The following is a 56,673-nucleotide window of genomic DNA, read 5'->3' on the forward strand; positions in this document are numbered from 1 at the left end:
AGGACTCGTTGTACGCCCGCACCGCTACCGCGGGCCAGCTGGTCACGTCAATTCCGGGTTCGGCCGTCCAGACGACGGTGAAGTCGCTGAGGGCCGGGGGCCATCCCGCCGGGTTCGGCGGTGTCGGCGTTGGCTGATGCGACTGGTGGTTCGAGCTGCAACCGGCGAATAGCAGCACCGCGGCCGTTGAGAGTGCCGTGAAACAGCGCAACGCGCGAGGGATGCCCATCATTTGTGCCCCGGGGGCTCGGGCACGCCGATGATTTCGTTGTAGCGGTCGACCATGTACTGGTCGGGCGACATCTTCTCATTGGGGGGCAAGGCAAGTGCCTGAGACAGTGCCGGGCCAATAACGTTGTTGTATTGGCCAGCGGTAAGGCCGGGATATTTCGTTTGCAGTTCGTCGAGGGTTGCTATCCGTCCATACGGGTGGTCGTGGTCGTGGACAACGTATTCGGGCGGCAATCCCGTAATGGGCTGATTTGCCCCGAGCAACGCATCAAGCATCTCTTGATCGGCGCTTCCGATGTCCATGGGCTGGATGGGAGTTTGGCCCGGCGCCGTGGGCGCCGGCCCCAACATGTCGTTTTCGAGGTTGTGCCCGAGCATTCCAATCGCGGGCCCGGTGACTTTGCCCACCCCCGGGACCCAACCACCGGCCGTGCTGGCGGCCTGGACGCCGTCTTCGTAGGCCAGCTTCTTCGAGTCGTATTCCGAAAGCTGTTGGTGGTAACCGTTTTGTTCGTTGGCTTGGTAGGCGTTGTGGGTTCCGACGTCGACCAGTCCCCTTAGCGTGGCGGCGTCGTAGAGCTGGTCGCTGTAGCCATCGCGGTGGGGATTGAGCGCAAATTGAGAATCGTGGAGAACAGCCTGTGCATAGGCGTGACTGTTGAAGTCTTTGGCGGCGGTGGGGTCGCTATCGATCACCGAGAAGACGCCTTTGGCCACCGGTAGCGCACCGGACCGCTGATCGGACCATTGGTCGACGGGATCGCCAAATTCGGGCAGCCGGTTGGATGTTCCAGCGATGCTGTTGATGTACGGATCCAGACCGTGTCCCATAGCCTGCACGAGATTGGGATTCACCTGGCCCAGCGTGTGGTTACCCGGGAGATGAAGTAGCTCCTGCTGGTGGCCGCCGATGTAGGTGCTGTAGGCGCGCGCGGTTTCACCGGCGATCTTCGCTTCCGGCCCCTGGGCTGCGTCGCCGGTCCAGGAGAACAGCGAACCGACCGCCTGGCCGTTGTCCTTCCAGGCGTGATGGGTCAGGTTCTGCAGGAACTTGTCGTGGTCGCTGCCGGTCATGGTGTCGTGGACGACCTGGTGATCCGGAGACACCGCGGATAGCACGTTGGACACCGCGGGGTCCATGGCGGGATCACGCTCGACATTTTGGCCCTGGCTGGCCGGGTCGTGCTGCCAGAACGGGGTGTCCATCATGGCCCCCGCCTTGCGGATCATCGCCCGATCCAGATCGGTGTTCGTCTGGAAGGACTTGTCGCCGTCCTTGACGATGTTGGCGATGTCGTTGGTTTGGCGCAGGTATTCCAGGCCGGAGGAATTCAGCGCCTGCTGGACACTCTCCGGCAGCTGCGCGGCCCCACCTTTGACCGTGTCGGTCCGCTGTTTCGCGCCGACCTGGAGCGGCGTCTTGGGGAACGTGAGGTTGGGGTTGCTCATCAGCTGCCAGGAGTTGCCGATCATGCCCTTCTCGTCGCCGAGCCGCTGTTCGGCGGTGTTGAGTGCATCGATCGACATGCCGTGTTCTTGGGCCTGCAGCTGGCTCAGAACCGAAGCCTGCTCGGCGGTCAGCGGCACCTTTCCGGCACGCTGATCGGGCGTGATTGAGTTCAGCACCCCGTTGACGCGGGCGGCGGCCCCCTTGTCACCCCCGAGCGCGCCCTTGACGTCTTGCTCGGCTTGCTCGGGCGTCTCGGCCTCGTGACCGTCGACCCCCAGGACGTGGCCGGGGTCGTACCCGTCGTTGGCCAAGGTGGTCTGCGCTTGGCGAAGAGAACTCGAATAGGTGTCGCGGGTGGCATGCAGCTGGTCGAGGGCATCTTTGGTGTCACTGACGGCGGCGGCTTTGAGCACCCTGATAATCGACTGCAGTTCCTGCTGGCTCGCCGCGTCGGGATGGTCCTGCAGATCCTGCATCGCCAGGTCGATCAGATGGTCGAGCTGCTCCAACTGACCTTCCAACGTGGCGATCTCTCCGGCGCCGGCCTTTTGCGCCTCGGCCAACGCGGCGGCGATATTTTCCAGGTCAGCACCGATCTTGGGCAACTGCTCGGACTGCGTTCCCAGCGCCTGGGCCGTGCGCTGCACTTCGGCGGCGTCGTTGATCGGGTGATCCCCGTTCTGACGGTTCCAGGCCGCCTCGAAGCGCTTGCGGGCTTGCTCGAAGGCGTGGTCGGCCTCGCCGGTGGAGCGCCCAGCGCCATGAAAGGCGTTGGCCAGGTTGGCGATCTGCCCCGGCTGACCCGCCTGCAGGGTCCGGTTGACCTCCCATGGATCACCGCCTGCCCCGGCGACCAGCTCCCCTTTGGTGAGATGCTTCAGCTGCACCGCGTCTCCACACCGCGCCGCGATCGCCGGCCGACCGCGTTGTTTGCACGCCGATCAGCGGAGCGAACCCCGATTCGCCGCGAACCGCCACCGACGAGCATCACCACCCCTTCCGCGCTGGCGACAAGATTACTGTCCGAGGCCTGGGGATCAATTCAGTCACGCCCGCCGGCGGCGTGGTAAAGGACCCGTGACGCCGGGGACGGCTCGGGGGTTCCGGCCGCGTTCAGCGCGCGGAGCTGACCGCCTCGGCCACCCGATTCGCGACGCGCTGGGCGACGTCCGCCTCGGGGGCTTCCACCATGACCCGGATGACGGGCTCGGTTCCGGAGGGGCGCAACAGGATTCGGCCGGTGTCACCGAGTTCGGCCTCGGCGTCGCCGACCGCGGTGCGCACCGCGGGGGCCGCGGCGGCGGTGTCCTTGTCGGCGACGCGCACGTTGATCAGCACCTGCGGAAGCGTCTTCATCGGCGCGGCGAGCGCGGTCAGCGACGAGCCGGTCTGCACCATGCGGTTCATCAGGCGCAGCCCGGTGACGATGCCGTCCCCGGTGGAGCCCAGCGCGGGCATCACGATGTGGCCGGACTGCTCGCCGCCGAGGCTGTACTCGCCGGCCCGCAGTTCTTCGAGGACGTAGCGGTCGCCGACGCCGGTGGTGCGCACGGTGATCCCCGCGGAGCGCATGGCCAGGTGCAGCCCGAGGTTGCTCATCACGGTGGCCACCAGCGTGTCCGCAGCCAGCTCCCCGGCGTCGCGCATGGCCAGCGCGAGGATGACCATGATCGCGTCGCCGTCGACGAGTTCGCCGTTGGCGTCGATGGCCAGGCAGCGGTCGGCGTCCCCGTCGTGGGCCAGGCCGAGGTCGGCCCGGTGCGCGATGACCGCCGAGCGCAGCGAATCCAGGTGGGTGGAGCCGCAGTCGTCGTTGATGTTCAGGCCGTTGGGGTCGGCGTTGATCGCGATCACCCGGGCGCCGGCCGCGCGGTAGGCGCGCGGCGCGACCGACGAGGCCGCGCCGTGGGCGCAGTCGACCACGACGGTCAGGCCGTCGAGCCGCAGCGTGCTGGCCTTGCTCAGGTGGCGCAGGTAGCGGTCGTCGGCGTCCTCGGCGTCGATGACGCGGCCGATGCCGGCGCCGACCGGGCGCAGCCCGGGTTCGGCGGTGACCAACGCCTCGATCCGGTCCTCGGTGTCGTCGTCGAGCTTGCGGCCGCCGGGGCCGAAGATCTTGATGCCGTTGTCGGGCATCGGGTTGTGCGACGCCGAGATCATCACCCCGAAGTCGGCGTCATACGCGCCGGTCAGGTAGGCCACGGCCGGGGTGGGCAGCACCCCGACCCGCAGCGCGTCGACGCCCTGGCTGGTCAGCCCGGCGATCACCGCGGCCTCCAACATCTCGCCGCTGGCCCGCGGGTCGCGCCCGATCACGGCGACGCGCCGGCCCGGTCCACCCGAGCTCGCCAGGTGCCGCGCGGCGGCGGCACCCAGCGCCAGCGCCAGCTCGGCGGTCAACTCCCGATTGGCGACCCCACGGACACCATCGGTGCCGAATAGTCGGCCCATGCGGACAAACCTCTCACAATCGACGGTTTAGCACCTAACGTGCCCGTTCTTTTCTGACCGAAACGGGGCGCGTTTGCGCGCAGACACGCCGAACAAAGCGCGTGACTTCCCCGTTTGAGGCCCCGTTGCGGCCAGAAAGTGATGGTTGATCAGCGCTTGCTGTACTGAGGCGCCTTGCGGGCCTTCTTCAGGCCGTACTTCTTGCGCTCGGTGGCGCGCGGGTCACGGGTGAGGAAGCCGGCCTTCTTCAGCGCGGGCCGGTCCTCGGGCTGGGCCACGATCAGCGCCCGGGCGATGCCCAGGCGAAGCGCACCGGCCTGGCCCGAGGGGCCGCCGCCGTGCAGCAGGGCGAAGATGTCGAAGTTCTCCACCCGGTCGACGGTGACCAGCGGGGCCTTGATGAGCTGCTGGTGCACCTTGTTGGGGAAGTAGTCCTCCAGGCTGCGGCCGTTGAGGTCGAACTTGCCGGTGCCGGGGACCAGGCGCACCCGAACCACCGCCTCCTTGCGGCGGCCGACGGTCTGGATGGGCCGGTCGAACACGTAGGACTCGGCGGCCGCGGGGGCGGGCGCCTCGGCCGGGACGTCCGGGGTTTCCGGGGTCTCCGGGGCTTCCGGGGTGGCCGTGGTTGCTGATTCCTCCAGGGCCTCGGTCGTTTCGGTCACTGGGCCACCTGCTTGATCTCGTACGGAACCGGCTTTTGAGCGGCGTGCGGGTGCTCCGGGCCGGCGTAGACGTGGAGTTTGCGCTGGATCTGACGGCTGAGCTTGTTCTTGGGCAGCATGCCGACGATCGCCTTCTCGACGACGCGGTCGGGGTGCTTTTCCAGCAGCTCGCCGGTGGTGCGCGAGTGCAGGCCGCCGGGATACCCCGAGTGGCGGTAAGCCAGCTTGCTCTGCAGTTTGTCGCCGGACAGGGCGACCTTGTCGGCGTTGATGACGATGACGAAGTCACCGCCATCGACATTGGGGGCGAACGTCGGCTTGTGCTTGCCGCGCAACAGGGTGGCTGCCGCGACGGCAAGACGGCCAAGCACCACGTCCGTGGCGTCGATGACGTACCACGACCGCGTGGTGTCACCCGCCTTTGGCGCGTAGGTGGGCACAGCGCTTACCTTTTCTTTCTCGAGGTGGATCCCGGGTCGAGCCGGGTGCCGGTCAGGCGTTCGCGGTAAGGGCTGATCTCGGCGACCGACATTGACCCGAGGCCCCGGCGTTCCGCACGCCAACCGAGCAGCTTACCGACGCACGTCCCTGCAGGTCAAAACGACTGTGTGGTCCCGACGGCTCTCCCCCACCGGGACCACACAGACGACTATGGGCGCGGCTACCCTCCCCAGACGTGCGCCGCCCGCCGATCGGCGTCTGCCACCTGGTCCGCGCCATCGCGCACCGCGTTTCCGAGATCGACCAATATCTCGTTGAGGGCGGTCGCGGCCTGGTGCCACTTCTGCTGCTCAAGCTGGTAAGCGGCCGCCGCCTCTCGGGTCCAGAGCTGCTGCAACGGGGCGATCTGCGACCTCAGTTCGTCCAGCGCCGCGTTGAAACGGGCCGATGTGGTGTGGATCTCCTGACGAACCGAATGCTCGATTTCTCCGAAGTCATAGGAGAGCGCCGATTCCACGGATGGTCCTTTCGGTCAGAGTTGTCCGCCGGCGGCGGTGATGTGGCTTGCGTGGTCGTGGCCGGCCTCCTGCAGACTGGCCGCGTTGTGCCGAATGGTCTCGCCGATCGCGTGCAGGACGTGATAGAGCCGCAACGACTCGGCGTTCCAGCGATCCACCACATCTTTGAACCGCCCAGCCGCGACCCCGCCCCATACCGATGGCGGCACTCCGCTCATGCGGCCGATGAACGCTTGCAGCATGGCCCGGATTTCGTCGTTGCGGGCGTCCGTCATTCCCGCGACGGACCGCATCAGGTCGAAATCGGCGTTCAGTGTGTTCGGTGCAGCCATATTGAGTTCGACCCCGTCGACGCGCATTTGGTTCCACGCGATTCGCGATTTCATCCGATGGCGTGGGCGGATCGCACGGCCTGCTCGCAGGCCGCGCGGACGGCGTCTTCCATCCCTGGCCGGCTCTGGCATCCGAGGCTGATCCGGACCGGTCCGTCCGGCAGCACCGTCCACCGCACGTGATGGCCGGCGCGGACCTCGCGGTACGTCACCGCCGTCCTGCCGGCGCTGGTCCCGGAGGGATTGAAGTCGACAAACACACCCGCGGGCTCGGCGTCGATCGCGCGTTTCAACCGCTCGGCGGTGCCACTCAGCGTCTCGCCGGCGATCGGTGACTGTGTGACGTGCAACGCCACTTGCGGATCAGACGGTGAAGTCAGTTGCACTCGCGCCGAGCCCGCCCCGGAGACCACCCGTTGAGTGGGCCAATCCGCGGGCACCGTAAGTGCGACCCGGCCTTCCACCAGGAATGTCGTCGGCACGGCTTCCACCTGCGGCGGGGTCACGGTGCCGTTCCGGCCCACGGTGACGACCGCCGGGGCCGCAGCGGCCAGCACCATCGCGGCCGCGCCGAGACCGCTCAGTGCCCGCGCGCGAGATCGGACACGATCGCCGGGTCCGCGGCGCTCAGTCGGCTCGTCGTGATCGGACGCGACCGATCGGGCCAGGCGGGCCAGCCGGGCATCGTCGATTCGCACCACGGTCTGTCCGTTGACGCGCGCGGCATCAGCGATCGACGCCGCAAGGGTCGCCGCCCCGGCGACGGCCCTCGGCGTGTCGACGAGGACGGTGGCCGCTGGCGTGCCCGCGACGGTGGCCGCCACCTCGTCGGCGACAGCACACGGTTGCGGCCGACGCGGTATGGCCACGAGTTCGGCACCACCGATCACCACCATCCGCTCGGTGATCTCCACGACCACCGTCGATTCCGCGTCGGGACCGACGGCGCGCCTCAGCAACCACGACCGGGGTCGCGCCAGCACGCCATCGAACACGGAGGCCGCTGCCGCGCTCACCACCCCGACACGCGACGACGACCACCAAGACGGATACACCACGACGATGCCCTCGCCGCGCGCGCAGGCCGCCGATCGCAGCGCGTCACGCCACAGCGAAGCAACGGCGACCGGGCGGTCGCCCACCACAGCGACCCGATCATCTATCGCGCCGAGCGCCGCCGCGACGATCTCGGACCTCTCGTCCTCGGCGACCACGCCTGCCCCGCAACATAATCGGCGGACCGTGCCGGGGCCTGCTTCGATGACGGTGCGATGTGCGGTCAAGGCCCACTCCAAGCCACCTGGACGAGCCGTTCGTCGCCCGCGCCGGTGTGCAGGACACCGCGTCCGGGTGGCAATAGCGCTGGGCGAACGGACCCGAACGGCACGTGCTCGCCGGGAGATCCGCCCATCATCAACGTCATGCAGCCGAAATCACGTACGGCCGCAAGCAAGGGCTCGAACAACGCGCGCTCCGCCCCACCGCTGCGCCGCGTTATGAGCAGATGCAAACCCAGATCCGTTGCATACGGCAGATATTCGGCAATCGGTGCCAGCGGATTGCCTGCGGGGCCGGCGACGAGTTCGTAATCGTCGACGACAAGGTAGATATCGGGCCCAGACCACCACGACCCGGCCCGAAGCTGGGTCTGGCTCGCGTCGACCGGGGGCATTCGGCGCCGCAACAGGTCGAGCAGGTCGGGCAGCATTCCGGCCAGTGCGCCCGGCGACGTGGCGTAGCCGCCGAGATGCTGGGACTCGACGACGCCGAGCAGCGAGCGCCGGAAATCGACGATCACGAGGTGCGCCTGCGCGTGCGTCTTCGTCCGGACTAGCTCACGGCACAGTGTCCGTAGTGTCGCGGTCTTGCCGCACCCCGTGTCGCCGAGCACGAGAAGATGAGCGCGCCGGTCGAATTCGCATGTCACCGGCTGCAGCCGATGCTCGTCGATGCCCAGGACGATGCGGCCGCCCACTCGGGCTACGACGGTCTCACGCTCTACCAAATTGGGCAGCAAGGGTATTGGCGGCGCACCGAATTCGGTGGGGCCGATCTCAGCCAGGGGCAAGGCGATCATCATGTGCGACCCGTCGCTGGAAAGACCGCGGCCCGGTTTGCCCCGGGGCACGTGTTGCGCCGCTTTTCGGTCCACCTCGGAATCGGCGGGATCACCTAATCGCAGCTCGATGCGGGTGCCGATTTGGTCCCGCAATGCGGGCCTGATCTCGGCCCACCGCGACGCCGACAACACCACGTGCACACCAAACGAAAGGCCCTGCGTCGCAATGGCGGTGACCGATGCCTCCAGTATGGCGAACTGCTCACGTAGAGTCGCCCAACCGTCGACGAGAAGGAAGACGTCCCCGAAAGGATCGGTGTCGGGCACCTTGCGCTGCTCCCGCAGCTGACGGTATTCCGCCATCGACCCGATCCCGTGGTCGCTGAAGATGGCCTCCCGCGAACGGATAACCGACTCACATTCGGCAACGATCCGTGCGACGAGTCGCTGTTCGGCCCTGCCGGCGACCGCACCGACATGCTGAATTGTCCGTGTCGACGTCAGCGCCCCGCCGCCGAAGTCCAGGCAGTAGAACTGCACCTGTCGCGGGTCGTGTGTGGCCGCCAACGCCATGATCAGCGTGCGCAGTGCCGTCGACTTGCCCGACTGCGGCGCGCCAACGACCGCCACGTTGCCTGCGGCTCCTCGCAAATCGACCATCAGCGGTATTCGGGACTGTTCGAAGGGCCGGTCGACGATGCCGAGCGGAACCGCCAGGGCTGCCGATCCGAGAGGAGCATCGCGAAGCACGGTGTGCAGCGCGGGCGCCGGGCCCAGCGGTGGCAGCCAGACTTGGTGTGCGGGTGGCCCGTGGCCGGACAACCGGTCCAGGACCGCGTGCAGGGCCGTCCGCTCTGACGACTCACCGGGCGCGATGGCGTGGATGATCTCGCCGACTCTCTGAGTCCCGAACGCGCGCACGGAAGGCCCAGACCCGGGCGCCGCGACCGGCGCAACGGCCGGCAGCGGTCCCGAAACGTATGCGGCTTGAAATCGGGCCAGCTGCCCGTCGCTCGTCCGCAGGTAACCCGCCCCAGGGATATTCGGCAGTTGATGGGCATCGAGTGTTCCCAGCACCGCGCGTGATTCGCCGGCCGACAGGGTTTTCAGGCAGAGCCGATAGGACAGGTGGGCATCCAGCCCGCGCAGCCGGCCCTCGTCGAGTCGTTGGCTAGCCAGCAATAGATGCATGCCCAAGGACCGGCCGAGCCGTCCGATCGCCACGAACAGGTCGGCGAAATCCGGATGCTGGCTCAGCAACTCGGAAAATTCGTCGACAATGATGAACAAGGTGGGCAGGGCCGTCGATGCGGCGCCCTGCCTGCGCGCACGTTCGTATGCCGCAGCGCTGACTACGCCCGACGCGCGCAACAGCCGTTGCCGACGGTTCATTTCACCGGCCAGGGCGTCACGCATCCGGGCCACCAGCGGCGCATCGTCGGCAAGGTTGGTGATGACCGCGGACACGTGCGGTGCCCGCGCGAAATCGAGAAACGTTGCTCCGCCTTTGAAGTCGACAAGCAATATATTGAGTACATCGGGAGGGTTTCGCGCGATCATTCCCAGTGCGATCGTGCGCAGTAGCTCGGATTTGCCCGACCCCGTGGCGCCGATGCAGAGCCCGTGTGGACCCGAGCCGTTTTCCGCGGCCTCTTTGATATCGAGCTCCAGCCGCGTGCCGTCAGCCCGGGTTCCGATCGGGACGCATAGCCGATCGCGGTGGTCTTGGCTGTCCCACAATGCGACCGGATTGAAACGGCCCAACTCCTCGATGCCGATCAGGCTCGGCCAATCCGCGCCGTTGTCGTCGCGAAAGCCCGTGCCGGCGCGGTACGTCGCCAACCGGCGGGCACATACCAGCGCGTCCAGTGGGCCCAATCCGTCCGGGTCCGTCAGCGTCTGACTTTCACCTAGCGGGCCTATCGTCACCGGTGCACCGTCGCGGCCGCCGCCGACTTCGACGACGGTCGCACCCACGAATTCGGCGACGCCGTCGTCCAGGTCGCTGATCACCACCGTGTGCGCCGACCGCACACCGGTGAGCGCGCTTCGCGCATCCTGCACATTCCGATACACCATCCGCGCGGCGCCCAACCCATCGGCCGCGGTCGGGTGTTGGTTGTGCGGCAACCATTTCAGCCACTCCCAGTGCCGACGGTTCCGGTCGCTGACCGCAGCGACGATCAGCAACTGATCGGGAGGGTGCAAGACGGCAAGCTGGCAAACCATCGCCCGCAGCGTCCCGCGCGCCGCGGTCGCATCGCCGGCGATCGTCACACGCGGGAGTCCCCGCAGGCCGATCGCGACCGGTCCGACGATCGTGGAATGAGCGCGCAGGAATTGTTGGAGGGCGGTGGTGGTGACCGGGTCGGCAGGCTCGCTGGTCGGCGGGGCTACCAGCCGGGTGGCCAGCGGCCGGATGCCGGTACCGACTCGGACCAGGCAGAAGTCGGGGTCGGTCGCTCGACGCTCCCACATTCGGGGGCCGCCGATCAATGTCCACAGCGTGTCGGGGTCGGGCTGACTCCATGTCAGCGAGGACCGCTGTGCGGCAGCGGTTTCGGTGATGGTCGTCCGCAGCTGACTGAGGTATCCGAGATAGCGGAGGCGTTCGCTTTCGATGCCGCTGCCCTGGCGACGCCCGCGCCCAGCCATCGTTGTCATTACCGACGAGGCCACCATCATGATCGGGAAGGCCAGGAACATAGGGGTACGGTTGCCGCCCAGCCGCGACGAGAATACCGCCGCCATCACACTCATTCCGGCTACGGCCAGGAGGGCCGGCAACAGGCGCAGCAGGCCCGGTGTCGGGGCAGACGGCGGGGTGGGCGGCGGATCGACAAGGAGGTCCGCGGTCGCTACTGCCGGTGGCCGGCGTCGCGCCACGGGCACGAAAACTTGGGTCATCTCGCCCCCTCCCTCGCGCGACCGTAGGCAGCACCGAGATCCACGACAAGTCACCTGTGGACAGCCAGATACCCGGTGGGCGAAACCTGGCTATTTTGGCGGCAATCCGACTGAAGGGGTCACCGTTGCCTGCGACCGATCCGGGGCTCCGCCGGGTGTCAATCCATTCCGGCGCCACTGCCACCGACCTGTCCCTACCGGCCGAGATTCCCGTCGCCATCCTGACCCCGTCGATCGTCGACGTCCTCGAGGTCCGCGACGACGACGATCCGACCGCCAAGCGCTACCAGCTTTCACCCCCCGGATCCTCCGCTCTGGACCCGTCGAAGACGTTGGCGCAGAACGACATTGCGGATGGCGCAGTTCTTCTACTGAGTCAGCAGCCGGCCCCACCACCCGTCACCCGTCATCATGACGTCGCGGAGGCGGTGGCGGAGGCGCTGGCCTCGGCCCCGAAACCTGGGACCGATGCCCGGCGTCGACTAGCGGCCCGACGCACCGGTACGGTCGCGGCAAGCTGCTTGACCGCCATCGGCGTGCTGGCGCTCATCCGAAATGCGCTCAGCGGCAACCCCGGCCACGAGATCCACACGACGGTGGGCGTGGCGGCAGGCGCGGGCCTGGTCGCCCTGCTGTCCGCTGTGGTTGTGCACCGGGCCTATCGGAATGCGATCGCCGGGCTGGCGCTGAACGCGATGGCCACCGCGTTTGCAGCGGTCGCCGGTTTTCTGGCGGTGCCCGGCCCCCCTGGCGTCTGCAATGTCCTGCTGGCCGCGACGGCGACCACCGTCACCTGCGTTTTGGCGATGCGGGCATCGGGTTGCGGCGTGGTCGCATTGACCGCCGTATCGTGCCTCACGACGGTGGTCGCCGTGGCCGCACTGGTGGGGGTGATCACCGCCGCCCCGCCGCACGCCCTGGGCGCGGGCTCGGCGCTGGTGTCACTCGGCCTGCTCGGGGCCACGGCGCGGGTGTCGATCGTGTTGGCGGGGTTATCGCCCCAGCTGTCGGCGCCGGCGGACATGGACGAGACCGAAGTAAGCCGGGCCCGCCTGACGGCGCAAGCGCGCCGCGCCGACGCCTGGTTGTCGAGCCTGCTTGCCGGGTTCTCGGCATCGGCCGCTGTCGGCGCCGTCGTCACCGTGCTGGCCGGTGCATCACGCCTGTCCTGCATGGCATTCGGCACTGTCACCGGCGCCCTGCTGCTCTTACGTGCGCGTTCCGGTGCCGCCTTAAGGATGCAAACGTTCGCCATCGCGGGAATGGCGGTGGTGGGGACAACTTTCGGTGTCGCCGCCTTGAGCGCAACGAGCCACGGACCGTGGGTCGCCGCCGCTGCGGCAACGCTGAGCGCCGCGGCGCTTTACCTCGGTTTCGCCGTTCCGGCGATGTCGCTTTCGCCGCTTGCGCGCCGCAGCTTCGATGCGTTGGAGTGGCTGGCGCTGGTTGCGTTGGTGCCATTGGCCTGCTGGATATGCGGACTCTATGGCGCCGTCCGGGGATTGAACCTCAAGTGAGGACGTCGCGCGTCGTCGGCCTCCTGTCGGTGTCGGCGCTGGCGTGGCTGACGATGCTGGGACCGCCACTGGCGCAAGCAATTCCGCCGCCTCAGGTCGACGACAGGTGGTTACCGAAGCCCGCGCGGCCCGCGCCCCCGCGGCCGACGGTGCAGCGCGAGGTTTGCGCGACGATGACGACGGGATCGGCGCCTGACCGGCTGGCTGAACTTCTCGACCTGCCGCGGGTCTGGCAGCTCACCCGCGGCGCCGGCCAACGGATCGCGGTCATCGACACCGGCGTCTCGCGGCATCGCCTGCTATCCGATGTGTTGCCGGGCGGGGATTATGTGTCCGGCGGCGACGGGACCCAGGATTGCGACGCGCACGGCACTCTGGTCGCCGGAATCATCGCTGCCACAGCGGATTCAGGCTCAACCGGCATTGCCCCCGAAGCCACCGTGATCAGCATTCGCCAGTCCAGCGGGAAGTTCTCCCCCGCCGACGACCGGTCCCGTGGGGGCGTCGGTGACGTCGACACCATGGCGAAAGCCGTCCGCACCGCCGCCGATCTCGGCGCGTCGGTGATCAACGTCTCCTCGGTGGCCTGCGTTCCCGTCGCATCGGCGCTCGACGATCGCGCACTGGGCGCCGCGCTGGCCTACGCCGTCGATGTCAAAAATGCCGTCATCGTGGCCGCGGCCGGCAACACTGGCGGAGCCGCGCATTGCCCTTCCCAGCGCTCGGATGCCACCTGGGAGACGGCCACGGTTGCGGTCAGCCCGGCGTGGTACGACGACTTCGTGCTGACCGTCGGTTCGGTGGATCCCGAAGGTGCGCCGTCGGATTTCACCCTCGCGGGCCCCTGGGTGGACGTAGCGGCCCCCGGCGAGGCGGTGACCCCTCTCGGCTCGGAACCGGTGTCCGGCACCAGTTACGCCGCGCCAGTGGTCAGTGGGCTGGCCGCGCTGATCCGGGCGCGGTTCCCGGTGTTGACCGCGCGGCAAGTGATGCAGCGCATCGAGTCCACAGCGCATCACCCACCCTCCGGTTGGGACCCGCTCGTAGGCAACGGCGCGATCGACGCGTTGGCGGCAATCAGCACCGATGCCGGTCCACCCGGGACCACGTCGACGCCTGCCCCCGCGCCGATCGCCTTGCCGCCGCCACCCGCACCGCAGAACGCCCACGCGCGCAACACCGCGTTGCGCGGCGTCGCCCTCTGCCTCGCCGCGCTGGGCGTCGCGCTGGTCGCCGGTGTGGCCGGGGGGCGACTACGGCATCCCCGCCACAAAGTCACGGGCGACTGACGCCTTCTCTCTGCTCAGTTCCGGCCCGGCCGGAAGGGCCCCCAGTACGGGCCATGGCGCCGGGTTGGCCGCCGGGAGCCCGAGATCATGTGCGGCTTCGTCGTCGTGGATCGCGAACCGCACCCCGCTGTCGGTGACCAGGTACCGCGTGCCGACTCGGACGTAGGCGCTTCGGCCGGGCGGCATGTACACCGCGTCCACCGCGGGGCCGGGGCCGTCGGCCTGGGACAACGTCACCGGTGCCTGACCGGCGGGTATCGGCAGCCGACCGCCGGCCAGAAGCGTGACGCCCGATCGGCCGGGTGGCGCCGGCTGCCACGAGACGCACAAAGCGCTCCCGTCCGACAGGGTGGGGGCCCGGTCGGGAAAGCCGGCCACCGGCAGCGCATCGACGATCGGAGCGGCGCGAATCGCGTCGGGCGCCACCGTTACGGCGTTCGCGGTGCCCTCGGAATTGCTGAAGCGCAGCAGGTCAGCGGCCACCTCTCCGATCCGCTGGACCCCGGCAGCGACCACCGCGTAATACTCGTCACCCCCAGACCGGGCGATGCGCACCACGCTTCCTACCGGAAACCCGGGTAGCGCGGACGCCTTGTCGCCGGCGCCCCGGATAAGGGGTGCCCTGATTGATGGCGCCTCGGGAATGGCGTTCAGCAACGCCGGCGAGACGAGCCGCGGTTTGCGGCCTTCCAACCGAAGCGCGCGCACGACCCCGACGTCGGCGACGTCCACCACGGCCCGCTTCCCGTCGTAGAGCAGGTAGACCGGCGAACCCGAGGCCGGCGCGACCAGTGCGGCCCGCCCGGAACTCAGTTGCCCGGCCGCCGCGTCGTCGGTGCGGCCCACGACGACCGTCGTCGCGACGGCGCCGTCGGCGTCGGCGTCGGCGTCGCAGATCGTCCAGGCCGCTTCGTCCGCCGACAACGGATCGCCGATGAAGTGCGGCGCACTCGGGATACCCAGCAGCGGGCCGCGTTTGGCGCGGGCCAAGTCCGCTTCGGGCACCGGCCGGGGATTCACCGCCACTGCCGCGATCAACCGCGCCGACGCCAGGTTCATGACGGGATGCCAGGTATCGCCCACCCGTACGTACAGCGCTCCGGATTCTTGCCCCATCACCAGTTGGGTCCCATCGAGCGCCACCCGTGGCCGCAGCAAAGCAAGGAGCGCAGCCCCCGCGACGGCGATCGCCGCCAGCACGCACCCGATCGCCAGCGCCGCCGTCCGCGCACGCGAGCCGGCGCTGAGAGTGTGGATGTTCCCGCCCAGCAACGCGCACTCGACGCGACGCAGCAGGAATCGGTAGCCGCTGACGTGCAGCCACGGCGCGGGCTGACGCGGCACTGATTCCCCCAACCTGCGTAGTCGTTGCGCATACGGTAAACGGCCTGTCCGCGGGGGCGCTTAATTGATCCACAGGTCAGCGAACTTTCGAACCGTGCTTGGGGTAGGTAAAGTTACGGCGTGTTTTCTCACCGGATAGGTCGCTGCGTGGGGCTGGGGGCCTCTGCGCTGGTCACCGCTTCTGGCCTGCTCTTGTCCCCCGCCGCGGCGCCGATAGCCTCGGCCTTCGACTGCCCGGACGTCGAGGTCATCTTCGCCCGCGGCACCAACGAACCGGCTGGCCTGGGCCGCGTCGGCGACGCGTTGGTGGACTCGCTGCGCCAGCAGACCGGCCTGAACATTCTGCCCTACGGCGTGAACTACGCCGCCAGCAAGCTGCAGCTGCACGGCGGCGACGGCGCCAACGACACCATCGACCGCGTCAAGAAGAGCGTGGAAACCTGCCCCAACACCAAGATCGTGCTGGGCGGCTACTCGCAGGGCGCGTCGGTGATGGACATCGTGGCCGGCGTCCCGATCGGCGGCATCAGCTGGGGCAACAAGCTGCCCGAGCAGTACGCCAACAACATCGCGGCGGTCGTCACGTTCGGTGACGTGGCCGACCGCGCCGGCGGCACGCTGCCCACTCAGAGCGCGCTGCTGGGCTCGAAGGCCGCCGACTACTGCAACCCCAACGACCCGATCTGCCACGCCGGGCCCGGCAACGAGTGGAGCGGGCACACCGAGGGCTACGTCCCCGTCTACACCACCCAGGCCGCGGCGTTCGTCGCCCAGAAACTGGCCGGCTCGAGCCCGTCCAGCCCCGCGTTCGGACCGCCGCTGGGCCCGGTTCCGAACCAGCCCGGCGGCACGCCGTCACCGGTGTACGGCCAGACCCCGCCCGGGTCGGCGCCGTCGATCCACGGCGGAACCGGCCCGGCGCCCGCGCCGACCACGGTGACTCCGCAAGCTCCTCTCGTCTGAATCGTTACCGGCACGAGACCAACGCGCCCCTAACATCGTGGGGTGCGGCTCATTCCATTGACGCTGGGCGCCGGGCTGCTCGCGGGCGCCGCGATAGTGGTTGCTCCCCAACTGCTTCCGCAGGCCTTCGCGTCGTGCCCCGGCGTTGAGGTGGTGTTCGCCCGCGGCACCGACGAACCGCCCGGCGTCGGCAAGGTCGGCGGGGCGTTCGTGAACTCGCTGCGCCAGCAGACCGGCAAAAGCGTTGGCTCATATGGGGTGAACTACCCGGCCAACAAGGACTTCCTGGCCGCCGCGGACGGCGCCAACGACGCCAGCAACCACATCCAGCAGATGGCGGGCAACTGCCCCAACACCAAGCTGGTGCTGGGCGGCTACTCCCAGGGGGCCGCCGTCGTCGACATCGTCACGGCCGCACCGTTGCCCGGCCTGGGCTTTCGCCAGCCCCTGCCGGCGGCGGCCGCCGACCACGTCGCCGCCGTCGCCCTGTTCGGGAATCCGTCGAGCCGGGCGGGCCAACTGATGAGCGCGCTGACCCCGGAATACGCCGGCAAAACCATCGACCTGTGCAACCCGGGCGACCCGATCTGCTCGGGCGGCACCCGGTGGGCATCGCACCTGAGCTACGTGCCCGGATTGACCAACCAGGCCGCCAGTTTCGTCGCGACCAAGGTTTAGCGAGTGCGCAGGTCCCGGGTGACCAGGTTGCGCGCCTCCAGCTGGTCGTCGGGCGGATAGTCGACGCCGACCAGCGTCAGCCCCTGCGCCGGCGCGGCCGCGTAGTCACTGGAACGGCTTGTGGCGGTGAGCAATTCACGACACCACGACACCAAGCGGCGGTGCTCGCCCACGGCCAGCAGCGCCCCCACCAACGAGCGCACCATCTGCCAGCAGAATGCGTCGGCGCTGACGTGCGCGGTGATCAGGTCACCGTCGCGCGACCAGTCCAGGCGCTGCAGATCGCGGATGGTGGTGGCGTTGGGCCGATGACGGCAGAACCCGGCAAAGTCGTGCAGCCCCAGCAGGTCTCGCGACGCGACGGTCATCGCGTCCACATCCAGGGGGCGCGGCCAGGCGGTGATATATCGGGCCTGCTGCGGCTCCACCCCGTAGGGCGCCGTCGACAGCCGGTACACGTAGTGACGCCGCAGCGCCGAGAACCGGGCGTCGAAACCCGCTGGGGCGCGGGCGATGTCGAGCACGCGGACATCGGTGGGCAGGAACCGACCGAGCCGGCGCACCAGCGGCTCGAATTCCGTTTCCCCGGCGCGCGACGAGCGCGGGTAGGCGTGCGGCAGCGCGGGCGGCGGCACGTCGACGTGCGCCACCTGACCGGTGGCGTGCACCCCGGTGTCGGTGCGTCCGGCCGCCCGCAGCCGCATCGGCGCGCGGAAGACCGTCGTCAGCGCCTCGTCGAGCACTCCGGCGACGGTGCGCTGGCCGGACTGAGGCGCCCAGCCCGCGAATTCCGTTCCGTCATAGGCGATGTCGAGCCGCAGACGGACGGCCTCGCTAACTCTCGTCAGCCTCGTCAGCCTCGGCGGCCTTTTCGGCTTCGGCCCGCGCGGCGACGGCTTTGTCGGCCTTCTCCTCGGCCTTGGCCTGGGCTTGGGTGGTCTCGCCGGCTTCGGCTTCCTCAGCTTCCGGGGTCTCGGCCGGCTCGGTCACCTCTTCGGCGGTCGGGCCGACGGCTTCCTCGGATTCGACCGCCGCCTGAGGTGCCGCCGCTGCCGCGACGGGTGCGTCAGCCTTCTTGGTCGCCTTCACCCGGCGCGCCCGGTCGGCCTCCGAGGTCACCGTCTTCTCCAGCACCAGCTGGATCACGGCCATCGGGGCGTTGTCGCCCTTGCGCGGCTCCACCTTGATGATGCGGGTGTAGCCGCCGTTGCGGTCGGCGAAGAACGGCCCGATCTCGTCGAACAGCTTGTGCACGACGTCCTTGTCGCGGATCTTCTTGAGCACCTCGCGACGGTTGTGCAGCGTGCCCTTTTTCGCATGCGTGATCAGCTTCTCCGCATACGGCCGCAGCGCCCGCGCCTTCGGCTCGGTCGTCTTGATCTGGTTGTGCTCGAACAGCGACGTCGCCAGGTTGGCCAGCAGGGCCTTCTGGTGGGAAGATGACCCGCCGAGGCGGGGGCCCTTGGTGGGCTTGGGCATTGCACTATCTCCTCATCGGGGGCCAGCCCCCGTATCAGGTAGGGCCGGGACGGAATTCTTTACAGCTGTTCGGTTTCCGCGTAGTCCTGGTCGTCGTAGGCGCCCTCGGTGGACCAGGTGCCCGTGGCCACGTCGTAGCCCGCGACCTGCGACGGGTCGAAGCTCGGCGGGCTGTCCTTGAGCGACAGGCCCAGCTGGTGCAGCTTGACCTTCACCTCGTCGATGGACTTCTGACCGAAGTTGCGGATGTCGAGCAGGTCGGACTCGGTGCGGCTCACCAGCTCGCCGACGGTGTGCACGCCCTCGCGCTTGAGGCAGTTGTACGACCGCACCGTGAGGTCCAGGTCGTCGATCGGCAGCGCGAACGAGGCGATGTGGTCGGCCTCGGCCGGCGACGGCCCGATCTCGATGCCCTCGGCCTCGACGTTGAGTTCGCGTGCCAGGCCGAACAATTCGACCAGGGTCTTACCGGCCGACGCCAGCGCGTCGCGCGGGGTGATCGAACTCTTGGTCTCGACGTCCAGGATCAGCTTGTCGAAGTCGGTGCGCTGCTCGACACGGGTGGCGTCGACCTTGTAGGTCACCTTGAGCACCGGCGAGTAGATGGAATCGACCGGGATGCGGCCGATTTCGGCGCCGGAGGCCCGGTTCTGCACGGCCGGGACGTAACCGCGGCCACGCTCGACGACGAGCTCGACCTCGAGCTTGCCCTTGTCGTTCAGCGTTGCGATGTGCATGTCGGGGTTGTGCACCGTGACGCCGGCGGGCGGGACGATGTCGCCCGCGGTGACCGCGCCCGGGCCCTGCTTGCGCAGGTACATGGTGACCGGCTCGTCCTCCTCGGAGGACACGACCAGGCTCTTTAGGTTCAGGATGATCGCGGTGACGTCTTCCTTCACCCCGGCGACGGTGGTGAACTCGTGCAGCACGCCGTCGATGCGGATGCTGGTGACGGCCGCGCCGGGAATCGACGACAGCAGCGTCCGGCGCAGCGAATTGCCCAGGGTGTAACCGAATCCGGGCTCCAGGGGCTCGATGACGAACTGCGAGCGGCTGTCGGTGAGGACTTCCTCCGACAGTGTGGGTCGCTGAGAGATCAGCATGGTGTTTCTTCTTCTCCTTCTCGGCACCCGCTATTTGATGCCGTTGAGGTTTTCGAGCCGGGCGGCTCGAAAGTCCGTTACTTCGAGTAGAACTCGACGATCAGCTGCTCGGCGAGCGGCACGTCGATCTGCGCCCGCTCGGGCAGCTGGTGGATCAGGATGCGCTGACGCTCCCCCACCACCTGCAGCCAGCTCGGAATCGGGCGGTCGCCCGCCGTCTCCCGCGCGATCTGGAACGGCACCGTGTTCAGCGAGCCGTCCCGCACGTCGATGATGTCGTACTGCGACACCCGGTAGCTGGGAACGTTGACGTGCACGCCGTTGACGCTGAAGTGGCCGTGGCTGACCAGCTGGCGGGCCATCCGGCGCGTGCGGGCCAGCCCGGCCCGGTACACGACGTTGTCCAGCCGGCTTTCCAGGATCTTGAGCAGCTCCTCACCCGTCTTGCCGGACTGCCGGGAGGCCTCTTCGTAGTAGCGGCGGAACTGCTTCTCCATGACGCCGTAGGTGAAGCGCGCCTTCTGCTTCTCCTGCAGCTGCTGCAGGTATTCGCTCTCCTTGATCCGCGCGCGGCCGTGCTGACCCGGCGGGTAGGGGCGCTTCTCGAAGGCCTGGTCGCCGCCGACGAGGTCGGTGCGCAGCCGGCGCGACTTGCGGGTGATGGGTCCGGTGTAACGAGCCATGATTGTTTCCTAGACCCTTCTGCGCTTGGGCGGACGGCAGCCGTTGTGGGGCTGCGGGGTGACGTCGGAGATCGCGCCGACCTCGAGGCCGGCGGCCTGCAGCGAGCGGATCGCCGTCTCCCGGCCCGAGCCCGGGCCCTTGACGAACACGTCGACCTTGCGCACGCCGTGCTCCTGGGCCTTGCGCGCGGCGTTCTCGGCGGCGAGCTGCGCGGCGAACGGGGTCGATTTCCGCGAACCCTTGAAGCCGACGTGACCCGACGACGCCCAGGCGATGACGTTGCCCTGCGGGTCGGTGATGCTCACGATCGTGTTGTTGAACGTGCTCTTGATGTGCGCGGCACCGTGCGGGATGTTCTTCTTTTCCCGCTTGCGGGTCTTCTGCCCCTTCTTGGGCGCAGAGGATGCCTTCTTGGCTGGTGGCATGGGCGATTACCTGGCCTTCTTCTTGCCGGCGATGGTGCGCTTGGGGCCCTTGCGGGTGCGCGCATTGGTCTTGGTCCGCTGGCCGCGCACCGGCAGGCCGCGGCGGTGCCGCAGGCCCTGGTAGCAGCCGATCTCGATCTTGCGGCGAATGTCGGCCTGCACCTCGCGGCGCAGGTCACCCTCAACCTTGAGGTTCGCTTCGATGTAGTCACGCAAGTGCGTCAGCTGGTCGTCGGTCAGGTCCCTGGTGCGCAGGTCCTTGTCGATCCCCGTAGCCGCCAGAATCTCGTTCGACCGGGTACGGCCGACACCGAAGATGTAAGTCAGCGCGATCTCCATCCGCTTGTCGCGCGGCAGATCGACGCCTACTAGTCGAGCCATAGGTGGCGTTTCCTCTTTTTCTCGGCGGAGGTCTTTTCCCAGCCCGTTCCCGCTTCGCGGGGCCCGGCCTCCGTCCGGGCGTGGATGAGCGGCCCATCTCTATAGATGCCAGCCGCTCAGTGGTGCTGGGAGGTCTGCATTCAGTTGTGTAGCAAGCGTTTAGCGCCTAGCCCTGGCGCTGCTTGTGGCGCGGATCGGAGCAGATCACCATGACCCGCCCATGCCGACGGATCACCCTGCACTTGTCACAGATTGGCTTGACGCTCGGGTTCACCTTCACGGCTGATCGATCCTGTTCTTTCTCGTTGTCAGATTCGGGGCTTACTTGTACCTGTACACGATGCGGCCCCGGGACAGGTCGTAGGGAGACAGCTCCACCACCACGCGGTCCTCGGGCAGGATGCGGATGTAGTGCTGCCGCATCTTGCCGCTGATGTGGGCGAGCACCTTGTGACCGTTCTCCAGCTCAATGCGGAACATCGCATTGGGCAGGGGCTCGACCACGCGGCCCTCGACCTCTATGGCGCCTTCCTTCTTGGCCATAACTTCTCGTCAAATCCTCGTCTTTGGTTTCGTATCCTTGTGTGCGCCCATATCGGCGCAGCATTCGCCCGACTAGAAACGTGAGCCAAGGGCAGGAAATTCCAGGAAATTCCTAAGACAGGGCACGCAAAAAGTCGGCGCGGATGACGCACCGTTGTCCCACGATACCTGGTCAGCGCCCTGACCCAAAATCGCTGGCAGCGAAATCCGGCCGGCCGATAAACCGCCTCCTCGACCTGCCGCCAGCGCCCTGACGAGCGCATACTTAATCCCGATGACGAGTCCCGCGAGCCCCGCAACCCCCTCAGTTCAGCCTCGCAAGCCGGTCCTGTTGACCGTCGACGACGATCCCTCGGTTTCCCGCGCGGTCGCCCGCGACCTGCGTCGCCAATACGGGGACCGCCACCGGATCGTGCGCGCCGAGTCGGGCCCCGACGGCCTGGAGACGCTCAAGGAGCTCAAGCTGCGGGGTGAGACGGTCGCGGTGCTGATCGCCGACTACCGGATGCCGCAGATGAGCGGCATCGAATTCCTCGAGCAGGCGATGGACCTGTATCCGGCGGCGCGCCGCGTGCTGCTCACCGCCTACGCAGACACCCACGCCGCCATCGACGCGATCAACGTCGTCGACCTGGACCACTACCTGCTCAAGCCGTGGGACCCGCCGCAGGAGAAGTTCTACCCCGTCATCGACGCGCTGCTGGACGCCTGGCGCGCGGCGCCCGAACACCCCATCCCGCACACCAAGGTGATCGGGCACCGCTGGTCGGAGCGGTCGTGGCAGGTGCGTGACTTCCTGGCCCGCAACGGGCTGCACTACTCGTGGTTCATGGCCGACGACCCCGACGGCGAGCGGTTGCTCAAGGCCGCCGGCGAGGACGGCCGGCGGCTGCCCATCGTCGTCACCGAACGCGGCGACACCCTGATCGAACCCACCGACGCGCAACTGGCCGACACCCTGGGCCTGACCACCACGCCGTCTCAGGAGTTCTACGACCTGATCGTCATCGGCGGCGGGCCGGCGGGCCTGGCCGCCGCCGTGTACGGCGCCTCCGAGGGGCTGCGCACGGTGCTCATCGAACGCACCGCGACGGGCGGCCAGGCGGGCCAGAGCTCACGCATCGAGAACTACCTGGGCTTCCCCGACGGGGTGTCCGGCGGCCAGCTGGCCGACCGGGCCCGCAGGCAGGCCGAGAAGTTCGGCGCCGAACTCATCACCGCCCGCACCGCCACGGCGCTCGAAGTCAACGGCCCCAAGCGCACCGTGCGGTTCGCCGACGGCGGATCGATCGACGCGCACGCCGTCATCCTGGCCACCGGCGTCGCCTACCGTCAGCTCCCGGCGGAGGGCTGCGGCGAGCTGACCGGCCGCGGCGTCTACTACGGGGCCGCCGTCTCCATCGCGTCGGAATGCGCGGGCGAGGAGGTCTACGTCGTCGGCGGGGCCAACTCCGCCGGCCAGGCCGCGATGTACCTGTCCCGCGAGGCCAAGTCGGTGACCATCGTGGTTCGCGCGCCGTCGCTGGACGCGTCGATGTCCTACTACCTCATCCAGCAGATCCAGCAACGACCCAACATCACGGTGCGCACCTGCACCGAGGTGCGCCGCGCCGTCGGGGACGACCACCTGGAGCGGCTGACCCTGGTCGACAACCGGACCGGGGACACCGAGGACGTCACCTGCGCCCGGATGTTCATCTTCATCGGCGCCGCCCCGCGCACCGAGTGGCTGGACGGGGTGCTCGCCCGCGACAACCACGGCTTCGTGCTCACCGGGCCGGACCTGCGCAACGTCTGCGGCTGGACGCTGGACCGCCCGCCCCACCACCTCGAGACCAGCGTGCCGGGCGTGTTCGCCACCGGCGACGTGCGGGCCGAGTCCGCCAAGCGCGTCGCGGCCGCCGTCGGCGAGGGATCGATGGCCGTGATGCTGGTGCACCGCTACCTGGCGGAATCGTGACCGCCACGATGCCCTGCGAGCCCGATGAGCTGCGCAGCCTGTTCCTGTTCGAGGCGCTCACCGACGACCAGCTCGCGGTGTTGTGCGCCAACGGGCACATCGAGAACTACGAACCGGGACCGATCTGCGTCGAGGGTGAGCCGGCGACCTGCTTCTACGTCCTCATCGAGGGTGAGCTGATGATGTCCAAGCTCTCCGGCGGCCAGGACATCGAAACCAACCGCACCTCGCAGCGCGGCGTGTATTGCGGCGCTTGGCGGGCGTTCACCGGCGGCAAGCAAAAGAGCTACGACGCCTCGGTGCACGTGACCAAGCCGTCGCGGTTCTTCGTGATGGACGCGCCGGTGTTCGCCCGGTTCATGAAGGACCAGTTCCCGATGGCGGTGCACCTGCTCGACGGCATCGCCGTCGGCACCGACCGGACCCGCCGGATCATCGACAACCGGGAGAAGCTGCTGGCGCTGGGCCGGTTGTCGGCCGGGCTTACGCATCAGCTGAACAATCCCGCGGCGGCCATCGCCCGTGCGGCGGCCGACCTGCGCGGCCGGGTCGCCGGTATGCGGGGCAAGCTGGCGATGCTCGCCGACGGCACGGTCAGTCCCGAGGCGCTCAGCGCGCTGGTCCACCTGCAGCAGGAGGTGGCCGAGCAGGTCGCCAAGTCGGCGTCGGAGCACCTGAGCGCCATGGAAACCGCCGACCGTGAGGACGCCGTCGGCGACTGGCTGGAAGACCACGGCGTCGAGGGCGGTTGGGACATCGCGCCGACCTTCGTCGAGGGCGGCATCGACACCGATTGGCTGGAGCGGATTTCCACGGTCAGCGAGGAACTCGCGTCGACCTCGCTGGAGGAGGCGATCCGGTGGATCAACTACACCATCGAGAGCGAGCTGCTGATGAACCAGGTTCTGGAAGCGAGCAAACGGATTTCGGCGTTGGTCGCCGACGCCAAGCAGTATTCGCAGCTCGATCGGGCCCCGTTCCAGGTGGCCAATGTGCACGAGTTACTGCGCAGCACGCTGGTGATGTTCGCCGACCGGTTGACCAAGGACCCGAGCAAGGAGCCCGGAAAACACCCCGCGATCACCGTGGTCAAGGACTTCGACCAATCGCTTCCCGAAATCCCTTGTTACCCAGGCGATCTCAATCAGGTGTGGACTAACATCATCGACAACGCGATCGCCGCGATGCGCGACACCGGCGGCACGCTGACCATCCGCACCTGCCGGGAGGGCGAGAACATGGCCCGCGTCGAGATCTGCGACACCGGGCCCGGGGTGCCCGAGGACGTGCGCGAGCACATCTTCGAGCCGTTCTTCACCACCAAACCGTTCGGCGAGGGCACCGGTCTGGGACTGGATCTGGCCTTCAACATCGTCGTCAAGAAGCATCGCGGGGATCTGCGCGTGGAATCGACGCCCGGCGATACCCGGTTCGTCGTGTTGCTGCCGCTCGAGACGCCGCCGCCGGTGGAGGTAGATCTTCCGGAATAGCCACACCATGCCGCCGGTTGGGAACAACCATGACCGATGCAGCGAGCAAGCCCAACCTCGGCCGGTTCGGATCGTTCGGACGCGGCGTGACGCCACAACAAGCCAAAGACATCGAATCCCTGGGCTACGGGGCCGTGTGGGTGGGCGGTTCGCCGCCGGCCGAGCTGGCCTGGGTGGAGCCCATCCTCGAAGCGACGACCACCCTGCAGGTGGCCACCGGGATCGTCAACATCTGGACGGCGGCGGCCAAGCCGGTGGCGGAGTCGTTCCACCGCATCGACAAGGCCTACCCCGGCCGCTTCCTGCTGGGCATCGGCGTCGGCCATCCCGAGGCGCACACCGAGTACCGCAAGCCCTACGACGCGCTCGCCGAGTACCTGCAGCAGCTGGACGACTTCGGGGTGCCCGCCAACCGCCGGGTGGTGGCCGCCCTGGGCCCGCGGGTCCTGAGGCTGTCGGCGGAGCGGGCCGCGGGGGCGCACCCGTACCTCACCACGCCCGAGCACACCGCTCGGGCCCGCGAGTTGATCGGCCCGTCGGCGTTCCTGGCGCCCGAACACAAGGCGGTGCTGACCACCGACCCCGAGAAGGCACGTGCGGTGGGCCGCAGGGCGCTCGACATCTATTTCCAGCTCGCCAACTACCGCAACAGCTGGAAGCGGCTCGGTTTCACCGATGAGGAGGTCACCAAGCCGGGCAGCGACCGCCTGGTCGACGCGGTGGTGGCCTACGGCACGCCCGACGCGATCGCCGCCCGGCTGAAGGAGCACCTCGATGCGGGCGCGGACCACGTGCCCGTGCAGGTCCTGACGAAGGATGAAAACCTGGTTCCGGCTCTGGCGGAATTGGCCGGGCCGCTCGGACTGAGCTAGCAGACGACGCACGAGGGGGACGTAGATGACCGAGCCCGTAGCACTCAAGCCCGACCTGGGCCGGTTCGGCGTGTGGCTGCCCACCCGCTCGATCACCCCCGAACTGGCGGCGCGGATCGAGTCGCTGGGTTACGGTGCGGCCTGGATCGGCGGTTCACCGGATGCCGAGCTGTCGTGGGTGGAACCGGCCCTGGAGGCGACGACGTCGCTGCAACTGGCCACCGGGATCGTCAACATCTGGACCGCGCCGGCCCCGGCCGTCGCCGAGTCCTTCAAGCGCATCGAAAACGCCTATCCCGGAAGGTTTTTGCTGGGCGTCGGGGTGGGACACCCCGAGCACACCAAGGAGTACGTCAAGCCGTACGACGCACTGGCCTCCTACCTCGATGAGCTCGACGCCGCGGTGGTGCCCACCAGCCGCCGGGTACTCGCGGCGCTCGGGCCGCGCGTGCTGCGGCTGGCGGCGCGGCGCAGCGCCGGTGCGCACCCGTACCTGACCACCCCGGAACACACGGCCAAGGCGCGCGAACTGATCGGGAACTCGGTGTTCCTCGCGCCCGAACACAAGGTGGTGCTCACCACCGACGCGGCCCAAGCCCGCGCGGTCGGCCGCAGGTATGCCGACTTCTACCTCGACCTGAGTAACTATGTGAACAACTGGCTGCGCACCGGCTTCAGCGAGGCCGATGTCCGCAAGCCGGGCAGCGACAAGCTGATCGACGCGGTGGTGGCGTACGGCACCGCCGAGGCCATTGCGCAACGCCTCAACGAACACGTCGACGCCGGCGCCGACCACGTGGCGGTCCAAGTGCTCGACGCGGCCGGCGACGACGAGGTGATTCGCGTGCTGAGTGAATTGGCCGGGCCGCTGGGGCTGACTGGAGCAAGCTGACCGACTCGCTCGGTTAGGGTTTGGGCATGCGGTTACTGGTCACCGGCGGCGCTGGCTTCATCGGCGCGAATTTCGTGCACAGCACGGTCCGGGAGCACCCGGAAGATTCCGTGACGGTGCTCGACGCCTTGACCTACGCCGGCCGTCGGGAGTCGCTGGCCGACGTCGAGGACGCCATCCGGCTGGTGGTGGGCGACATCTGCGACGCCGAGCTGGTCTCCCGGCTGGTGGCCGAGTCCGACGCGGTGGTGCACTTCGCCGCGGAGAGCCACGTGGACAACGCGCTGGACGACCCGGGGCCGTTCCTGCACACCAACGTCGTCGGGACTTTCACCATCCTCGAAGCGGTGCGGCGCCACGGCGTGCGGCTGCACCACATTTCGACCGACGAGGTCTACGGCGACCTCGAGCTGGACGACCCCCACCGATTCACCGAGTCCACGCCGTACAACCCGTCGAGCCCGTACTCGGCCACCAAGGCCGGCGCCGACATGCTGGTCCGGGCCTGGGTGCGGTCCTACGGCGTGCGCGCGACGATCTCGAACTGCTCCAACAATTACGGGCCGTATCAGCACGTCGAGAAGTTCATTCCGCGCCAGATCACCAATGTGCTCACCGGCCGGCGGTGCAAGCTGTACGGCAGCGGCGCCAACGTCCGCGACTGGATCCACGTCGACGACCACAACAGCGCCGTGCGACGGATCCTGGAAAAGGGCGAAATCGGCCGCACGTACCTGATCAGCTCCGAGGGCGAGCGCGACAACCTCAGTGTGCTGCGCACGCTGCTGAAGATGATGGGGCACGAACCCGACGACTTCGACCACGTGACCGACCGCGTCGGTCACGACCTGCGCTACGCCATCGACCCGTCGATGTTGTACGACGAACTATGTTGGGCGCCAAAGCATACCGATTTCGAAGAGGGATTGAGCGCCACCATCGACTGGTATCGTGCCAACGAATCATGGTGGCGCCCTTTGAAGGACGCCGCGGAAGCCCGTTACGAAGAGCGTGGTCAGTAGATGAAGGTTCGCGAACTCGACATCCCCGGCGCCTGGGAGATCACCCCCACCATTCGCGGTGATTCCCGTGGACTGTTCTTCGAGTGGCTCACCGACCGGGAGTTCACCGAGTTCGCCGGTCACCGCTTGGATGTTCGGCAAGCGAACTGTTCGGTTTCGTCGGCCGGCGTGTTGCGCGGCCTGCACTTCGCCCAGCTGCCGCCAAGCCAGGCCAAATATGTGACCTGCGTGCGCGGCTCGGTTTTCGACGTCGTGGTGGACATCCGCGAGGGTTCGCCGACGTTCGGGCAGTGGGACTCGGTGTTGCTTGACGACCAGGACCGCAGGACGATCTACCTTTCCGAAGGCCTCGGACACGGCTTCCTCGCCTTGGAAGACGATTCGACGGTGATGTACCTGTGCTCCGCCGAATACAACCCGCAGCGCGAGCGCACCATCTGCGCGACCGACCCCGCGATCGGGGTCGACTGGCCGCTGGTGAACGGGGCTGCCCCCAACCTGTCCGACCGCGACGCCGCCGCGCCCAGCCTGGAAGAAGTGCGCGCCGCCGGGCTCTTGCCCAGCTGGAACGAGACTCAGAAGTTTATCGACGGGATGCGCAGCAAATAATCGGCGCGGCATCCAGCGGCGACCAAGCGTTCGGTTGGTTATCTGCTGCGTGAAACGCATCTGATCCTATTTTGGCAAAGTAGCCTCCACCCGCCCCCGGTAAATGGTGGAATCGGTGATGCGGGGGCCCGAATCCACCTTTGCGGTGGTCAGAAACGATACGATGGCGTCGAGCAATGGCGCTCGGGCGAAGGGGGCCGATGAAGCTAGGGCATGTCTTCAATCCGCGGAGCAACGCATTGAATGCGTGGCGCCTGCTGCTGGCTGCCGAGGTAATTTTCATTCACTCCTGGGGCGTCACGGGCCGTATCCCGTCGAACAAGCCGGCTTACCAACTTCTTCTTTGTGTGGGCGTGGACGGATTCTTCGCGATCTCGGGATTCCTCATCACAGCAAGTTGGCTCAGCAATCCGCGGGTCCGTGACTATTTCGCCGCCCGGGCACTTCGCATCCTGCCTGGCTTCTACGCCTGCTTGATCGTTACCGCGTTTGCCTTCGCCCCGCTCGGGGTAGCGATGCAAGGCGGCTCGGTCACCAAGCTCGTAGCGTCCGGCGCGCCATTGGAGTTTGTTTTGGAGAACAGCGCGGTGGCGCTGGTCAAGTTCGATATCGGCGGGACACCGCACGGGGTTCCGGTCGCGGGTGTCTGGAACGGGTCGCTGTGGTCCCTCATCTGGGAAGTGATGTGCTACCTGATCGTTGCTGCCATCGGCGTGGTCGGACTTGCGAGCCGCCGGTGGGTTTCTCCCGCCATCCTGCTGGCGGCACTGGTCGGGGCGTCGTTATTGCCGCCCCTGACCTCTCCGGAGGAATTGACTCACCAGCAAGATAATGCGCTCGTCCCGCTCATGTTTTTGGCCTGCCGAACCGCAATTATGTTTTCGGCCGGCGCGCTCCTTTACCAGTGGCGCGACAGGATCCCCGCCCGATGGGACCTCGTCGCGGTGAGCCTGGTCATCGTCGCGGCGTCCAGCCTGCTGCCCGACTACCGTGTGGTGGCCGCCCTTCCGCTGGCTTATGCCATCATCGTGTCGGGCGCCTTGATCCACAACAAGCGCCTGAGATTACGCACGGATCTGTCCTACGGCGTCTACATTTACGCATTCCCAATACAGCAGCTGCTGGTCATCGGCGGCCTCAAGTGGCTAAATCCGTTCGCGTTCTTCGTCGTTGCGACGGCAGCGACGCTGCCACTGGCCGCGGCAAGCTGGTTTTTGGTCGAAAACCCCGCGCGGTCTCTCAAACGTCGTCTCAAGCGGAAGTCGCCCGCCCCCGGTGAGCAGACAACGCAAACGGTGCTCGTGCTGCCCACGGAGGTTCGAGGTACCGCGCTTCCCCCGGAATTCCGGGGCACCGCCTAGTCACTGCCGATACGATGGCGCCGACGGCGCTGGGGATAGGACGACAGGCGGAGGCGGATGAAGCTCGGACTGGTATTCGATCCGCGAAAGAACGCGCTGAACGCATTCCGGTTGGCCCTGGCGGCCGAAGTGATGCTGTTTCACTCCTTGGCCGATCACGGGCCGGATGCCGCCCGCGGCGATTCTCCAGCTCTTCTTCTCGGTGGGTGTTGACGGGTTCTTTGCGATCTCGGGATTTCTCATCACCGCCAGTTGGCTCAACGACCCACGGGTCCGCGACTATCTCGTCGCTCGAGCGCTGCGCATCCTTCCCGGGTTCTATGTCTGCTTGATCGTGACCGCGTTCGTCATCGCCCCGATAAGTGTGGCGATTCAAGGTGGTTCGGCCGTCAAGCTGCTCCTGTCCAGCGACCCGATCGAATACGTCTGGAAAAACGCCGCCGTGGCCTACCTTCATCAGGGTGTCGGTGCCACACCGAGCGGGATCCCGGATGCGGGAAAGTGGAACGCTTCCCTGTGGTCCCTGATCTGGGAGCTGATGTGCTATCTGGTTGTCGCCGTCATCGGTGTCATCGGACTCGCCAATCGCCGTTGGGTGTCTCCCGCAATTTTGGTCCTGGCGGTGTTCGGCGCGTTGCTCTTGCCGCCCCTGACATTTCCCGGGGTCTGGACTATCCCGCAGCTGGCGGTGCGATCCGCGATCATGTTTGCGGCCGGCGCGGTCCTTTATCAGTGGCGAGACGTGATTCCCGCCCGGTGGTCACTGGTCGCGGTGAGCGTGGTGATCGTCCTGGCGGCAGGCCTGTTGCCCGATTACCGCGTGGTGGCTGCCCTTCCGCTGGCCTATGCCGTCATCGTGTCGGGTGCCTTGATCCGCAACGAGCGGCTGAGATTACGCACGGATCTGTCCTACGGCGTCTACATTTACGCGTACCCGATGCAGCAGTTGCTGGCGGTCTGTGGGCTTATCTGGCTGCACCCGAGTGTGTTTTTCCTCGTTTCGGCGTTGGCCACCCTGCCGCTGGCGGCGCTGAGCTGGTATCTGGTCGAAAAGCCCGCGCAGAATTTGAGGTCTCGTCTCAAGCGGAAGTGGTCTGTTCGCGACCTTTCTGAAGTTGGCGAACTCCCCGACCCCGCGCAGTCGCCAGATCCCCCGCCCACAGCAGCACCGTCAACACCTCCGCGGTCACACTGATCGCGGCATGGGGTGCGGGCTGCCAGCCCTGCTCCGAAAAGCCCATGACCCCAGTCGTTCTCGATAGGGCGAACGCGATCAGCGAGCCGCCCGCCACGGCCGCGCCGGCCCAGCGGAGCCAGCCGGGACCGCCCAGGAGGATCAGCAGGGCTATGGCGAACGACGCGCTGGCCTGAACCAGGAAGGCGGCGCCGATATCCGGGATGTGTCGGTAGCCGTGCACATAGAGGTAGGCGTGGCTGGCAGCGCTGACCGCCAGTGACGCGGCCAGCCCGATGCGAAGCAGAAGAGTCATTGCAGCGCCTGCTCTTTCAACGCCAGGGCGGCCTCGCCCCTGGTGTAAGTGACCTCGCGGATGCCGAGGGCATCGCGGAGCTTGCCGGCGGGCAGGGTGACCGGCTTGGGCGCCGGCCCGTCACCCGGCCGCGGCAGCGGGTACGCGGTCGTCGTCCCGCTGTAGAACGTCACGTTGCCTTCCGTCTTGGAAAACAATTGGTGCACATGCCCATTGAGGCAGGTGACGGACGAGAACCGGCGCAGGTAGTTCAGTGCCTGGGCCGCGTCGTCGGTGCCCCAGCCCCAGTTGGGGTACATCGCGAACAACGGGATGTGGCTGAACACGATGATGGGGGTATCGCTCGACAGCCGCGCGACGTCCTTCTCGACGAACTCCAACTGGTCGGCCCCCAAATGTCCGAGCTTGTGCAGGTTCAGCGTGTTGACCAGTGCGATCACGTGCACGCCTGCGGTGTCGAAGCTGTACCAGCCGTCGCCGACGGATCCCGCACCGAAGGCGCTCCGATATTTCTGGCCCGCGTCGTCGACCGAGTCGTGCTCCCCGGGCACGGTGAACACATGCGGCGTCTTCAGGGCAGTCATCATCTGCTTCACCTGGTCGAACTGCTCGGTGCTGGACAGGTGTGTCAGGTCGCCGGTGTGCACGACGAAATCCGGTGTGTAGCCGAGATTGTTGACCTGATCGATCGCATGGCCGAACGTGCCGGCGACGTCCGGGTTGGGCGCCCCGGTGAATCCGATGTGGCTGTCGCTGATCTGGGCGAACCGCAGGGATGGCCGGGCGTGCGCGTGCTCTGCCGCCGCGGTACCCGCGACATGCGAAATCACTTCGCCGCCAACCACGGCGAAGCCGACCGCCGCCCCGAACCACGCCGTGTGTCGCATCAGCTGGCGGCGACTCATGTCCGGGTTCATCGCGTCACCACCACGCTCCCGCGCATCATCGGATGGATGGAGCAGACGTAGTCGAAAGTTCCGGCGTCGGAGAAGGTGTGGGTGAAAGTCGCCCCCGTCCCCATTCCGGGCGAGTGGAACGAACCGTCGGATGCGGCCACCGTATGCGGTTCTTCGTCGCGGTTGGTCCACGTGACGGTGGTGCCCACGGGGACGGTCAGCGTGGCCGGCGCGAACGCGAAGCCGTCGATGTTGACCTGGTTGCCGCTCACCGGCGCCGCGGGCGCCGTCACTGAGCCCATGGGCATGCTGGTGCTGGTGCCGGAGCCGGCGGCGGGCCGCGAGGCCGAGCAACCCGCCAGGAGGACTGCCGCGGCCACGGCGACCGCCGAATGTTTTCGAAGCATCATGCCCAGGAATAGGGCGGCGGGTTACACCACTCAGGCGGGCTGGTCGGGACGCGCGGGCGCGAACACCTCGATGACGCCGTCGATCTCACGAACCAGCAACGCCGGCAACGGCTTCGGGGCGATCGGCAGTTGGTGGGTGAGCACCTGGCCGGCGGGCGAGAACGAGGTCGAGTGGCAGGGGCAGCGCAGCGTGTCGTCGGGCGCGTCGAACCACAGCCGGCACCCTTGGTGGGTGCATACCCCGGAGACGGCCTGCGGCTTACCGTCGACGCGGCGGACGAATCCGCTCACCGAACCCAGGTCGAACGGATGCATGACCCCGTCGGGCACCTGCGAACTGGCCGCCACCCGCTGCCAGGTCCCGGCGTTGGGCGTGAGCGGCGCGTTCTCGGCGGCGGGAACCCCGCCGGGGTGCCCGGCGATCACGGCTCGGTCGATGGACACCGCGGTGACCGCGGCGGCCGCCGCTGCCGACGTGCCGACGATGATCTGGCGGCGGGTGCTGCTGTGCTTCTGGGCCGCCGCTTGGGGCCGCGCGTCGGACATCTGCTCGGCGAGGCGATCATGCAGCTCGTCGATGAATTCCGGGCGCGGGGCCTCGCCCCGGCGCCCGGCGGCGCGCAATTCGATCGCCGTGCGCAGCTGCGCCGCCTCGAAGTCGTCGGGGGCGAACGGCCTGGGCCGCCGGCCCCGCAACAGGTCGTCGACGTAGCGGCGCAGCCCTCGCGCGTTCATGGTGAGCCCCCATCGTTGATCTGCGCCGCCAACCGCAGCGCGCGATGCTGGAGCACCTTGGCGTTGGCGACGCTGACCCCGAGTTCCGCGGCGGAATCCTTGATCGAATGCCCTTGCAGGAAGCGTAATTCCAGGATATGCCGGTAGCGGTCCGGCAGGTTGTCCAGAACCCGGGCGACACGCTGCGGCGCGGTGCTGATCGCTTCCTCGCTTTCCGGTGGTTGTTCGATGTCGTCGATCGAGGTTATCTCCCGACCCAGGGTCTCCCGCCAATGCGCTGCCAGCACCGTTCGCGCGGTGACCCGCAGGTAGGCGCGCACCTCGCCGACGCTCGCGGTCAGCCGCAGCGGCCGCAGCGCGGCGAGGAAGACCTCGGCGGTGAGGTCCTCGGCGTCGGCCCGGTTGCCGACCCGGGCGAACAGCGTGCGGTAGACCCAGGACGCGTTGTCCTGGTATACCGCTTCCCAGTCCGGATAGCCATCGTCAAAGCCGCTGTCGGGCACCGCCCGCAGCGGCCGTTTGACGGGTTCGTTTTGTGCCGCCACGTGCCTCCTCCACCCGATGAATATCGAGCCGGGTTACACCGGTTATCACGGTGCGGCAAGCGAGGATTGTTCACTGAGTAGCTGGTCGAGTTTGGTAGCGGTGGCCGAGAACACCGACTTGGCGATGCTCAGCAGCCGGTCGCGCACGCGGGGCTTCGCCGAAGCCGGCGGCAGCAGATGACCGACCAGATGGCCGAACAGGTCCAGGCGCGCCGCGGACAGCCAGGCGGTCAGGTCCGGATCGTCGAGCCAGCGCAGCTGATTGCTGTAATCCGCCAGCGCCAACCGCAACCAGTCCACATCGGTGTCCGGGTGGGGCAACGGCACGCACAGGCCGTTCTTCACCCGGTCGTCGGCGTACGCGGCTTCGACGTGGGCGATCAGCGCGGCGCTGAAGATCTGCTGGCATCCGCGCACGCTTTGCAGCGTGATCCGGCCGGCGTCGAAAATGGATGTCGCCGGCCGCTTTTCGGCACCGTCGGCGGTGCAGTCGATAAAGAGAGCGTCGCCGTCGCGCGCCACCGCGCCGTCCTCGAGGACCATCTGATCCGCGTCGACGCGCAGCAGGTGCCCCTTGCGCACCACGTCGCCGATGCGTCGCAGCTGTTCGAGTTCGGCCCGGGTGACGGTCGCGCAGCGATACATCGTCGGCCGGATCGCCGGATCGATCCGCAGCACGCTGCCGGCGTCCTCGAGCCGGGAGAACAAATCATCGACCGACGCGGCGTCGTTGATCGCGCGCAGCTGAGCGATGAAGCCGGCTTTGATCTTCTCGGCGAACAGCGGTCCCGGCTGCATCGTCGCGCGATCCAGCAGCCAGGAGTCGCGGGGCATGATCCAGGTCAGCCGGTCCGGCGCGACGCCCTGGCCGAGCAGCCACAGGCAGGTGTCGATGCCGGTCTTGCCCGCGCCGACGATCACGTAACGCTGGTGCGCACCCAGTTTCGGCAGGTCGTTGGGCGGCACGCAGGTGATGCCGGGTGCGACGGCGTAGGGCGCCGGCCGCATGGCAGGCACCGTGACGTGCATGTAGGTGGCATCGACGATGCGGCGCGCCACGCTGACGGTGTGGTCGCTGCCGGCGAGCGTGGTGAAGCGGCCGTCACCGCCATCCTGGCCGCGGTATTCGCTCATCGGGAAGTAGGAGACCCGGCCGCTGGCCAATAGCTGCCTGCGCATGACATGGTCGTAGTAGGCGCACACCTCCCCGGCGGTGGCCAACTCGTAAAGCCCTTGGTTCCAACCGAATTGGTCGATGGAGTCGCTACCGAGGCGCAGCGAATTGACGCCGTAGAACGCCGAGGGCTGGTGCAGCCGCACGAACGGGTAGGCCATGTTCCAGTGCCCGCCCGGCTGATGATTGCGGTCCACCAGCACCACGCGGGCGTCCGTCTCGGACACCAGCGTGTCGACGAACGCCATGCCCATGGCGCCCGCGCCGACCACCAGGTAGTCGGCCTCGATGGTGTGCATACGCCTGAAGGCTAGCCTGCTCAGCCGATGTCGGCTGCCGCGGTGCGGAGGTCATCCAGGGCTTTGCGAGCCAGTTCGGCGAGGTCTTGCTCATTCTCCGCGGCAACCCATTCGGCGTATGCCTCTTTGAATGCGAGCACCCCCAGCTCGGCCGCGAGGGCTGCCGCCCGGGCCGCCACCCCCCGCGCGCGCAGCGCGGCCGCCATGGCCGCGGCGAGGCCGACCTGTTTGAGCGCGTCGCGCTCCTGCAATTCGGTGCTGGTGGCGATGACGGCTTGCAGCCGGGGGCCGAGCTCGCGGTTGAACGGCGTCATCGGTCCGGCCGCCCGCTCGAGGCCGGCGGCGACCGCGGCCAGCGGACTCGCACCCGCGGGCGCCGAGGCGATGCCGTCCGTCAGGAGCTGCGCCAGGGTCTCCTGACCGGCCGCCAACACCTCCCGTTTGTCGGGGAAATACCGGAAAAAGGTGCTCTTGGTCAGGCCGGCGTGATCGGCGATCTCGGCGACGGTGGTCCGGTCGTAGCCCTGCTCGGAAAACAGATGCAGCGCGGCGGCGACCAGCCGTGCTCGCGCATCCGGCTCCCATCGGGGCATCCCGTCATCGTAGCGATGAGACTCTTGTCCCATCATTCTGGTAGCGTGATGAGACATCAGTCCCATCACTCGAAGGAGTTGCTCATGCGGGTTTTCGTCACGGGTGCCACCGGCGGCATCGGCTCGGCCGTCGTGCCCGAGCTGATCGGCGCGGGACACGAGGTCCTCGCGCTGGCGCGCTCCGACGCGTCCGCCGTGGCCGCGAAGTCCATGGGAGCCGACGTGCTGCGCGGCGATCTCGACGACCCGGACAGCCTGCGCAGGGGTGCCGCGCAGTCCGACGCCGTTGTTCACCTCGCCTTCCTGCACTTCGACGACTTCGGGAAGGCGGTCACTCAGGAGGCCGGTGCCGTCGAGGCGTTCGGCGCCGCCCTCGAGGGAACCGGCAAGCCGTTCGTCATGGCCTCGGGAACACCGGCCGTGCCCGGCCGTGCTTCCACCGAGGAGGACCCGATGCCGACCGACGGACCCATCGGCGGACGCGGCCGAAACGCCCTTGCCGCCCTGGACCTGGCCGGCAAGGGGGTCCGGTCGGCGGTGGTCCGCCTCCCCCGGTCTGTGCATCGGGCGGCCGGCCCGTGCGGGTTCGCGTCCATGCTCGTCGAGGCCGCTCGACGCACCGGGGTGTCCGGCTATGTCGGCGACGGCAGCCAGCGCTGGCCGGCCGTGCATGTCCTCGACGCCGCGCGGCTGTTTCGTCTGGTTCTCGAGGAGGCCACTCCCGGCACGGTGGCGCACGCGGTCGCCGATGAGGGGGACCCGATGCGCGCGCTCGCCGAGGCCATCGGGCACGAACTCGACGTGCCCACGGCGCCGGTCTCGGCCGACCATTTCGGCTTCCTCGGTGCCGTCTTCCAGGCGGACCAACCGGCCTCGAGCGAGTTGACCCGCCGGCGATTCGGTTGGCGACCCACCCATCCGAGCCTGCTGGAGGACCTGGCGGCCGGCGGCTATCCAGGGTGAAACCGGTGTTCCTTGCGACGCCCGTCCGCGGTTACTAGGATATCCAAGTATCCGCCTCTCACGCGCGTACAACTCGAGGACACCATGACCACACAAATCCCCCACTTCATCGATGGGCAGCGCACCGCCGGCCAGTCCACCCGCACCGCCGACGTCTTCAATCCCAGCACCGGCGAGGTGCAGGCGCAGGTGCCGATGGCCGGCAAGGCCGAAGTCGACGCCGCGGTGGCCTCGGCCGTCGAGGCGCAAAAGGGTTGGGCGGCGTGGAATCCGCAGCGGCGCGCGCGCGTGCTGATGCGGTTCGTCGAGCTGGTCAACGAACACATGGACGAGCTCGCCGAGCTACTGTCCCTCGAGCGCGGCAAGACGCTGGCCGACGCGCGCGGTGACGTCCAGCGCGGCATCGAGGTCATCGAGTTCGCCATCGGCATCCCCCACCTGCTCAAGGGCGAGTACAGCGAAGGCGCCGGCCCGGGCATCGACGTCTACTCGCTGCGCCAGCCGCTGGGTGTGGTCGCCGGCATCACCCCGTTCAACTTTCCGGCCATGATCCCGCTGTGGAAGGCGGGGCCGGCCCTCGCGTGCGGCAACGCTTTCGTGCTCAAGCCCAGCGAGCGCGACCCGTCGGTGCCGGTGCGACTGGCCGAACTCTTCTTGGAAGCGGGCCTGCCGCCCGGTGTATTCCAGGTCGTGCACGGCGACAAGGAGGCCGTCGACGCCATCCTGCACCACCCCGACATCCAGGCGGTGGGTTTCGTCGGCAGCTCCGACATCGCCCAGTACATCTACGCGACGGCCGCGGCCACCGGCAAGCGGTCGCAGTGCTTCGGCGGCGCCAAGAACCACATGATCGTGATGCCCGATGCCGACCTCGACCAGGCCGTCGACGCGCTGATCGGCGCCGGGTACGGCAGCGCAGGCGAACGGTGCATGGCGATCAGCGTCGCGGTGCCCGTCGGCGAGCGGACCGCGGAACGGTTGCGCGCCAGGCTCATTGACCGGATCAACAACCTACGCGTCGGGCACAGTCTGGACCCCAAGGCCGACTACGGCCCGCTGGTCACCGAGGCCGCGCTGGCGCGGGTGCGCGACTACATCGGCCAGGGCGTCGAGGCGGGCGCCGAATTGGTGATCGACGGCCGCGAACGCGCCAGCGACGACCTGACATTCGACGATGCCAACCTCGAGGGCGGATTCTTCATCGGCCCAACGCTGTTCGACCACGTCACTCCCGAGATGTCGATCTACACCGACGAGATCTTCGGGCCGGTGCTGTGCATCGTGCGCGCCCACGATTACGAAGACGCGCTGCGGCTGCCTTCGGAGCACGAGTACGGCAACGGCGTGGCGGTCTTCACCCGCGACGGCGACGCCGCCCGCGACTTCGTCTCCCGGGTGCAGGTGGGCATGGTCGGCGTGAACGTGCCGATCCCGGTTCCGGTGGCCTACCACACCTTCGGCGGTTGGAAGCGCTCCGGCTTCGGCGACCTCAACCAGCACGGCCCTTCGTCCATCATCTTCTACACCAAGACCAAGACGGTGACGTCGCGGTGGCCGTCCGGAATCAAGGATGGCGCCGAATTCGTCATCCCCACAATGGATTAGGGCTCTATGTTCACCCTCAACGACGACGAGCGGGTCATCACCGAGACGGCGGCCGCGTTCGCCGCCAAACGCATTGCCCCATACACCCTGGAATGGGATGCCGCCAAACACTTTCCGACCGACGTATTGCGGGAGTCCGCCGAACTCGGCATGGCCGCGATCTACTGCCGCGAGGACGTCGGCGGCAGCGGGCTGCGCCGGCTCGACGGTGTCCGCATCTTCGAACAGCTGGCCATTGCCTGCCCGACCATCGCGGCGTTCCTGTCCATCCACAACATGTGCGCGTGGATGATCGACAAGTTCGGCACCCCCGAACAGCGCAAGGAATGGGTGCCGCGGCTGGCCGGGATGGACGTCATCGCCAGCTACTGCCTCACCGAGCCGGGCGCGGGTTCGGACGCCAGCGCGCTGAGCACCCGAGCGGTCAGGCAGGGTGGCGACTACGTGCTGGACGGTGTCAAGCAGTTCATCTCCGGCGCGGGCGCCTCGGACGTCTACGTGGTGATGGCCAGGACGGGCGGCGAGGGCCCGCGCGGCATCTCGGCCTTCGTCGTCGAAAAAGGTTCCGCAGGGCTCAGTTTCGGGGCACCGGAAGAGAAGATGGGCTGGCACGCGCAGCCGACCGCACAGGTGATCCTGGAGGGCGTGCGGGTACCCGCCGAGGCCATGCTGGGCGGCGCCGACGGCGAGGGTGCCGGCTTCGGCATCGCGATGAACGGCCTCAACGGCGGCCGGCTCAACATCGCGGCGTGCTCGCTGGGCGGCGCCCAGTCCGCCTCCGACAAGGCGGCCGCCTACGTCCGGGACCGGGCCGCGTTCGGCAAGGCACTGCTCGACGAGCCCACCATCCGGTTCACCCTGGCCGATATGGCCACCGGGCTGGAAACGTCGCGAATGATGTTGTGGCGGGCCGCGGATGCGCTGGACAACGACGACCCCGACAAGGTCGAGCTGTGCGCGATGGCCAAGCGCTACGTCACCGACACCTGCTTCGAGGTGGCCGACAAGGCCCTGCAACTGCACGGCGGCTACGGGTATCTGCGTGAGTATGGTCTGGAAAAGATCGTCCGCGATCTGCGGGTGCATCGAATCCTGGAAGGGACCAACGAAATCATGCGGGTGGTCATCGGCAGGGCCGAGGCCGCGCGCGTGCAGGCGAGCGCGTAGAAAGGTCGGCGATGACCGAGCACCTGACGGTGGCTTTCCTGGGTCTGGGCAATATGGGCGGGCCGATGTCGGCGAACCTTGTTGCCGCCAAACATGCGGTGCGCGGGTTCGACCCCGTGCCCGCCGCCGTCGCCGCGGCGGCGGGCCACGGCGTCACCACGTTCGACACCGCGGCCGACGCGGTGACGGGGGCCGACGTGGTGATTACCATGCTGCCCAACGGCGACCTGGTGAAGCGGTGCTACGCCGACGTGCTGCCGGCCGCCCGGTCGGGCGCACTGTTCATCGACAGCTCCACGATCTCGGTCAACGACGCCCGCGAGGTGCACGCGCTCGCCGAATCGCACGGGGTTGCGCAGTTGGACGCGCCCGTCTCCGGCGGCGTGAAGGGCGCCGTCGCCGGGACGCTGGCGTTCATGGTCGGCGGTGACGAGGCCGCCCTGGAGCGCGCCCGGCCCGTGCTGGAACCCATGGCCGGCAAGGTCATTCACTGCGGCGCGGCCGGGGCCGGCCAGGCGGCCAAGGTGTGCAACAACATGGTGCTGGCGGTGCAGCAGATCGCCGTCGGCGAGGCGTTCGTGCTGGCCGAAAAGCTCGGGCTTTCGGCGCAATCCCTCTTCGACGTCATCACCGGCGCAACCGGCAACTGCTGGGCCGTGCACACCAACTGCCCGGTGCCGGGACCGGTGCCGGCGTCGCCGGCCAACAACGACTTCAAGCCGGGTTTCGCGACCGCGCTGATGAATAAGGACCTGGGCCTGGCCATGGACGCGGTGACCTCGACCGGGTCCGCCGCGCCGCTGGGCCGGCACGCCGCCGAGATCTACGCCAAATTCGCGGCCGACCATGCCGACAAGGACTTCAGCGCGGTGATCGAAATGCTGCGCGACGGCTAGATCGGGCACAGCGGCGCGCCGAGCGTGTACTCACTGCGAAATAGCGCGGGAAGAATCGCACTCAGTGCACGTTCGGCGAAGGATAACCTTCCTCGCGTTCAATCCGCGAAGTCGCCCGCGTCGCGGCGCAGCGTCTCGATCGATGAGACCAGCGCCTTCGCTTCGGCTTCGGACATTCCGATCTCGGCGAACACCTGCTCGTTGAGCGTCACCGTGGCGTCCTCGACCGTCGAGCGGCCCAGGTCGGTGATCTGCACCAGGGTGGTGCGCCCATCGGTGGGGTGCGGCACCCGCTGCACCAACCCGTCGGCTTCCAGCCGGCGGATCGCATGCGTCACGCTGGTGACGTGGACCTGCAGCCGATCCGACGCCTTGGTGATCGGCAGCGCGCCGGTCCGGCTGAACGCCAGCAGGCGCAGCAACTCGTAGCGGGAGAAACTCAGGTCGTAGGGACGCAACGCAGTCTCTACGCGGGCCAGCAGGATCTGGTGCGCCCGCATCACCGATGTCACTGCGACCATGCCCTGCGCCACGTCGCTCCAACCGGAGCGCTCCCAGTTGTCGCGCGCCGCGGCGATCGGATCACGCTTCGGCGGTCGTGAGGCGGCCACGCCCCTTCATACCGCACTTGGCGCGCGAGCGTGGCCTTTCCCCAGCGCCGACAGCACCGCCAGTGTCGAGGTGCGGTTGCCCACGGTGATCCGCGCACCACCGTCCGGGTAGCACCGCACCCGCAGCCGGTCGTCGGCGAAAACCTCATGCCACGGCACACCCCGCCCATCCTTCTTCGCGGGCAGATACATGAAGTTCGCGTGCGCGTCCGTCGTGTAGATCCCCAGCGCGCTGAGGCGCATCCGCAGATAACAGCGTTCGGCGTTGATCAACCGGACCCGGTGCAGCAGTTGGTCTTCCGCCGCGTAGGACGCGGCGACCGCGACCAGACTGGTGATCGGGGCGCCGAACGGCAGCTGATGGGACCACAGCGTGGCGGCCAGCTGCCGCGACGCCACGCCGTAACCGATCCGCAGCCCCGCCAGGCCGTAGGCCTTGGAGAAGGTCCGCACCACCACCACATTGGGGAAGCGGGTGACCAACGCCGACACGGCGATGCGGTGCTCGGGCGCGGCGAACTCGATGTAGGCCTCGTCGAGGAGGACGACGGTGTCACGCGGCACCCGGCGCAGGAACGCCGAAACGGCGGCCGCGGATTCCACCGTTCCGGTGGGGTTGTGCGGCCGGCACAGGACGACCACCCGGGCATCGGCGGCGGCGCGGGCCAATCCGTCGAGGTCGTGGTGGCCATGCGCATCCAGGGGAACGGTCCGCGTCTTCAGCCGCGCCATCCGCGCGAGGATCGGGTAACCGTCGAAGGTGGGCGTCGCCATCGCCACCGTGTCGCCCGCAGCGGTCAGCGCCTGTAGGGCCAGCAGCACGACACCGGTGGCGCCGGCGCCCGGCACCACCCGGTCGGCGGGCAGCCCGATGTGGTCGGCGATCACGCCGCGCAGCCGCTCGGGCAGGAATTCGGGGTAGCGGTTGACGGCGTGAACGGACCGCAGCAACGCCGACCGCACCGCCGGCAGCGGCGGGAAGGGATTCTCGTTGAGCGACAACGCAAACGGATCCACCGCGTCGGGCAGCGCGTCGAATCCGTCGCCGGCCACCGGGCTCGGGGCGGGCTGCATCATCCTCGCCCGCCCCAGCGCACCGCCGCCGCACCGGCGAAGTCGCCGGCATGGGCGAAGGCGGCCATCATGACGACATCCCCGGCCTCGGCCTGTCCCTCGGAGATCGCGCGATCCAGGTTGATCGGGATCCCGGCGCCGAACAGGTTGCCGCACTCGTCAAAGGTGTCTCGATGGCGTTCGGGTGGCAACTCGAGCGCCTCGCGCCAGTTGCGCAGGAACACCCGGTTCGGCTGGTTGGTGACGAGCAGATCGATGTCTCTGGCGGGCAGGCCTATTCGATCGCACACCGCCAGCGCCACCTCGGGGACCTGCCGGTTGCCGCGGGCCAGCACCTTGGTGATCTTGCTCTCGGTGAAGCCGATGCTGCCCTCGCCGGCCCCGGCCTGCCACCACTTGCGGGGCGGGTCGTAGGACAGCGTCATCTCGCCGGCGTATTCACCGTAGGTGCGGCACTCGACGTCGAGGATGGGTGATCGGTCGCCGAGCGTGACCAAACCCACCGCCGCACCGTCCCCGGGCACCGCGGACTGCGCCTTGCGGCGGATGGTCGGCTGATCGAAGAACTGTCCGGCCGCGTTTTGGGCGATGGCGATCAGCGCGGTGTGCCCGTTAGCGGAGGCCAGCAGTTTGCGAGCCACGTTGAGCGCCAACACGAACGCCGCACAGCCGCCGTTGTTGAGGTCGAGCACCCAGGACGGCCGCATGCCCAGCCGGTGCGCGATGCCGCCGCCTTGCCCGTAGAAGGCCATGTCCGGCACCTGGGTGTGGGTGATGAGCACGTCGGCGCCCTCGACCACGTCGTGGCCGTGCCGCTCGATCAGGCCCTGCGCCGCGCGTTCGATCATGTCGATCGAACTCTCGTCCGGCCCGACGTGGTGGCGAAACTTCGGGGCGCGAAACATCACGTTCTCGCGCAGGTCGTCGGATTCGGCGAATTGCGCGTAGTAGTCGGCGCCGATGGGATCGCCGGGTAGATAGGTGGAAACGTCGATCAGGCTGACGCTCGGTTGGCTCATGTTGCTACCTCATCCATTTCGGAGTCACCGGCAGGCCGTTGCGGTACCGGTATTCGGCGATCGCCTTGAGGTTCTGCAGCTCCAGCGCGTGACCGGCGCCGAACATGTCCCAGAAGTCGCCCACCCACACCGGCCGCTGCTCAGGCGCGGTCTCCGGGTATGGGTTGTGGTCATAGAACGGGTGGTGGCAGTTCGTCCACAGCACAACCGATCCCGGCTTGTCCAGGACCACCTGCGCGTCGACGACGCGCATCAGATAGATCATCCACAGGTGCTTGCCCTGATCCCACGCGCAGTGGTAGTCGACGGTTCGCGCCGCCGCGTTGGCGATGGTCCGTGTATAGATCTCGGTCTCCGAGCCGAGCCGGTCGTAGGCCAGCCACAGGCCGGGTTCGTCGGTGGGCGTGAAACCGCGCAGGCTGTACGTCCACTCCTCGAGGCTGCGGGTGTCGGCCAGATACTCGTACAACTCATCGGGCGGGCACGCAACGTAATCGTTGACCGTGCAGTACTCCCCGAAGACCTGGTCGTGCGGGTAGACCGACCGCATCATCTCCATGATGATCGGGGTCGCCTTCTCCCGCGGGCTGGTTTCGATGCGGACCACCCCGTCGATGGGAGTGGGGATATCCTCAAGCGCTGGCAACGACATCGGATCGGTTCTCCTTCGCGGTCGAAACCTGTTCTGCGACAGCCGCACTGCCTGACAGCGCGGTGAGAAATGGAGCAAATGGCGGGATTTCGTCGGCGTCGCATTCGACGCTGACCACCGCCGGGCCCTCGATGTCCAGCGCCACCCGAAGCGCCGCGGCAAGTTGGGCGGGGTCGCTGACATCAACCGACGTCAGACCGGGAAACATCGCCGCCAGACCGGTTCCCAGCGCGCTGGGCCGGAAGCGGTTGTAGCTGTAGCGGTTCTGGTAGAACAGCTGCTCACGGGTCACGCACATAGCGTGGGCGTTGTTGTTGAACAACACGAACGTCACGGGCAGCCGGTACTGCACCGCGGTGTGCACTTCCAACCCGTGCATGAAGAAGGCGCCGTCCCCGGCGATCACCACGGTGCGGCCGCCCGGCCTGCCGCCGTTCGCCCGTCCGAACGCCATGCCGATCCCGGCGCCGAAGCTGTAGCCCATGCCGCCCATCCCGAGCGCGGCGACGAATCTGCCGCCGCGCCGCGCCGGCAGGTAGTGGATCGCGGCCGCGCCGGTGTTGCCAGCGTCGACGACGATGTCGGCCCCGTCGGGCAGGGCACGGTCCAGCACCGCCATGGCGTCGCGGTACCGCACGCCCGGCCCGTCGCAGTCCCTGGGCGTCAGCTCGGTGCGCCGCACCAGATCGGGCACGCGCACGCCGTTCGGGCGTCCGTGACCGCGCAGCGCCTGGGTCAGCAGGCGCAACGAGCCACGCAGGTCGTCGGTGTGCACGTGCGTGCAGTGCAGATAGGGCCGCGCCGACCCGATCGATACCGTTCGCACCGTCGCCAGCGCGTCGTCCAGGCCGCCGCGCGCGGTCACCGTGAGCCGGGTGCCGACGATGAGGCACAGGGCGCTGGCGGCCAGCGTTTCGGCCACGCTCGGGTGGCCCATGACGCCGGTCACGCCGAGGGCCGACGACGATCCGAAACCCGGTGTGCCGGCGACGTCTTTGGCGTCGGGGACGGTGGCCACCCGCGCGCGCAGCAGCGCGCGCAAGTCCTCGAGTTCGGCCCGGGCGTCGTCGCGGGCCACCTGCTCGCCGGCGATGATGGTCACCTGACCGGTGGTCTGGCGCAGTTCCCGGGCGATGAGATGCGGGTTGCCGATCGACGCGCTGAAACCGAAATGCTCGGGGCTGCCGTCGACGGCGATGAATGCCTGCTGAATGTCCTTGGGCAACAACAACACCGCCGGGCCACCGGCGCGCGCCGCGGAGATCGCCCGGGGCAATGCCGACACGATGTCCGCCGGCGAAACCAGCCGCTCGCAAAACACCGACACCGCCGAGAACAGTGCCCGGGCATCCAGCGATCCATTGCGACCGCTGGTGTCCTGGAAGCTGCCCCGGCCGTCCATCGTGGTCGCGGGCTGGCCGACCAGGGCCAGCACCGGAACCCGGCTCGCGAACGACTCGCCCAGGCCGGCGACGAGGTTCAGCGCTCCCCCACCGGACGTCGCCGCCACCACGCCCAGTCCGGCGCCGCTGCGGCTGTATCCGTCGGCCATGGTGGCCGCCGAGAACTCGTGCTTGGCCAGCACGGCGGTGACCTCTGGCCGGAAGTGCGCGGCGTCATACAGATCCTCGATGTTGGCGCCGTCGACACCGAAGACGTGGTCCACCCCGAGCGACGCGAGGTGCCCGACGATGTGATCGACCACCCGGTGCTTGCCGAACATGTGCTGACGCTCTCCTGATGCCACAAAGGGCCGTGCATTCACCCGATGACACGAGCCCGGCAGTTGATCGGTTCACCCCACCGGTGAACCGCGTGCCGCCGGCCCTCGTGGTGCCTAGATGACCATCGAACTGCGCAACGTGGTGCGCGAGTATCGGGTCGGCGGTCAAACGGTCCGGGCGCTGGACGGGATCAGCCTGTGCCTCGGGGGCGGTCAGTTCGTGTCGGTGGTCGGACCCTCGGGGGCGGGTAAGAGCACGCTGCTTCACCTGCTCGGCGCGCTGGACACCCCCGATTCCGGCTCGATCACGTTCGATGGCGAGGAGATCGGCCGCCTGGGCGACGAGCAGCAGTCGGAGTTCCGCCATCACCGGGTGGGTTTCATCTTCCAATTCTTCAACCTGTTGCCGACCTTGTCGGCGTGGGAGAACGTCGCGATACCCAAACTGCTCGACGGTGTGCGGCTGGGCAGGGCCAAACCCGATGCGATCCGGTTGCTGGACCGCGTCGGGCTCGGCAACCGGACCGACCACCGGCCGGCGGAACTGTCCGGCGGCCAGATGCAGCGCGTCGCGGTGGCGCGCGCGTTGATGATGGACCCGCCGCTCATCCTCGCCGACGAGCCCACCGGCAACCTCGACTCCGCGACCGGCGCCGCGATCCTGGAGCTGCTGGCCGAGGTGGCACACGAAGCCGGCCGCGGGCGGCTGGTGGTGATGGTGACCCATAATGCGGAGGCCGCCGCGGCGACCGATCGGGTGATCACGCTGCAGGACGGTCGGGTCGGTTCGGACGTACCGGCGGTCCCTGCGTGAAACTCACGGCGGCGGCCAGCCGACTGCGCGTGTTCAGCCTGCGTGAGCTCGCCGTGCATCGCCGTCGCACCCTCGCGTCGATCGCCGTAATGGCCGTCTCGGCAACCTATCTGGTCGCGATATTCGGCATCTTCGGCTCGATCACGGGATCGGTCAACCGGCTGGCCGACGGGATCGCCGGCGTGGCCGCGCTCGAGGTATCGGGCATCACCGACGCCGGGTTCCCCGAAACGATACTGGCCGACGTCGCCGCGGTACCGGGCGTCGCCACCGCGGCGCCGATGATCCGAACCTCCGCGTCCACGGCGACGGGGCCCGTGCTGCTGCTCGGCGCCGACGCGAGCACCGCCGCACTGGGCGGCGCACTGAAGGACGCGGTCGCACGACCGGTGCAGGCGCTGTCCTCGACGCCCAACGGCGTCCAGGTGGGGCCGCGGATGGGATATGCGAAAGGACAGCCGCTGCAACTGGGCTCGGGTTCGGTCACGGTGAGCGAGGTGCTCTCGGACAAGCAGTTCGCGGACCTCAACGGCGGGCACTACGTCCTTGCCCCACTGGCGTTGGCGCAGAATGTCACCGGCCGCCCCGGACAGCTCGACTCGATCCTGATCACCACCAGACCGGGCGCCGACGCGGACGCCGTCCGCGCCGCGGTCACCACCGCGGTGCACGGCCGGGCCATCGTCGCGGCCCCGAGCCTGCGGGCGGCCCGGGCCGGCGACGGCGTCAAGCTGATGAACTACATGGCCCTGCTGGGCGCGGCGGTCGCGTTGGTGGTCGGCGCGTTTCTGATCTACACCACGATGACCATGGCGATCACCCAGCGCCGGCCGGTCATCTCCATGCTGCGCGCGATCGGCGGCCGACGCGTCACCATCGTCGGCGACATGCTCGGGGAGGCGGCGGTCCTCGGGCTCCTCGGCGGCGCCATCGGCTCGGGCATCGGAATCCTGGCCGGCCGGATGGCAATTGGCCGACTCCCCCCGGCGATGACCCAGGGGCTCGAGGCCCGCGTCCAGTATTGGCTGCCCGGCTATGCCATCCCGCTTGCCCTCGCGGCCACGGCGCTCACCAGCGTGGTCGCGTCGGTGATGGCCGCACGCCAGGTGTACAAGGTCGCGCCCATCGAGGCGCTGGCGCCGGTCGGGGCGTCGGCGGCGGACGTCGTGCCCCGATGGCTGCGGGTCATTGCCGGGGTGGGTGCCGTCGCGGTGTTCGCAGTGTCCATCTGGGTGGTCCTCGGCCAACGCGGCACCTTCGCGTTCGCCGCGATGGCCGCTCTGCTGTGCGCCGAGATCGCACTCGGCTTCGCGCTCACGACACCCATCGTCAAGGCCACGGCCGCGGTGGCCCGCGTCTTCGGGCCGTTCGGGGCTCTCGCGGCGGCCACCGTCGAACGCGCGCCGCGGCGAGTGTGGGCCACCGTGATGACCGTGCTCATCGGGGTGGTCACCACGGTGGTGATCACCGGCACCAACGCCGACATGATCCGCTCGGCCCGCGCCATGTTCGCTCCCGCCGCCGGCGTCGACGTCTGGGTGAGCGCGAACCCTCCCGACAGCTATCCCACCGACGCACTGCCGCAAGGCCTTTCGGAAAAGGTGGCCGCGGTGCCCGGGGTGGCGCGGGTTACCGAGGGCGCGTTCGGGTTCGCCGTCGTCGGCGGCACGCGCGTCCTGCTCGACGGCTTCTCCGACGGAACCCACGATTCGCTGTTCCGCGCACTCGACGAACGGGTGCGCGCCGACGTGCTGGCCGGCCGCGGCGTGGTGCTCACGCAGAATCTGGGCGCCACTCTGCATGTCCGCGCCGGCGATCAACTGCAGCTGCAGACGCCACACGGTCCGCGGCAGACGCCGGTGCTGGCCCTGGTGCCCTTCTTCTCGACCGTGATCGGAACGGTCGGAATCGATCTCGGGCACATGCGGGCGTGGTTCGATCGCCCGGCGGCGACGACCCTGCAGATCACCGCGGCCCCGGGAGTAGACCCGCGGCGCCTGTTGACGGAGGTGCGCCGGGTGGTGCCCGCAGCCAACCACGTGTACGACGGCCCCGCGGCGCTGGCGGGGCTGGAAGCCCCGCTGCATCAGAGCATGTTCATCGCCAATGCCGTGTGGGTCATCGTCGTGGCCGTGGCCGCCGTCGCGCTGCTGAACACCCTGACGTTGTCGGTGCTGGAACGCCGCCGGGAGATCGGCGTGCTGCGGGCCATGGGGTCCAGCCGCCGGTTCACCCTGCGGACGGTCCTGGCCGAGGCGGCCGGAATCGGCTTCGTCGGCGGCTTTTTGGGGCTGCTGTTCGGCCTGACCGACCAGTGGCTGTTCAGCCTCATCAGCGGGGAGATCATGAATTTCGGAGTCGGTTTCCGCCTGAGCCCGATGTCCCTGGCCTTCACCGCAGGGGCGCTGGCAATCTGCCTGCTCGGCTCGCTCCCACCCGCCCGGCGGGCCGCGCGGCTGAACATCATCGAGGCCGTCAGCGTGGAGTGAGGATGGCGAACCCCTGCAAATGGGGTTTGCACGGGAAGGGCACCGGCGTGCGCGGAATGGTGCGCAGCGCAGCCGTGTCGAACCCGGCGGCGGCGATGGAATCCAGGGTTCGGCGGTTCGGCTCACAGCCGGCCGCAAACCACGACCACGGCTTGGCGACCAGGTCCTGGAGCCGGCCGGTCGCGCCGACCCCGCGCACATGCTCGAGAACCACCAGCCTGCCCCCGGGTGCGAGCACGCGCCGGATCTCGCCGAGCGTGGCGGCCACGTCTTCGACCGAGCACAGCACCAGCCCGATGTGCACCGAGTCGAAAGCGTTGTCCGGAAAGGGAATCGATTCGCCGGTCCCCTCGACGATGTCGACGGCGACGCCGCGGCGACGGGCAAGCCGGGAAGCCATCCGCCGGAACGGCGCGTCCGGCTCCACGGCGGCGACCGACGTCACCGCGGCGGGCAGGAACCTCAAGTCGGTGCCCGGACCCAAGCCGAGCATCAGCAGCCGGCCCGTGGCGTGGCTGAGCGCCTCGCGGCGATAGCGGTGATAGAAGAGCCGGTCGAAGACCGGCTGGCCGAATCTGTACACGTACGGGAAGAAGGGATTACGGCGCTTCACTGAGACCCAAATCCATTCGGAACGGCGGGTATTCGTCACGCATCAGCGAAACGTACACGGCCACCCGATAGCGCCATCGGACGATGCCCAGCAGAAGATCGAACATGCCCGTCGGGATGGTCCCCGTGCACAACAAGGACACCGCGGCGATCACACACAGCACCTGTAGGAGCGGCTCCATCGACCAGCAAAGCAGCACCTGAGGGATGGCCAACAGCCACTTCACCAGCACGGCCCAGTTCCTCAGCCGCTCCGGATAGTCGACCTGCAGATCACCGGGGTAGTCGGGCCGCGACGCGAGCGTGAAAGGCGGGTACCTGTCCGTGCTGTTCATCGGGAACCGGAAATTCATCACGCGCCACGACCAGCGCAGCACGCCGACGTTGAAGTCGAAGATGGGCCGCGGATACCGCCCGGTGAACAGGATGGCGATGCCGGCCACGACGGTCGACAGCGGAAATATCAGGTAAAGCCCGATCAAGATCGGGTAGTGCGGGAACGCCAGCACGCACCACTTCAACAGCCAGAGCCAGCGTGAGGGCGCATCGAGTTCGCCTCGCACCCTGATGAATTCGTCGTTCATGGGCTGGATCGGCTCGTCGTCGCCGCCCCCAGTTCTCGGCTGATCTCCGCGGACATCCGCGGGTGACTCGTCCAGCGCAGGAACATCGTCAGTGCGCGGGCCTGCAGCCGGTCGGGGATCAGAGCGGCCGGCCGCAGCACGAACTCACCGTGCGAGACCGGCAGTGACGCCACCCTGGACACGGCCATCACCTTGTGCCGGCGGGTCTTCTCGTACCAGCGCAGCGCGCTCGACACGTCGCCCTTGGAGGCGCTGCCCCGAAGACCCGACAGCGCCTTGCACAGCACCATGGTGTCGAGCAGGGCCTGGTTGGTCCCCTGCGCCAGGGTGGGCGGCATCGTGTGGGCGGCGTCGCCGAGCAGCGTCACCGGCCCCCGGCCCGACGGGGGTATCGGATGCCGGAAATGCGGATACGGCGAGTGCGCGAGATCATCGTCGGTCAGGGCCGCCAGCACCCGGTCGACGGCTTCCGACCATCCGGCGAAGTGGGACCGGATCGTTTCGATCGGACGTTGCGGCCGCACGAAGTCGTACGACCACGGCAGGTCGAACCACCACTGCACCTCAGAGCCCCCGGCCGGCCACAGGCCAAGGTTTCCGCGGTCGCCGATCACCATGAGTGCGGTGTCCCTGTCCGCGATCTCCGCCAGGGCGATGAGCCCCTGCCAGCTGCACCAGCCGGTGGGTTTCGCCTGCCGCCCGCCGACGCTGTCCCGGACCATCGAGTGCAGGCCGTCGGCGCCGATCAACAGGTCTCCCTCGGCCCAGCTGCCGTCGTCGAACTCGACCCGCACGGCGTCGCCAGTAGCGGCCAACGCGATCGCGCGGGCCCCGCATCGAATGCGGTCGGCCGGAAAGCCGTCCAGCAACCGTTCCAGTAGGACCCGGCGCGGAACCATCCGGACGGGCGCGCCGAGCCGATCCGCCATCGCGGACACGTCGAGCGTGGCAAGCGGATGGCCCGTGGCCGTCACGGCCCGCACGGTCGACAGCAGCTGACCGGCCCGGTCCATGTCGACGCCCAGCTGCCGAAGCACCGTCTCGCCGTTGGACCAGATCGTCACCGCACCCCCGGCAGCCCGCACCTCCGGTCGACGCTCGAAGACGGTGACGTCGTGCCCGTCCCGCGACAAGCCGCGGGCAACGGCAATCCCGCCGACTCCGGCGCCCACCACCAGCGCCCGCAGCGGACGCCCGTGGCCAGACACGGCAGCTCCCGACCCCTAGAGCGAACGCTGCAGCAGAACCTGGCCGCTGTCGGCGGCCACTACCTGCACGGCCGCGATCTGGGCGACCGGCGTCGAGATGCTGCCCGCGGGCGTCGCGGTGTGGCCGGGTTCGGCCACCCAGGTCGCCAGCCGGGTCTGGCTGCCGTCGCGACCCACCACGACCATCGCCAGCGTGTCGTGGTGCGCGTTGAGCGGGGCCAGGCACACGCACCGCAGGTTGATGGAGGTTCCCCAGTGCTGGCTGGACAGCTCGACGGTCGACGCCAGCAGGGTGGTGCCTACCTGCGCCATGGGCGCCGAGGACGCGGTCACCTGCTGCGACGGGGACGAGGAATACCCCTGCACCCCGACGAACACGCCGATCGCCAGCACCACCGCCGCGGCCGACGAGGCCACCCAGGTCACTATCCTCGTGCGGCGCCGGCGCCAGCTCACCTTGGCCAGCAAGGACGTCAACAGCTCCGGCGACATCTCCGGTGTCACCGACCATCCGGCGGCCGGGTTTGAGTCGTTGATCGCCGCCACCTCGTCCGGGCCGAGCTGCGAGAGCAGCGCCGGCACGCCGCTCAGGTCGGCGACGGCCCCCCGGCACGCCGGGCAGTGCGCCAGGTGCGCCTCGAATTCGCGTCGCTCCACGGCCGACAACGAGCCCAACACATATGCGGCATCCCACATCACGTACGGATCGTCCGGCGGGCCGATGCCCCGCAGCGGCGTCTTCATGTCATCCATTTCCTTCGCACCCTTCAAGCTTTCGGAGCCCCTCAGCGGGTAACTCCAAGTTCCTGCAGAGTGAGTCGCAACGCCCGCACGGCGTAGTGTAATCGCGACTTCACCGTTCCCTCCGCGATCCCGAGGTCGGCAGCAATCTGCGCGGTGGTCCATCCGCGGTAGTACGACCGGTCGATCACCGCCCGGTGCTCGACGGACAGCTGCGCCATCGCATCGCCGATCAGCAGCTTGTCTAGCGCGGCGTTCACCTCGTCCGGCGTCGACCGTTCGGGCGCCCCCGCCTCGTCGGTCGAAGCGACGACGTTGCGGAACCGCGCGCTGCGGCGGTCGTCGATGATCATGTTGCGCGCCACGGTGAACAGCCAGGCCCGCGCCGAGCGCTCGGTGTCCCCGACGACCTCCGGATGCTGCCAGGCCCGCAGCAACGTCTCCTGCACGACGTCCTCGGACTGGCTCGCATCCCCCGTGAGCCGGAGCGCGTAACGCCATAAAACCGCTGCGTGTTCGTCGTACAGCGCCTTCATCAGGGCGGCTTCGGCGGTCCCGGACGCCCTCCAATTCCCTGCAACACGGGCCACTCCATCACCTCCGACTACTGAAACGAGTCGAACGGCTGCTCGGTTCAACGGCCACCACCGGCCGGTTCAGCCTAGGCCAGGGTGAGGATGCGCGGCCCGGCGTCGGTGACCGCGACGGTGTGCTCCCAGTGTGCCGCACGGGACCCGTCGGAGGTGGTGACGGTCCACGCGTCGTCGAGCACCACGGTCTTGCCGGTCCCGAGGGTCAGCATCGGTTCGATCGCCAGCACCGACCCGGGGGCGAGCAGCGGACCGCGCCCGGGAGAGCCCTCGTTGGGCAGGAACGGGTCCATGTGCATGTGCCGCCCGATGCCGTGGCCGCCGTAGCCCTCCACGATCCCGAACGCGCGCCCGTGCCGGTCGGCCGCCGCGCGCGTGCCCGTTTCGATGGCGTGCGAGACGTCGGTCAGCCGGTTGCCGGGGACCATCGCCGCGATGCCGGCCTCGAGCGATTCCCTGGTGGCGTCGCAGAGTGCCTGGTCGGCCGCGTCGAGGGCGCCGACGCCGAACGTGATCGCGGCGTCACCGTGCCAGCCGTCCAGGATCGCGCCGCAGTCGATGGACACCAGGTCGCCGGGGGCCAAGATCTCGGCGGCCGACGGAATCCCATGCACCACCCGCTCGTTGACCGACGCGCAGATCGACGCGGGGTAACCGTGATAGCCGAGGAACGACGGTATCGCGCCCGCCTCCCGGATCACCGACTCGGCGATCTGGTCGAGGCCCAGCGTCGACACCCCGGGAACCGCAGCCGCCCGCACCGCCTGCAGGGCGGCCGCGACCACCGCCCCTGCCGCCGCCATCGCGTCCAGCTCACCGGCGGTGCGCTGCGGCACGACTTTGCGACTCCGCAGCCGCGCCAGCGCGCTCATGATTACTTGCCCAGCGCTTGCAGGGCGCGGGCGAACACTTCGTCCAAGGTGCCGATGGCGTCGACCGTCTTGAGTTCGTCGCGGTAGTACTCGAGCAGCGGCGCGGTCTCGTCGCGGTACACCTTCATCCGGTTCAGGATGATGTCGTCGGTGTCGTCGGCGCGGCCACGGGCTTTGAGCCGTTGCAGCAGCTCGTCCTCCGAGACGCGGAACTCCAGCACCGCGTCGATGTCGGTGCCGCGGCGTTCGAGCATTTCGTGCAGCGCCTTGGCCTGTTCCGTCGACCGCGGATACCCGTCCAGGACGAAGCCGGCGGCCGCGTCGGCATCGCTGAGGCGGTCGTCGACGAGCTGGTTGGTCAACTCCGAGGGCACCAGGTCGCCGGCGTCCAGATAGCGCTTGGCCTCCAGGCCGAGTTTGGTCCCGTTCTCGATGTTGCTGCGGAACAGCTCACCGGTGGAGATGTGCGGGATTCCGAGCTTTTCGGAGAGCTTCTGGGCCTGCGTTCCCTTGCCCGCCCCCGGCGGGCCCAGCAAAACGACTCTCACTTCAGGAACCCTTCATAGTTGCGCTGCATCAGCTGGCTCTCGATCTGCTTGACCGTATCCAAACCGACGCCAATCATGATCAAAACCGCGGTACCGCCGAACGGCAAATTCTGAACCGCTCCGCCATTGCCGATTTGCAGGAACAAGTTGGGCAGCACCGAGATGGCACCGAGGTAGATCGAGCCCGGCAGGGTAATCCGGCTCAGCACATAACGCAGGTAGTCGGCGGTGGGCTTGCCCGGCCGGATGCCCGGAATGAACCCGCCGAACTTCTTCATCTCGTCGGCACGTTCGTCGGGGTTGAACGTGATGGACACGTAGAAGTACGTGAAGAAAATGATCAGCCCGAAGTAGATGCTGATGTAGATGGGATCGCTGGGATCGGACAGGTAACTGCCGACGAACTTGTCCCACCAGCTGTTGCCCACTCCGCCGCTGCCGCTGCGGATCAGCTGCGTGATCAGGTGCGGAATGTAGATGAGCGACGACGCGAAGATGACGGGGATGACGCCGGCCTGGTTGACCTTGAGCGGCAGGTACGTCGACGTTCCGCCGTACATGCGGCGGCCCACCATGCGCTTGGCGTACTGCACGGGGATGCGGCGCTGCCCCTGCTCGACGAACACCACGCCGACGATGATGACCAGGGCGGCGACGCAGACGGCGGCGAAGATCATCCCGCCGCGGCTGTCCAGAATTGTCTTGCCCTCGGACGGGATGCGCGCCGCGATGCCGACGAAGATCAGCAACGACATGCCGTTGCCGATGCCCCGCTCGGTGATCAGCTCGCCCATCCACATCACCAGCGCCGCTCCGGCCGTCATCACCATCACGATGACGACCAGCGTGAAGATGCTCTGGTCGGCGATGATGTCCAGCGAGCAGCCCTGTAGCAATCCGCCGTTGGCCGCCAGCGCCACGATGCTGGTCGCCTGCAGGATCGCCAGCGCGATGGCCAGATAGCGGGTGTACTGCGTCATCTTGGCCTGGCCGGACTGGCCTTCCTTGCGCAGTTCCTCGAACCGCGGGATGACCACCGTGAGCAGCTGCACGATGATGCTGGCGGTGATGTAGGGCATCACCCCGACCGCGAACACCGTCAGCTTCAGCAGCGCACCGCCGGAGAACAGGTTGATCAGCGAATAGATCTGTCCGGCCGCGCCGCCGCTGGCTTCCTTGATGCACTGCTGGACGTTCGGGAAATTGACACCAGGGGACGGCAAAGCAGCGCCCAGCCGATAGAGAACGACGATTCCCAGCGTGAAGAGGATCTTCCGTCTCAGGTCGACTGTCCGCAGCGATGAGATGAAAGCCGAAAGCACTCTTCCTCCTGCGCAGCCGGGGGGTTTCCTGCATTACGCGCCCAACACCCGCAGGCCAGGACGTACGGCCGCCTTATCTAAAGCGCGTCAAACCGTGTACGAGACTAACAGCTGGTTTGGGCAGGTCGGTCCAGGGCCGTCAACGACGACCGATAAAAAGCACAGGAAGCCGCCAGCCGTGGCGCGTAGAGTGCTCTTGGTTCGTTGCATTTGCTAAGTAAATGGGGAGCAGCATGACACGCACTGACCAAGACAGTTGGGACTTGGCCTCCAGCGTCGGCGCCACGGCCACCATGGTCGCCGCGGCCCGCGCGCTGGCCAGCGAGGGCACCGATCCGATCATCGACGACCCGTTCGCGGCGCCGCTGGTGCGAGCTGTCGGCCTGGAATTCTTCCGCCAACTGGTCGACGGTGAAGTGGCCCCCGCGGACGCGGAGGACGGCGAACGGGACCTGCAGCTGGAAACCGATTCGATCGCGGTGCGCACCCGGTTCTTCGACGACTTTTTCCTCAATGCCGCCCGGGACGGAATCCGCCAGTCGGTGATTCTGGCCGCCGGCCTCGACGCCCGCGCATACCGGCTGAGCTGGCCGCCCGGGAGCGTCGTCTACGAGGTGGATCAGCCCAAGGTCGTCGAGTTCAAGACCGCCGCCATGACCGAGCTGGGCGCCTCCCCGACCGCCGACCGGCGCACCGTGAGTGTCGATCTGCGCGACGATTGGCCGGAAGCGTTGCGGCGCAGCGGTTTCGATCCGGCGCAACCGACGTCGTGGAGCGCCGAGGGCCTGCTCATGTACCTGCCGCCCGAAGCCCAGGACCGGCTCTTCGACAACATCACCGAGCTCAGCGCGCCCGGCAGCAAGCTGGCCACCGAATTCCACGGCGACTCCGGCCGGACGATGACCGAACGCGCGCGGCAGTTCAACGAGCGGTGGGCAAACCTGGGCTGCGACATCGACCTTTCGGGACTGTTCTTCGACGGGGAGCGCAGCAACGTCGTGGACTACCTGACCGGCCGCGGTTGGCGGGTGAGCACCCGGGAGCGGCGCGAGTACTTCGCCGACTACGGCCTGGTATTCCCGGACGACGAGACTTCCCAGCTGCGCAACATCGTCGCCGTCACGGCGACGTTGAGCTAGGCGCCCCGCGAAGCCCTACGCCGCCAACGGCTTTTGCCGTAGCTCAGGCGGGCCGGGCGGACGGCGCGCGCACCACCATCGGCACGGCGGGGAAGCACCAGGCCATCTCGGTGCGCGACTTGCGCAGGGCGGCCGTGCCGTAACCCTTCTTGCGGTGCTCCGGGTGGATCCAGATGCGCAAGTTGACCTCGCCCCCGAGCAGCTCGCCGAACACCATCCCGACCTTCTCGCCGGAA

Annotated in this window: 55 protein-coding genes and 4 pseudogenes (2 of these 59 only partly in view); 20 read left to right on the forward strand and 39 right to left on the reverse strand. The window is 68.1% G+C overall.

Going from position 1 to position 56,673, the window contains the following annotated elements; all coding sequences use genetic code 11:
- From H7J89_RS15550 to eccCa, 9 genes are all read right to left on the reverse strand, one after another.
- On the reverse strand, positions 1-46 hold the start of the coding sequence (locus tag H7J89_RS15550) for a hypothetical protein (protein ID WP_308205125.1). Its footprint begins 596 nt before the window's first position; 46 of the gene's 642 nt are visible here — the first part of the coding sequence; the start codon lies at positions 44-46; its stop codon lies off the left edge, out of view.
- 182 nt (positions 47-228) lie between these two features.
- Entirely contained in the window at positions 229-2,568 is a 2,340-nt protein-coding gene (locus tag H7J89_RS15555; RefSeq protein ID WP_264044564.1) for a putative alpha/beta hydrolase, read from the reverse strand.
- A 226-nt stretch (positions 2,569-2,794) separates the two neighbouring features.
- Entirely contained in the window at positions 2,795-4,132 is a 1,338-nt protein-coding gene (gene glmM, locus H7J89_RS15560) for a phosphoglucosamine mutase (RefSeq protein WP_264044565.1), read from the reverse strand.
- A 149-nt stretch (positions 4,133-4,281) separates the two neighbouring features.
- Positions 4,282-4,776 carry a 30S ribosomal protein S9 gene (gene rpsI, locus H7J89_RS15565; protein WP_276042208.1) on the reverse strand — a complete coding sequence of 165 codons (495 nt, stop codon included), beginning with the start codon at positions 4,774-4,776 and terminating at the stop codon, positions 4,282-4,284.
- A 17-nt stretch (positions 4,777-4,793) separates the two neighbouring features.
- The gene (rplM, locus tag H7J89_RS15570) at positions 4,794-5,237 is read right to left on the reverse strand and encodes a 50S ribosomal protein L13 (RefSeq protein ID WP_067201282.1); all 444 of its coding nucleotides are present in this window, start codon (positions 5,235-5,237) and stop codon (positions 4,794-4,796) included.
- Between the two features lie 221 nt (positions 5,238-5,458).
- The gene (locus tag H7J89_RS15575; RefSeq protein WP_264044566.1) at positions 5,459-5,755 is read right to left on the reverse strand and encodes a WXG100 family type VII secretion target; all 297 of its coding nucleotides are present in this window, start codon (positions 5,753-5,755) and stop codon (positions 5,459-5,461) included.
- 15 nt (positions 5,756-5,770) lie between these two features.
- Positions 5,771-6,088: a WXG100 family type VII secretion target gene (locus tag H7J89_RS15580; protein ID WP_264044567.1), complete on the reverse strand. Its 318-nt coding sequence runs from the start codon at positions 6,086-6,088 to the stop codon at positions 5,771-5,773.
- 50 nt (positions 6,089-6,138) lie between these two features.
- Positions 6,139-7,371, reverse strand: coding sequence for a type VII secretion-associated protein (locus tag H7J89_RS15585; protein ID WP_264044568.1), 1,233 nt, complete (start codon positions 7,369-7,371; stop codon positions 6,139-6,141).
- Positions 7,368-11,054 (reverse strand): type VII secretion protein EccCa, encoded by a 3,687-nt coding sequence (eccCa, locus tag H7J89_RS15590; protein WP_264044569.1) that lies wholly within the window; start codon positions 11,052-11,054, stop codon positions 7,368-7,370. The genes H7J89_RS15585 and eccCa overlap by 4 nt, the downstream gene beginning before the upstream one ends.
- A gap of 92 nt (positions 11,055-11,146) precedes the next feature.
- Here eccCa and eccD point away from each other — a divergent pair, with 92 nt between their 5' ends.
- Both eccD and mycP read left to right on the forward strand, forming a co-directional pair.
- Positions 11,147-12,571, forward strand: coding sequence for a type VII secretion integral membrane protein EccD (gene eccD, locus H7J89_RS15595; RefSeq protein ID WP_308205129.1), 1,425 nt, complete (start codon positions 11,147-11,149; stop codon positions 12,569-12,571).
- Positions 12,568-13,860, forward strand: coding sequence for a type VII secretion-associated serine protease mycosin (mycP, locus tag H7J89_RS15600; RefSeq protein ID WP_308205127.1), 1,293 nt, complete (start codon positions 12,568-12,570; stop codon positions 13,858-13,860). The genes eccD and mycP overlap by 4 nt, the downstream gene beginning before the upstream one ends.
- Here the strand turns inward: mycP and eccB are convergent.
- Positions 13,825-15,204 (reverse strand): type VII secretion protein EccB, encoded by a 1,380-nt coding sequence (gene eccB, locus H7J89_RS15605; RefSeq protein WP_264044571.1) that lies wholly within the window; start codon positions 15,202-15,204, stop codon positions 13,825-13,827. The genes mycP and eccB overlap by 36 nt on opposite strands.
- A 120-nt stretch (positions 15,205-15,324) precedes the next feature.
- On the opposite strand from eccB, the gene H7J89_RS15610 reads away from it, so the two are divergent.
- Positions 15,325-16,167 (forward strand): cutinase family protein, encoded by an 843-nt coding sequence (locus H7J89_RS15610; RefSeq protein WP_264044572.1) that lies wholly within the window; start codon positions 15,325-15,327, stop codon positions 16,165-16,167.
- A gap of 57 nt (positions 16,168-16,224) precedes the next feature.
- The gene (locus H7J89_RS15615; protein ID WP_264044865.1) at positions 16,225-16,845 is read left to right on the forward strand and encodes a cutinase family protein; all 621 of its coding nucleotides are present in this window, start codon (positions 16,225-16,227) and stop codon (positions 16,843-16,845) included.
- Here the strand turns inward: H7J89_RS15615 and truA are convergent.
- From truA to infA, 8 genes are all read right to left on the reverse strand, one after another.
- Positions 16,842-17,702, reverse strand: a complete 861-nt coding sequence (truA, locus tag H7J89_RS15620) for a tRNA pseudouridine(38-40) synthase TruA (protein WP_264044866.1) — start codon at positions 17,700-17,702, stop codon at positions 16,842-16,844. The genes H7J89_RS15615 and truA overlap by 4 nt on opposite strands.
- The gene (gene rplQ, locus H7J89_RS15625; protein ID WP_264044573.1) at positions 17,680-18,324 is read right to left on the reverse strand and encodes a 50S ribosomal protein L17; all 645 of its coding nucleotides are present in this window, start codon (positions 18,322-18,324) and stop codon (positions 17,680-17,682) included. The genes truA and rplQ overlap by 23 nt, the downstream gene beginning before the upstream one ends.
- 59 nt (positions 18,325-18,383) lie before the next feature.
- Entirely contained in the window at positions 18,384-19,427 is a 1,044-nt protein-coding gene (locus H7J89_RS15630; RefSeq protein WP_067203475.1) for a DNA-directed RNA polymerase subunit alpha, read from the reverse strand.
- Between the two features lie 77 nt (positions 19,428-19,504).
- Positions 19,505-20,110 carry a 30S ribosomal protein S4 gene (gene rpsD, locus H7J89_RS15635; protein WP_046182343.1) on the reverse strand — a complete coding sequence of 202 codons (606 nt, stop codon included), beginning with the start codon at positions 20,108-20,110 and terminating at the stop codon, positions 19,505-19,507.
- Positions 20,111-20,119: 9 nt separating this feature from the next.
- Complete coding sequence (gene rpsK / locus H7J89_RS15640; protein ID WP_066945725.1) at positions 20,120-20,536, reverse strand: 30S ribosomal protein S11; 417 nt, start codon at positions 20,534-20,536, stop codon at positions 20,120-20,122.
- Positions 20,537-20,542: 6 nt separating this feature from the next.
- Positions 20,543-20,917, reverse strand: coding sequence for a 30S ribosomal protein S13 (gene rpsM, locus H7J89_RS15645; protein WP_007167900.1), 375 nt, complete (start codon positions 20,915-20,917; stop codon positions 20,543-20,545).
- A 166-nt stretch (positions 20,918-21,083) separates the two neighbouring features.
- The gene (gene rpmJ, locus H7J89_RS15650) at positions 21,084-21,197 is read right to left on the reverse strand and encodes a 50S ribosomal protein L36 (RefSeq protein ID WP_003879483.1); all 114 of its coding nucleotides are present in this window, start codon (positions 21,195-21,197) and stop codon (positions 21,084-21,086) included.
- Between the two features lie 41 nt (positions 21,198-21,238).
- Positions 21,239-21,460 (reverse strand): translation initiation factor IF-1, encoded by a 222-nt coding sequence (gene infA / locus H7J89_RS15655; RefSeq protein ID WP_046182346.1) that lies wholly within the window; start codon positions 21,458-21,460, stop codon positions 21,239-21,241.
- Positions 21,461-21,734: 274 nt separating this feature from the next.
- Here infA and H7J89_RS15660 point away from each other — a divergent pair, with 274 nt between their 5' ends.
- From H7J89_RS15660 to H7J89_RS15695, 9 genes and pseudogenes are all read left to right on the forward strand, one after another.
- Positions 21,735-23,420: an NAD(P)/FAD-dependent oxidoreductase gene (locus H7J89_RS15660; RefSeq protein ID WP_264044574.1), complete on the forward strand. Its 1,686-nt coding sequence runs from the start codon at positions 21,735-21,737 to the stop codon at positions 23,418-23,420.
- A gap of 182 nt (positions 23,421-23,602) precedes the next feature.
- Positions 23,603-23,728: pseudogene (locus tag H7J89_RS25940) on the forward strand (hypothetical protein); the annotation flags it as partial.
- A gap of 840 nt (positions 23,729-24,568) precedes the next feature.
- Positions 24,569-24,910, forward strand: a pseudogene (locus H7J89_RS25945) (sensor histidine kinase); the annotation flags it as partial.
- 29 nt (positions 24,911-24,939) lie between these two features.
- Complete coding sequence (locus H7J89_RS15670) at positions 24,940-25,782, forward strand: LLM class F420-dependent oxidoreductase (protein WP_264044575.1); 843 nt, start codon at positions 24,940-24,942, stop codon at positions 25,780-25,782.
- Between the two features lie 25 nt (positions 25,783-25,807).
- Positions 25,808-26,674 (forward strand): LLM class F420-dependent oxidoreductase, encoded by an 867-nt coding sequence (locus H7J89_RS15675; protein WP_264044576.1) that lies wholly within the window; start codon positions 25,808-25,810, stop codon positions 26,672-26,674.
- A gap of 26 nt (positions 26,675-26,700) precedes the next feature.
- Positions 26,701-27,696 carry a dTDP-glucose 4,6-dehydratase gene (rfbB, locus tag H7J89_RS15680; protein WP_264044577.1) on the forward strand — a complete coding sequence of 332 codons (996 nt, stop codon included), beginning with the start codon at positions 26,701-26,703 and terminating at the stop codon, positions 27,694-27,696.
- Positions 27,697-28,305, forward strand: a complete 609-nt coding sequence (rfbC, locus tag H7J89_RS15685; protein ID WP_264044578.1) for a dTDP-4-dehydrorhamnose 3,5-epimerase — start codon at positions 27,697-27,699, stop codon at positions 28,303-28,305. It abuts the gene before it with no gap.
- A gap of 200 nt (positions 28,306-28,505) precedes the next feature.
- Positions 28,506-29,666, forward strand: coding sequence for an acyltransferase family protein (locus tag H7J89_RS15690; protein ID WP_264044870.1), 1,161 nt, complete (start codon positions 28,506-28,508; stop codon positions 29,664-29,666).
- Between the two features lie 57 nt (positions 29,667-29,723).
- Positions 29,724-30,861: pseudogene (locus tag H7J89_RS15695) on the forward strand (acyltransferase family protein).
- Here H7J89_RS15695 and H7J89_RS15700 read toward each other — a convergent pair.
- The 7 genes from H7J89_RS15700 to H7J89_RS15730 are packed head-to-tail and all read right to left on the reverse strand — an operon-like array spanning position 30,746 to position 35,808.
- Entirely contained in the window at positions 30,746-31,156 is a 411-nt protein-coding gene (locus H7J89_RS15700; protein WP_264044579.1) for a hypothetical protein, read from the reverse strand. The pseudogene H7J89_RS15695 and the gene H7J89_RS15700 overlap by 116 nt on opposite strands.
- The gene (locus H7J89_RS15705) at positions 31,153-32,073 is read right to left on the reverse strand and encodes a metallophosphoesterase family protein (RefSeq protein ID WP_264044580.1); all 921 of its coding nucleotides are present in this window, start codon (positions 32,071-32,073) and stop codon (positions 31,153-31,155) included. The genes H7J89_RS15700 and H7J89_RS15705 overlap by 4 nt, the downstream gene beginning before the upstream one ends.
- The gene (locus H7J89_RS15710) at positions 32,070-32,462 is read right to left on the reverse strand and encodes a cupredoxin domain-containing protein (RefSeq protein WP_264044581.1); all 393 of its coding nucleotides are present in this window, start codon (positions 32,460-32,462) and stop codon (positions 32,070-32,072) included. The genes H7J89_RS15705 and H7J89_RS15710 overlap by 4 nt, the downstream gene beginning before the upstream one ends.
- A 30-nt stretch (positions 32,463-32,492) precedes the next feature.
- Positions 32,493-33,197, reverse strand: coding sequence for a Rieske (2Fe-2S) protein (locus H7J89_RS15715; RefSeq protein ID WP_264044582.1), 705 nt, complete (start codon positions 33,195-33,197; stop codon positions 32,493-32,495).
- On the reverse strand, positions 33,194-33,742 hold the full coding sequence (locus tag H7J89_RS15720) for an RNA polymerase sigma factor (RefSeq protein WP_264044583.1): 549 nt from the start codon (positions 33,740-33,742) through the stop codon (positions 33,194-33,196). Before H7J89_RS15720 ends, H7J89_RS15715 begins: the two co-directional genes overlap by 4 nt.
- Before the next feature lie 45 nt (positions 33,743-33,787).
- A complete protein-coding gene (locus H7J89_RS15725) occupies positions 33,788-35,215 on the reverse strand; it encodes an NAD(P)-binding protein (RefSeq protein ID WP_264044584.1) in 1,428 nt (475 codons plus the stop codon).
- Between the two features lie 20 nt (positions 35,216-35,235).
- The gene (locus H7J89_RS15730) at positions 35,236-35,808 is read right to left on the reverse strand and encodes a TetR/AcrR family transcriptional regulator (RefSeq protein WP_264044585.1); all 573 of its coding nucleotides are present in this window, start codon (positions 35,806-35,808) and stop codon (positions 35,236-35,238) included.
- 84 nt (positions 35,809-35,892) lie between these two features.
- Between H7J89_RS15730 and H7J89_RS15735 the strand changes: the two genes are divergently transcribed.
- The 4 genes from H7J89_RS15735 to mmsB all read left to right on the forward strand — a co-directional run bounded on the left by H7J89_RS15735 (position 35,893) and on the right by mmsB (position 40,439).
- The gene (locus H7J89_RS15735) at positions 35,893-36,771 is read left to right on the forward strand and encodes an SDR family oxidoreductase (protein ID WP_264044586.1); all 879 of its coding nucleotides are present in this window, start codon (positions 35,893-35,895) and stop codon (positions 36,769-36,771) included.
- Between the two features lie 84 nt (positions 36,772-36,855).
- Positions 36,856-38,376: a CoA-acylating methylmalonate-semialdehyde dehydrogenase gene (locus H7J89_RS15740; RefSeq protein WP_264044587.1), complete on the forward strand. Its 1,521-nt coding sequence runs from the start codon at positions 36,856-36,858 to the stop codon at positions 38,374-38,376.
- Positions 38,377-38,382: 6 nt separating this feature from the next.
- Entirely contained in the window at positions 38,383-39,543 is a 1,161-nt protein-coding gene (locus H7J89_RS15745) for an acyl-CoA dehydrogenase family protein (RefSeq protein WP_264044588.1), read from the forward strand.
- A gap of 11 nt (positions 39,544-39,554) precedes the next feature.
- Entirely contained in the window at positions 39,555-40,439 is an 885-nt protein-coding gene (gene mmsB, locus H7J89_RS15750; protein ID WP_264044589.1) for a 3-hydroxyisobutyrate dehydrogenase, read from the forward strand.
- Between the two features lie 98 nt (positions 40,440-40,537).
- Here the strand turns inward: mmsB and H7J89_RS15755 are convergent, their stop codons facing one another.
- From H7J89_RS15755 to H7J89_RS15775, 5 genes and pseudogenes are all read right to left on the reverse strand, one after another.
- Entirely contained in the window at positions 40,538-41,050 is a 513-nt protein-coding gene (locus tag H7J89_RS15755) for a MarR family transcriptional regulator (RefSeq protein ID WP_264044590.1), read from the reverse strand.
- Positions 40,948-42,124 (reverse strand): annotated as a pseudogene (locus tag H7J89_RS15760) (pyridoxal phosphate-dependent aminotransferase). The gene H7J89_RS15755 and the pseudogene H7J89_RS15760 overlap by 103 nt, the downstream one beginning before the upstream one ends.
- Positions 42,124-43,143 carry a 3-oxoacyl-ACP synthase III family protein gene (locus H7J89_RS15765; protein WP_264044592.1) on the reverse strand — a complete coding sequence of 340 codons (1,020 nt, stop codon included), beginning with the start codon at positions 43,141-43,143 and terminating at the stop codon, positions 42,124-42,126. The pseudogene H7J89_RS15760 and the gene H7J89_RS15765 overlap by 1 nt, the downstream one beginning before the upstream one ends.
- A 4-nt stretch (positions 43,144-43,147) precedes the next feature.
- Positions 43,148-43,795 (reverse strand): SRPBCC family protein, encoded by a 648-nt coding sequence (locus tag H7J89_RS15770; RefSeq protein ID WP_264044593.1) that lies wholly within the window; start codon positions 43,793-43,795, stop codon positions 43,148-43,150.
- On the reverse strand, positions 43,776-45,518 hold the full coding sequence (locus tag H7J89_RS15775) for a thiamine pyrophosphate-binding protein (RefSeq protein ID WP_264044594.1): 1,743 nt from the start codon (positions 45,516-45,518) through the stop codon (positions 43,776-43,778). The genes H7J89_RS15770 and H7J89_RS15775 overlap by 20 nt, the downstream gene beginning before the upstream one ends.
- Positions 45,519-45,636: 118 nt before the next feature.
- Between H7J89_RS15775 and H7J89_RS15780 the strand changes: the two genes are divergently transcribed.
- On the forward strand, positions 45,637-46,332 hold the full coding sequence (locus tag H7J89_RS15780; protein ID WP_264044595.1) for an ABC transporter ATP-binding protein: 696 nt from the start codon (positions 45,637-45,639) through the stop codon (positions 46,330-46,332).
- An 89-nt stretch (positions 46,333-46,421) separates the two neighbouring features.
- Positions 46,422-48,821, forward strand: a complete 2,400-nt coding sequence (locus H7J89_RS15785; RefSeq protein WP_264044872.1) for an ABC transporter permease — start codon at positions 46,422-46,424, stop codon at positions 48,819-48,821.
- Here the strand turns inward: H7J89_RS15785 and H7J89_RS15790 are convergent.
- The 8 genes from H7J89_RS15790 to secY form a co-directional block, all read right to left on the reverse strand.
- Positions 48,808-49,434: a class I SAM-dependent methyltransferase gene (locus tag H7J89_RS15790; protein WP_264044596.1), complete on the reverse strand. Its 627-nt coding sequence runs from the start codon at positions 49,432-49,434 to the stop codon at positions 48,808-48,810. The genes H7J89_RS15785 and H7J89_RS15790 overlap by 14 nt on opposite strands.
- Positions 49,421-49,996 (reverse strand): DUF4389 domain-containing protein, encoded by a 576-nt coding sequence (locus tag H7J89_RS15795; protein ID WP_264044873.1) that lies wholly within the window; start codon positions 49,994-49,996, stop codon positions 49,421-49,423. The genes H7J89_RS15790 and H7J89_RS15795 overlap by 14 nt, the downstream gene beginning before the upstream one ends.
- Positions 49,997-50,013: 17 nt before the next feature.
- Entirely contained in the window at positions 50,014-51,225 is a 1,212-nt protein-coding gene (locus tag H7J89_RS15800) for an FAD-dependent monooxygenase (protein ID WP_264044597.1), read from the reverse strand.
- Between the two features lie 15 nt (positions 51,226-51,240).
- Complete coding sequence (locus H7J89_RS15805) at positions 51,241-51,969, reverse strand: anti-sigma factor family protein (RefSeq protein WP_264044875.1); 729 nt, start codon at positions 51,967-51,969, stop codon at positions 51,241-51,243.
- Between the two features lie 41 nt (positions 51,970-52,010).
- Entirely contained in the window at positions 52,011-52,556 is a 546-nt protein-coding gene (locus H7J89_RS15810; RefSeq protein WP_264044598.1) for a sigma-70 family RNA polymerase sigma factor, read from the reverse strand.
- A 71-nt stretch (positions 52,557-52,627) separates the two neighbouring features.
- The gene (map, locus tag H7J89_RS15815; protein ID WP_264044599.1) at positions 52,628-53,428 is read right to left on the reverse strand and encodes a type I methionyl aminopeptidase; all 801 of its coding nucleotides are present in this window, start codon (positions 53,426-53,428) and stop codon (positions 52,628-52,630) included.
- Between the two features lie 2 nt (positions 53,429-53,430).
- Positions 53,431-53,976, reverse strand: coding sequence for an adenylate kinase (locus H7J89_RS15820; RefSeq protein WP_067203546.1), 546 nt, complete (start codon positions 53,974-53,976; stop codon positions 53,431-53,433).
- Positions 53,973-55,298 carry a preprotein translocase subunit SecY gene (gene secY / locus H7J89_RS15825; RefSeq protein WP_067916694.1) on the reverse strand — a complete coding sequence of 442 codons (1,326 nt, stop codon included), beginning with the start codon at positions 55,296-55,298 and terminating at the stop codon, positions 53,973-53,975. The genes H7J89_RS15820 and secY overlap by 4 nt, the downstream gene beginning before the upstream one ends.
- A 233-nt stretch (positions 55,299-55,531) precedes the next feature.
- Between secY and H7J89_RS15830 the strand changes: the two genes are divergently transcribed.
- Positions 55,532-56,437, forward strand: coding sequence for a class I SAM-dependent methyltransferase (locus tag H7J89_RS15830; protein ID WP_264044600.1), 906 nt, complete (start codon positions 55,532-55,534; stop codon positions 56,435-56,437).
- Between the two features lie 43 nt (positions 56,438-56,480).
- Here the strand turns inward: H7J89_RS15830 and H7J89_RS15835 are convergent, their stop codons facing one another.
- Positions 56,481-56,673, reverse strand: the end of a protein-coding gene (locus H7J89_RS15835; protein ID WP_264044601.1) for a GNAT family N-acetyltransferase. It continues 473 nt past the right edge of the window; only the last 193 of its 666 coding nucleotides appear in the window; the start codon falls outside the window, past its right edge; it ends in the stop codon at positions 56,481-56,483.

Source organism: Mycobacterium paraffinicum (assembly GCF_025822865.1).
Lineage (GTDB): Bacteria > Actinomycetota > Actinomycetes > Mycobacteriales > Mycobacteriaceae > Mycobacterium > Mycobacterium paraffinicum.

What these genes read in the sequence shown, in the direction of transcription:
- H7J89_RS15735 (WP_264044586.1), top strand. Translation starts at nt 35,893, where the DNA reads ATGCGGGTTTTCGTCACGGGTGCCACCGGCGGCATCGGCTCGGCCGTC.
- H7J89_RS15780 (WP_264044595.1), top strand. Translation starts at nt 45,637, where the DNA reads ATGACCATCGAACTGCGCAACGTGGTGCGCGAGTATCGGGTCGGCGGT.
- rplQ (WP_264044573.1), bottom strand. Translation starts at nt 18,324, where the DNA reads ATGCCCAAGCCCACCAAGGGCCCCCGCCTCGGCGGGTCATCTTCCCAC.
- map (WP_264044599.1), bottom strand. Translation starts at nt 53,428, where the DNA reads ATGAGCGCGCTGGCGCGGCTGCGGAGTCGCAAAGTCGTGCCGCAGCGC.
- rfbB (WP_264044577.1), top strand. Translation starts at nt 26,701, where the DNA reads ATGCGGTTACTGGTCACCGGCGGCGCTGGCTTCATCGGCGCGAATTTC.
- H7J89_RS15725 (WP_264044584.1), bottom strand. Translation starts at nt 35,215, where the DNA reads ATGCACACCATCGAGGCCGACTACCTGGTGGTCGGCGCGGGCGCCATG.
- H7J89_RS15740 (WP_264044587.1), top strand. Translation starts at nt 36,856, where the DNA reads ATGACCACACAAATCCCCCACTTCATCGATGGGCAGCGCACCGCCGGC.
- H7J89_RS15765 (WP_264044592.1), bottom strand. Translation starts at nt 43,143, where the DNA reads ATGAGCCAACCGAGCGTCAGCCTGATCGACGTTTCCACCTATCTACCC.
- H7J89_RS15745 (WP_264044588.1), top strand. Translation starts at nt 38,383, where the DNA reads ATGTTCACCCTCAACGACGACGAGCGGGTCATCACCGAGACGGCGGCC.
- H7J89_RS15785 (WP_264044872.1), top strand. Translation starts at nt 46,422, where the DNA reads ATGGCCGTCTCGGCAACCTATCTGGTCGCGATATTCGGCATCTTCGGC.
- infA (WP_046182346.1), bottom strand. Translation starts at nt 21,460, where the DNA reads ATGGCCAAGAAGGAAGGCGCCATAGAGGTCGAGGGCCGCGTGGTCGAG.
- H7J89_RS15705 (WP_264044580.1), bottom strand. Translation starts at nt 32,073, where the DNA reads ATGAACCCGGACATGAGTCGCCGCCAGCTGATGCGACACACGGCGTGG.
- H7J89_RS15700 (WP_264044579.1), bottom strand. Translation starts at nt 31,156, where the DNA reads ATGACTCTTCTGCTTCGCATCGGGCTGGCCGCGTCACTGGCGGTCAGC.
- rpsM (WP_007167900.1), bottom strand. Translation starts at nt 20,917, where the DNA reads ATGGCTCGACTAGTAGGCGTCGATCTGCCGCGCGACAAGCGGATGGAG.
- H7J89_RS15830 (WP_264044600.1), top strand. Translation starts at nt 55,532, where the DNA reads ATGACACGCACTGACCAAGACAGTTGGGACTTGGCCTCCAGCGTCGGC.
- eccCa (WP_264044569.1), bottom strand. Translation starts at nt 11,054, where the DNA reads ATGACCCAAGTTTTCGTGCCCGTGGCGCGACGCCGGCCACCGGCAGTA.
- H7J89_RS15580 (WP_264044567.1), bottom strand. Translation starts at nt 6,088, where the DNA reads ATGGCTGCACCGAACACACTGAACGCCGATTTCGACCTGATGCGGTCC.
- H7J89_RS15710 (WP_264044581.1), bottom strand. Translation starts at nt 32,462, where the DNA reads ATGATGCTTCGAAAACATTCGGCGGTCGCCGTGGCCGCGGCAGTCCTC.
- rfbC (WP_264044578.1), top strand. Translation starts at nt 27,697, where the DNA reads ATGAAGGTTCGCGAACTCGACATCCCCGGCGCCTGGGAGATCACCCCC.
- H7J89_RS15660 (WP_264044574.1), top strand. Translation starts at nt 21,735, where the DNA reads ATGACGAGTCCCGCGAGCCCCGCAACCCCCTCAGTTCAGCCTCGCAAG.
- H7J89_RS15770 (WP_264044593.1), bottom strand. Translation starts at nt 43,795, where the DNA reads ATGTCGTTGCCAGCGCTTGAGGATATCCCCACTCCCATCGACGGGGTG.
- H7J89_RS15730 (WP_264044585.1), bottom strand. Translation starts at nt 35,808, where the DNA reads ATGCCCCGATGGGAGCCGGATGCGCGAGCACGGCTGGTCGCCGCCGCG.
- H7J89_RS15690 (WP_264044870.1), top strand. Translation starts at nt 28,506, where the DNA reads ATGAAGCTAGGGCATGTCTTCAATCCGCGGAGCAACGCATTGAATGCG.
- rpsK (WP_066945725.1), bottom strand. Translation starts at nt 20,536, where the DNA reads ATGCCACCAGCCAAGAAGGCATCCTCTGCGCCCAAGAAGGGGCAGAAG.
- H7J89_RS15715 (WP_264044582.1), bottom strand. Translation starts at nt 33,197, where the DNA reads ATGAACGCGCGAGGGCTGCGCCGCTACGTCGACGACCTGTTGCGGGGC.
- H7J89_RS15805 (WP_264044875.1), bottom strand. Translation starts at nt 51,969, where the DNA reads ATGAAGACGCCGCTGCGGGGCATCGGCCCGCCGGACGATCCGTACGTG.
- rpsD (WP_046182343.1), bottom strand. Translation starts at nt 20,110, where the DNA reads ATGGCTCGTTACACCGGACCCATCACCCGCAAGTCGCGCCGGCTGCGC.
- glmM (WP_264044565.1), bottom strand. Translation starts at nt 4,132, where the DNA reads ATGGGCCGACTATTCGGCACCGATGGTGTCCGTGGGGTCGCCAATCGG.
- mmsB (WP_264044589.1), top strand. Translation starts at nt 39,555, where the DNA reads ATGACCGAGCACCTGACGGTGGCTTTCCTGGGTCTGGGCAATATGGGC.
- H7J89_RS15630 (WP_067203475.1), bottom strand. Translation starts at nt 19,427, where the DNA reads ATGCTGATCTCTCAGCGACCCACACTGTCGGAGGAAGTCCTCACCGAC.
- H7J89_RS15675 (WP_264044576.1), top strand. Translation starts at nt 25,808, where the DNA reads ATGACCGAGCCCGTAGCACTCAAGCCCGACCTGGGCCGGTTCGGCGTG.
- H7J89_RS15670 (WP_264044575.1), top strand. Translation starts at nt 24,940, where the DNA reads ATGACCGATGCAGCGAGCAAGCCCAACCTCGGCCGGTTCGGATCGTTC.
- H7J89_RS15775 (WP_264044594.1), bottom strand. Translation starts at nt 45,518, where the DNA reads ATGTTCGGCAAGCACCGGGTGGTCGATCACATCGTCGGGCACCTCGCG.